The organism is Pseudomonas sp. MF6767, from assembly GCF_016405475.1.
GTDB classification, from domain to species: domain Bacteria; phylum Pseudomonadota; class Gammaproteobacteria; order Pseudomonadales; family Pseudomonadaceae; genus Aquipseudomonas; species Aquipseudomonas paracarnis.
The window spans coordinates 1-57,671 of the sequence record NZ_JAEKCY010000025.1 but is presented as its reverse complement, the minus strand read 5'-3'; the positions used below and the strand labels follow the sequence as shown (position 1 = coordinate 57,671).

Below are 57,671 nucleotides of genomic sequence, written 5' to 3'. Positions count from 1 at the left end.
GGCCTGCTCGTGCTTTAGCAGGGTTTCATGCACGCCTTCAGGCAACAGCTTGCGCAGGCGGTTGGCTTCGCTGACCCAGGTGCGCATGCAGGTGGGGGAGTTGGCAGGGATAAACGCGCGCAGGCCCTTGGGTTGCAAGATTGCGTGTTCGCTGCCGAGCATGCCGCCCCAGGATTGACCGAGGATCGCGTAGTTCTCACTGATTTGCAGGTGGTCCAGCAGGTTGTTCAACTCGTCGAGGAACAGGCCGATGGTCCAGAACGACGGGTCTTTTTCCGGTAAGTGCGTGGAGCGGCCGTTGCCCAACTGGTCGTAGTGGATGACCGCGTGGCCGCTGGCGGCGACGTCCTTGAAGGCGTCGACGTAATCGTGGGTGCAGCCTGGGCCGCCATGGATGATCACCAAGGGCGTGCGGCCTGTGGTCAGGTCGCCGGTGACGCGATACCAGGTCTGATAGGCGCCAAAGGGCGCGTAGCCTTCGCGAACTTTTTCGATGAATTCCATTTCGTACCCTGCTCTGAAAAAAAGGATCAGGGTTACGATAGTCTGAACAAAAAGTTTAGGTAACTAGCAAAACAGATAGGTTTTTGCCGAAAGCTCAACCTTCCAGCAAGCGGTAGTGGGTGGCGCGAACCACGGCCTGAACACGGTTCTTGGCGCCCAGTTTGTGCATGGCCGAGGCCAGGTGCAGAGTGACCACCGCCAGGGAGCGGCTCAATTGCGAGGCGATTTCGGCGGCGGTCAGGCCTTCAGCCGCCCATTTCAGGCATTCGCGCTCGCGCTTGGTCAGGCGTATGTGCGGATAAGCCCGCACCTCCTTGCTGAACAGCGGGTACGCCGCTTCCTGGAGGGCATGGGTAATCAGGCTGAAATCGGCCAGCGTATGTTGGGCGTCCTTCAATACCGTGCGCGCCTTGCCGGTGCGCAACCCGGTCAGCGAGGCGAAGCCGCCCCGGGGCAGATGAATCGGCACGCTGACGCCGCAGGTCAGCTGACGCTCATGCAGATAAGAAGAAACGGGGGCGTGGCAGGGGTCGATGATCTTTTGCAGGGCCGTCTCAGTCTTGGCCTCATAGGACCAGACAAACGGCGACACTGTGCTCAGCGCCAGGTGTTGCACCGGGTCGATCTGGTAAAACCCTTCGCTGCACCATAAGGCGTGCCAATCGCTCGGTGTGTTGCGCAGTTGCAACAGCGAGGGCGTGATCAGTGCGCCGTTGAGGTCGATGGGCACCGGGGTGTAGTCATACACCAGGGCATCGAAGCCCAGTTGTTGGGCAAGGATAAACGTATTGTCCATCTGTTCATCCAGGCTCCTGCCCGGTATGAGGCGATTATTGAAGGCGGTCAGCTTGGCCAGCATCCGTTCTGCTCCCGAATTCATTTGAATCTCGACTTGCTGCAAGTAGAATGCCACGCCCCGGCGAAGGACTGCCAGGCCAAACCTATAAGAAATACTAGGTTATGGACGCACGGCATCCTCGGTAGTGTTGACCTGATAAACGGCCGCTACCCGCCAGGCCGATACAACACAAGGAATGTATGCATGTGGCGTGAAATTGCCCCCGACCAGCAGTACAACGTGCAAGTCGACGGCCATAACCTCGTGGTCTACAGCTTTGGCGAAGGCGATGAGGTGCTGCTGTGTCTCAACGGCGGGCCGGGCCTGCCGTGTGACTATCTGCGCGACGCCCATGGCTGGCTCAAAGCACATAACCTGCGAGTGGTTGCATTCGACCAGCTTGGCACGGGCGCATCAGCCAGACCGACCGATGCCTCACTGTGGGAAATCCGCCGTTATGTCGAAGAAGTCGAGACCGTGCGCCAGGCGCTGGGCCTGGGCCGCGTGCATCTGCTCGGGCATTCCTGGGGCGGTTGGCTGGGGATCGAATATGCCGTGCATTATCCCGGTGCGCTCAAAAGCCTGATCCTGGAAAACACCGTCGGCGACATTCCCCACCTGTCCCAGGAACTGGAGCGTCTGCGCGGCGCCCTGGGCAGCGAAACCGTGGCCATGATGCAACGCCACGAAGCCATGGGCACCCTCGACCACCCGCAGTACCAGGCCGCCATCACCTTGCTCAACTACCGCCACGTGTGCCGGCTCGACGAATGGCCAGAGCCGGTCAAGCGCTCCCTGGGCGACTGGAACATGGGGCCGTACGAAACCATGCAAGGTCCCAACGAGTTCCTCTATATCGGTAACCTCAAGGACTGGAACCGCCTCAAGGAAATGGCCGAGTTCACGATGCCGATCCTGATCACCACCGGCCAGCATGATGAACTCACCCCCGCCTGTGCGATGCGCATGAAACTTGCAGCCCCCCACGCCGAGTTGCATGTGTTCCCCAACAGCAGTCATATGCCTTTTTACGAGGAGCCACAGGCGTACTTCCCGGTGCTGCTGGACTTTCTCGCTCGCCACCGAGGCTGACGCATGAACCTGGCGCGCTACCGTTTTGTGTTGTCCCGGCCCCTGCAATTGCTGCCGGTGCTGCTGGGCATCAGCCTGATCACCTTCGTGTTGGTGCGCTCGATTCCTGGCGACCCGGCGCGTGCCTTGCTGGGTTCGCGCAGCACGCCGGATGCGCTGCTGAAGATCCGCGCCCAGTTCGGCCTCGACCAGCCCTTGTGGCTGCAATACTTTTACTTCCTGAAAAACCTGCTCAAGGGCGACCTCGGCCAATCGCTGCTGTACAAGGTCGACGCCCTGAAACTGATCGTCACCCGGATCGAGCCGACGCTGGTGCTGGTGCTGGGCAGCGTGGTGCTCGCTTTGTTGATAGCGGTGCCACTGGCAACGATTGCGGCGCGCCAGCAAGGCCGTTGGGCGGACAAGCTGATCCGCGTGTTCACCACGGTCGGCCTGGGCATGCCGGCGTTCTGGCTGGGGTTGATGCTGATCCTGCTGCTCAGCGTGAAATGGGGCTTGTTCCCGGTGTCCGGTTACGGGCGCACTTGGCTGGATAAGGCGCACCACATGCTTTTGCCATGCCTGACAATCGCCCTGGCGCTGTCGGCGGTGCTGGTGCGCAACCTGCGGGCGAGCATGTTGATGGAGTTGCAGGCGGATCACGTCACTGCCGCACGTGCACGCGGGCTGGCGGAAGGCGCGGTGTTTCGCCGGCATGTACTGCCCAACGCTCTGGTGCCGGCGGTCAACCTGCTGGCGGTCAACATCGGTTGGCTGATCAGCGGCACGGTGGTCATCGAAAGCCTGTTCGCGATTCCAGGCATCGGCCAGTTGCTGGTGCGCGGCATTTTCACCCGTGACTACATGGTGGTGCAGGGTGTGGCGATGGTGCTGGCCTGTGCCACGGTGGTGGTCAACTTCCTGGCCGACCTGGTAACCGTGGCCCTCGACCCACGGGTGAAGATGCAATGAGCAGTCGCCCATTGATTGCCCCGTGGCGCTTGCGCCTGCGCTTTGGTTTTCGCAATGGCCGGCTGACCGCCGCATGGGGTTTGTTGATCCTGTTCGCGTGGTTGGCCCTGGCGTTGTTTGCGCCGTGGGTCGCGCCCTATGACCCTATCGCGCAGGACACCAGCATGAGTTTGCTGGCCCCCAGCCTTGCCCATCCGTTGGGTACGGACAATTACGGCAGGGACATCCTGTCGAGGGTGATCTGGGGGGCGCGCATCGACCTGCAGTTGGCGGTTATCGGGGTGATCTTCCCGTTCATCATTGGCACCTTTATCGGTGCGGTCTCGGGTTATATCGGCGGGCGTTTCGACAGTGTCTGCATGCGTGTGATCGATGTGGTGCTGGCGTTCCCGTTCCTGGTGCTGATGCTGGCGATCATGGCCATCCTCGGGCCGGGCTTGCAGAGTTTTTACATCGCCATGGCGCTGGTGGGCTGGGTGTCGTACGCGCGCCTGATTCGCTCGCAGATCCTGGTGCTCAAGGAAAGCGAGTTCGCCCTGGCCGCCAAGAGCCTGGGCTTTGGCCATGGGCGCATTCTGTTCCGGCATTTGCTGCCTAATGCGCTGTTTGGCTCCATTGTGTTTTCCATGTCCGACGCGGTGCTGGTGCTGCTCAACGGCGCCGCCGTCAGTTACCTGGGCCTGGGGGTGCAACCGCCGACCGCCGAATGGGGGACGATGGTGGCCGAGGGGCAAGCCTTTATCACCACCGCCTGGTGGATCTGCACCTTTCCGGGCCTGGCCATCGTGACCTTGGCCATGGGCTTCAGCCTGTTGGCCGATGGTGTTGCGCAGGTATTGGGAGAGCGCTCATGAGCCTGTTGCAGGTGCGCGACCTCAGTGTGATCGCCAACAACGCCGGGAGTGAGGTCACCTTGGTGGATCGGGTGTCCTTCGACCTGGCCGAAGGTGAAATCCTTGGCCTGGTGGGCGAGAGCGGTTCCGGCAAGACCATGGCCTGTCGCGGCCTGATGCGTCTGTTGCCATCGCCCAATCTTCGCGTGCAGGGCGGCGCTGTGCAGTTGGCCGGCCAGGACCTGTTGGCACTGGATGATGCCGGCATGCGTGCCGTGCGCGGCGGGCAGTTGGGCATGGTCTTCCAGAACCCCAGCAGCCACCTGGACCCGTTGATGCGCATCGGTGAGCAGATCGCCGAGGGCATCCGCCTGCACCAAGGCGCGTCGAAAAAAGACGCGCGCTTGCAGGCGATCGAGGTATTGCGTCAGGTCGGGATTCCCGACCCCCAGGCGCGGGTCGACAACTACCCCCATGAGTTTTCCGGTGGCATGCGCCAGCGCGCAATGATCGCCGTGGCCCTGGGCTGCAACCCGAAGGTGTTGATCGCCGACGAACCGACCACGGCCCTGGATGTGACGGTGCAGGCGCAAATCCTGCGGCTGTTGCTCGACCTGCGCGACCAGCGTGGCCTGTCGATCATCATGATCACCCATGACCTGGGCGTGGTGGCGCAAACCTGCGATGCCATCGCCGTGATGTATGCCGGGCGCCTGTGCGAGCACGGCAGCAAATACGAACTGCTGGCCCAACCGCAACATCCGTATACCGCAGGCCTGATCGACTGCCAGCCAGCCCACAGCAGCGGGCATGCGTTGTTGCGCACCATTGCTGGCCAGCCGCCGTTGCTCGATGCATTGCCCGACGGCTGCCGCTTCCACCCGCGCTGCCCACAGGCCGGCGCCTTGTGCGCCGAGTTGCTGCCCCAAGGCGCACGCGTGGCCTGTCACTACCCGTTGGGAGCGCGCCCATGAGCCTGTTACAGGTCAAGGATTTGGAAGTGCGCTTTACGGCGTCCGGCAGCGGCCTGTTTGGCCTCAACCGCCAGTGGGTGAGGGCGGTGAACGGGGTATCGCTGAACCTCGCCGCCGGTGAAACCCTGGGTTTGGTGGGCGAGTCCGGCAGTGGCAAGAGCACCCTGGGCCGGGCAATTCTGCACCTCAACCCGATCAGCGCCGGGCAGGTGTTGTTCGACGGTATCGACATGGCCCATGGCAGTGCCATCGACATCGCCCGGCTGCGGCATGAGACCGCGATGATTTTCCAGGACCCCTACGCCGCGCTCAATCCACGGCACAGCATTGGCGAAACCATCGCCGAGGTACTGCGTGTGCAGCGTAAGGTGGCGGCGCAGCAGATTCCTGATCGTGTGAATGAGTTGCTCGAACTGGTCGGCTTGCGTCCTGAGCTGGCTTCACGCAAGCCCGGCTCCCTCAGTGGCGGCCAGTGCCAGCGCGTGGGTATCGCCCGGGCGCTGGCGGTGGAGCCACGCCTGATCATTGCCGATGAATGCGTGGCCGCGCTGGATGTGTCGATCCAGGGCCAGATCATCAACCTGCTGCTGGAACTGCAACAGCGTATGAACCTGGCGATCCTGTTTATCGCCCATGACCTGGCCATCGTAAGGCGCCTATGCGACCGCGTGGCGGTGATGTACCTGGGCAAGATCGTCGAAGAAGGCCCGGTGGAAGCGGTGTTCACCGCGCCCCGTCACCCGTACACGGCGGCGCTGATCCAGGCCATCCCGGAGATCGATCCGCACCGGCCATTGCCTGCGCAGCCATTGCCCGGCGAACCGCCGAGCCCGCTGAATCTGCCGACAGGCTGTGCCTTTCACCCGCGTTGCCGGTATGCGCAAGCCATGTGTTCCTCGGTATTGCCCCCCACCCATTTCCAGCACGAGCATCGGTACAGTTGCGTGCTTGAAGACCCTTTGCTTTGACCCTCTGCCATTCATTAACAAGGAGTTGTGATATGCACTCGCGCCACTTGAAATTGCTCGCCGCCGCTACCCTCACGGCCTGGTCGCTGACCGCCGGCCTGGCCCATGCCGCCGGTGTGCTCACCATCGGCTGCCGTGAAGACAGCACCACTTTCGACCCGATCAAAAGCGCGCAAAACCGCGACACCTGGGTATTTGCCAACGTCTACGACACCCTGGTGCGCGTGGATAACCTGGGCACCAAGATGGAACCGGGCCTCGCCGAAAGCTGGGACATTTCCAAGGATGGCCTGACCTACACCTTCAAGCTGCGCGAGGCGAAGTTCTCTGACGGCTCGCCGATCACTGCCGCCGACGCCGCGTTCAGCCTGCTGCGCATCCGCGACAACAAGGCCTCGTTGTGGAGCGACCCGTTCAGCCTGATCAACACCGCCACGGCCAGCGATGCCAAGACCCTGGTGGTCACCCTGAAAACCCCGGCTGTGGCCTTCCTCTCGCAACTGGCGTCGCCGACGGTGTCGATCCTGTCGGAAAAAGCCATGACCAAGATGGGCGAAGACGCCTACTCGGAAAACCCGGTGACGTCCGGCGCGTTTACCGTGGACGAGTGGCGCAAGGGCGACCGCGTGATCCTGAAGAAAAACCCGAATTTCTGGCAGGCCGGCAGCGTGAGCCTGGACGGCGTGGAATGGGTGTCGGTGACCGATGACAACACGCGCATGCGCATGGTGCAGAACAACGAACTCGACACGGCGATCTTTGTACCGTTCTCCCGCGTGGAAGAGCTGAAGAAAGACCAGAACGTGGTGATCCACGCCGACCCGTCCACCCGTGAAGATCACCTGTTGATCAACCACGAGCACGGCTTGTTGGCCAAGCCGCAAGTGCGCCAGGCCCTGGACATGGCCATCGACAAGCAATCGCTGGTCAAAGCCGTCACTTACGGTCAAGGCACCGTGGCTTATTCCTACATTCCAAAGGGCTCGCTGTACCACTACGCCAACAACCTGCAACGCCCGTACGACCCGGCCGAAGCCAAGAAGCTGCTGGCCGCTGCGGGTGCCCAGGATTTGAAGCTCAACTACGTGGTCAACGCCGGCAACGAGGCCGACGAGCAGATCGCGGTGATCATCAAGGACCAGCTAGCCAAGGTCGGCGTGACCGCCAACCTGCAGAAAGTCGACCCCACCCAAAGCTGGCAGATGCTGGTGGACGGTGAATACGATATTTCGGTGATGTACTGGACCAACGACATCCTCGACCCCGACCAGAAAACCACCTTCGTACTGGGCCACGACACCAACCAGAACTACATGACCCGCTACAAGAACGACCAGGTCAAGGCATTGGTGGCGGCCGCGCGGATCGAGGCAGACCCGGCCAAGCGTGAGCAAATGTATGTGGAGTTGCAGAAACTGGCCAAGCAGGATGTGAACTGGATTGACCTGTACTACAGCCCGTACATCAACATCTCACGCAAGAACATAAGCAACTTCCTGCAGAACCCGTTGGGGCGCTTCACCCTTGAGGAAGTGGTCAAAAATTGAGTTTTTAACTACACCACAACGCAATGTGGGAGCTGGCTTGCCTGCGATGGCGATGGAATATTCACCACCGCTATCGCAGGCAAGCCAGCTCCCACCTTTGTTTTGCGGTGTGTCAGGGCTTATTGCGCATCGAAGGCCTGGCCATTGATGCCGGCACTGTCGGGCCCCATCAGGTACAGGTACACCGGCATGATCTCTTCCGGCGCCGGCCTTTCCATCGGGTTTTCCCCTGGGTACGCCTGGGCGCGCATGCTGGTGCGGGTGCCGCCCGGGTTGATGCTGTTGGCGCGCACTGCGGCCACATCTTCCAGCTCATCGGCCAGGGTTTGCATCAGCCCCTCGGTGGCGAACTTGGACACGCCATAGGCACCCCAATAAGCACGGCCCTTGCGCCCGACACTGCTGGAGGTGAACACCACCGACGCGTCCTGGGACAGCTTGAGCAGCGGCAGCAAAGTGCTGGTCAGCATGAACATCGCGTTGACGTTGACGTGCATCACCCGCATGAAGTTCTCGCCGGACAACTGCTCGATGGGCGTGCGCGGGCCGATGATCGAGGCGTTGTGCAACAAGCCGTCGAGGTGGCCGAATGCTTTTTCGATCATCGCTGCCAGCTCATCGTATTGATGGGGCAGGGCGGTCTCCAGGTTGAACGGGATTACCACCGGCTGTGGGTGGCCCGCGGCTTCGATCTCGTCATACACCTGGGCCAGGTTGGCTTCGGTCTTGCCCAGCAACAGCACGGTGGCGCCATGGGCGGCATAGGTTTTTGCCGCTGCCGCACCAATCCCGCGCCCGGCGCCGGTTACCAGGATGATCCGGCCTTTGAGCAGTTCTGGCGGTGCAGAGTAATCAAACATAAATAGCCTCGACAAAATTCAAGGTGATACACCACTTGAAGTGGAATCCATTTCCTGTGGGAGCTGGCTTGCCTGCGATGGCGGACTAACTGCCGCCAGATGTGCTGGCTGGCAGGCCGCTATCGCAGGCAAGCCAGCTCCCACATTGATCTCAGCGTTGCTGAGATCTTCGAACAATCAGCAACTGCACAGCGCGTTATCCAGCACCTTGCGCAATTCCAGCGGGTGATCCACCACCACATCCGCGCCCCAGTGGCGTGGGTTGTCATCCGGGTGGATATAGCCATAGGTGACCGCCGCCGTGCGCGTACCGGCGTCGCGGCCGGATTCGATGTCGCGTAGGTCATCGCCCACGAACAGCACGCTGGCCGGGTCCAGGTCGAGCATTTTGCACGCCAGGATCATCGGCTCCGGGTCCGGCTTGCTGTTTTTCACATGGTCCGGGCAGATCAGCACGGCCGAGCGTTCGGCCAGGCCCAGGCGCTGCATGATCGGTTCGGCAAAGCGCACCGGCTTGTTGGTGACCACGCCCCAGATCAGCTTGGCTTTCTCGATGTCTTCCAGCAGTTCGGCCATGCCGTCGAACAGTTTGCTGTGCACCGCGCAGTCCTTGAGGTAGCGCTCCAGGAATTCCTGGCGCAGCTCTTCAAAGCCTGGGGATTCAGGATCCATCGAGAAGGTCACGGCAACCATCGCCCGGGCACCGCCGGAAATTTCATCGCGGATGTGCTGCGGGTTGATCGGTTCCAGGCCGCGGTCGGCGCGCATGGCTTGGCAGATGGCGATAAAGTCCGGCGCGGTATCCAGCAGGGTACCGTCCATGTCGAAGAGAACCGCTCGCAACTTCACAGGCTTACTCCTCGCGCAGGGTCTGGATCATGTAGTTGACGTCAACATCGTTGGCCAGCTTGTAGTGCTTGGTCAGCGGGTTGTAGGTCAGGCCGATGATGTCCTTGACGGTCAGCCCGGCCTGGCGGCTCCACGCACCCAGCTCGGAAGGGCGGATGAATTTCTTGAAATCATGGGTGCCGCGTGGCAGCAGCTTCATGATGTATTCGGCGCCGATGATCGCGAACAGGTAAGCCTTGGGGTTGCGGTTGATGGTGGAGAAGAACACCTGGCCGCCGGGCTTGACCATACGGAAGCACGCACGGATCACCGAGGACGGGTCTGGCACGTGTTCGAGCATTTCCAGGCAGGTGACCACGTCGAACTGCTCGGGCATTTCTTCGGCCAGGGCTTCGGCGGTGATCTGGCGGTACTCCACGCTCACGCCGGATTCGAGCTGGTGCAACTGGGCCACGGCCAGCGGCGCTTCACCCATGTCGATGCCCATGACGGTGGCGCCGCGCTGGGCCATGGCTTCGCTGAGGATGCCGCCGCCGCAACCGACGTCCAGCACTTTCTTGCCGGCCAGGTTGACGCGCTCGTCAATCCAGTTGACCCGCAGTGGGTTGATGTCGTGCAAGGGCTTGAATTCGCTCTCGCGGTCCCACCAGCGATGGGCAAGGGCTTCAAACTTGGCGATTTCGGCGTGGTCGACGTTGCTCATGGTGAATCCTCTGAATCTGATAAGTCGGTGTGTCGCGGCTGAACCCAAGGCTTCAGCCGCGTCGTTATTCGCTGTGCCCGCTGATGCGTTGGCCCCAGGCAATGGCCGTGGCGGTCAACTGTTGTTCATCCATGCGGGTCAATTGCCGGTCGTCGAGCAATGGCTTGCCGGCAACCCAAAGGTGTTTCACGCAATCGCGCCCGGTGGCATATATAAGCTGTGAGACCGGATCGTAGATCGGTTGTTGCGCCAGCCCGGAAAGATCAAAAGCGACGATGTCTGCCGCCTTGCCGATTTCCAGGGAGCCAATCTGGCTGTCCAGGCCCATCGCCCTGGCGCCGTTGAGTGTGGCCATGCGCAAGGCGCGGTGGGCATCCAGCGCAGTGGCCGAACCGGCCACGGCCTTGGCCAGCATCGCCGCCGTGCGGGTTTCGCCGAGCAAATCCAGGTCATTGTTGCTGGCAGCGCCGTCGGTGCCGATGGCCACGTTGACGCCAGCCTGCCACAAGCGCTCCACCGGGCAAAAGCCGCTGGCCAGTTTCAGGTTCGATTCCGGGCAGTGAATGACGCTGGTGTTGCTTTCTACCAGTAAAGCCAGGTCGTCTTCGCTGATTTGGGTCATGTGCACGGCCTGAAAGCGCGGGCCCAGCAAGCCAAGGCGAGCCAGGCGCGCCAATGGCCGCTCGCCGGTCTGCTCGATGGCTTGCTGCACTTCAAAGGCGGTTTCGTGAACGTGCATATGGATCACGGCGTCCAGCTCTTCGGCGATCACCCGGATTTTTTCCAGGTTGGCATCGCACACGGTGTACGGGGCGTGTGGGCCGAAAGTGATTTTGATGCGCGGGTGGTGCTTGAGGTCGCCGAACAGCTCGATACCCTGGCGAATCGCCTCGTCGGCACTACTGGCGCCGGGGATCGGGAAGTCGAGGATCGGCAGTGCGATCTGCGCACGCATACCGCTGTTGTGCACGCACTCACTGGCGACCTTTGGGTAGAAATACATGTCCGAGAAGCAGCTGATGCCGCCCTTGATCTGCTCGGCAATGGCCAGGTTGGTGCCGTCGCGCACGAACGCTTCATCGACCCACTTGGCTTCGGCGGGCCAGATGTGTTTTTCCAGCCAGGTCATCAGTGGCAAATCGTCGGCCAGGCCGCGGAACAGGGTCATGGCTGCATGGCCGTGGGCATTGACCAGGCCGGGGCTGAGCAGCATGCCGGGCAGTTCACGCACTTCTCGCGCCGCCAGCTTCAACGCCGCGTCCCGTGGCCCGATAAAGGCAATGCAGCCATCGCGGATACCCAGGCCATGCTCCTTGAGCACCACCCCAGCGGGCTCGACGGGTACCAGCCAGGTCGGCAGCAGCAACAAGTCGAGCGGGGCGGCAGTGGAGGTCATCGCAGGCTTCTTCCCAGGCAGCTATAAAAGAAGGGCGAAGTATACCCGAGCGTCCTGGCTGGCGGATCGCTATAATCCGCGGCTTTTGTTCATGAGTGCGGGGTAAGGGATGCGCGACCGACTATTGGCTGCAGACAAAGTGAAGGCCATCGAATGGCGTGATGGCGCGCTGCACCTGCTCGATCAGCGCGTTTTGCCGTCCCGCAAGCACTGGGTGGCCTGCGGTACCGTTGAGTCGGTGGCCGACGCCATTCGCACCATGGTGGTGCGGGGCGCGCCGGCCATCGGCATCTGCGCCGCCTATGGCTTGGTCCTGGCCGCCCGCGAGCGTATCGCCGAGGGTGCTGACTGGCAGGCTGCATGGGAAGAAGACTACGCCTTGCTGGCCCATACCCGACCGACCGCATCGAACCTGTTCTGGGCCTTGCAGCGCATGCGCGACCGCCTCGACCGCCTCAAGCAGCACGCCGACCCGCTGGTGGCGCTGGAAGCCGAAGCCGTCGCGATCCATGAGAGCGACCGGGAGGCCAACGTGGTCATGGCCCAGTTGGGCATGGAGCGGATTCGCAAGCACCAGGGCAATGCCCAGGCGATCCTCACCCATGGCAACGCCGGCGCGTTGGCCTCCGGCGGCGTTGGTACAGCCCTCGGGGTGATTCATGCCGCGTATCTGGAGGGGCTGGTCGAGCAGGTCTATGTCAATGAAACCCGCCCCTGGCTGCAAGGCTCCCGTCTTACAGCGTGGGAGTTGGCGGGCCAGGGCATCCCGGTGGCGGTGAATGCCGACTCCGCCGGGGCGCATATCCTCAAGACCAAAGGCGTGACCTGGGTGGTGGTGGGAGCTGACTGTATTGCGGCCAATGGCGATGTGATCAGTAAGATCGGCACTTATCAGTTGGCCGTGTGTGCCATGCACCATGGCGTGCGTTTTATGGTGGTGGCGTCGAGTTCGACCCTCGATTTGATGATGGCTACGGGGGAGGATGTTGCGCTGGAGCAGCGGGATATTGGTGAGTTGCTTGAGGTTGATGGGCAGCGGTTGGATATCGCGGCGTTTAACCCTGTGTTTGATGTGACGCCTGCGGACCTGATTGACGTGATCGTCACCGAAAAAGGCATTGTCGAGCGGCCAGACACTGCCAAACTGGCCAAGTTGATGTGCCGTAAGCGCCTGCATTGAGGGTGTCGGTGGCTGTGGGGGCGCAATCGCAGGCAAGCCAGCTCCCACCTTCAACCGTGTTCACACATCAAAGGTGGAAGCTGGCTTGCCTGCGATTGGCCCTTGAAGTCAATAAAACGTCTGCATTCCACCCTCGCAAAAAAGCACCATCGCGCCTCTGAGCCCCTCTCGTCCCCTTCAAGCCTGTCATCCGTCAAATTACTAGCCTCCATGCGCATCAGGGGGATAGGTGCGTGGCGGCGATTGTGATAACATCCGGCGGTTTCCAGGGCTGCCCCGAGGGGTGGCCTATAACGTGCAGATCCGTGTCATAACTCGTTGATTTGTCGTAAGTCGTTGTCAGGCACCGTGCCGGCAGCGGCGAGCTTCGTTCGTCCCGAATGGATGTGACGAGGTTTCACCCGAAAAAGGAATCAGGCTTCTCATGGGCGAACTGGCCAAAGAAATCCTCCCGGTCAATATCGAAGACGAGCTGAAACAGTCCTACCTCGACTACGCGATGAGCGTAATTGTCGGTCGGGCACTGCCTGATGCGCGCGATGGCTTGAAGCCCGTGCACCGGCGTGTGCTGTTCGCGATGAGCGAGCTGGGTAACGACTGGAACAAGCCGTACAAGAAATCTGCCCGTGTTGTCGGTGACGTGATCGGTAAGTATCACCCTCACGGCGACACTGCGGTGTACGACACCATCGTTCGGATGGCGCAGCCGTTTTCCCTGCGCTACCTGCTGGTAGACGGCCAGGGCAACTTCGGTTCGGTGGACGGCGACAACGCCGCGGCCATGCGATACACCGAAGTGCGCATGACCAAGCTGGCGCACGAGCTACTGGCCGACCTGCATAAAGAAACCGTGGACTGGGTGCCGAACTACGACGGCACCGAAATGATCCCGGCTGTCATGCCCACCAAGATTCCCAACCTGCTGGTCAACGGTTCCAGCGGTATCGCCGTGGGCATGGCCACCAACATCCCGCCGCACAACCTCGGTGAAGTCATCGACGGTTGCCTGGCCCTTATCGACAACCCTGAGCTGACCGTCGATGAGCTGATGCAATACATCCCCGGTCCGGACTTCCCGACCGCCGCGATCATCAACGGGCGCGCCGGCATCATCGAAGCCTACCGCACCGGTCGCGGGCGCATTTACATGCGTGCCCGCTCGATCATCGAAGACATCGACAAGGTCGGTGGCCGCCAGCAGATCGTCATCACCGAACTCCCGTACCAGTTGAACAAGGCACGCCTGATCGAGAAGATCGCCGAGCTGGTTAAAGAGAAGAAGCTGGAAGGCATCACCGAGCTGCGCGACGAGTCCGACAAGGACGGTATGCGCGTGGTCATCGAACTGCGTCGCGGCGAAGTGCCTGAGGTGATCCTCAACAACCTCTATGCCCAGACCCAGCTGCAAAGCGTGTTTGGTATCAACGTGGTTGCCCTGATCGACGGCCGCCCGCGCATCCTGAACCTCAAGGACCTGCTGGAAGCCTTCGTGCGTCACCGTCGCGAAGTGGTCACCCGCCGTACCGTGTTCGAACTGCGCAAGGCCCGCGAGCGCGGCCATATCCTGGAAGGCCAGGCGGTTGCGTTGTCGAACATCGACCCGGTGATCGCCCTCATCAAGGCCTCGCCAACCCCGTCGGAAGCCAAGGAAGCGCTGATCAGCACACCTTGGGAATCCAGTGCCGTGGTCGCGATGGTTGAGCGCGCTGGCGCCGACTCGTGCCGCCCCGAGACCCTGGACCCGCAATACGGTCTGCGTGAGGGCAAGTACTTCCTGTCGCCAGAACAGGCCCAGGCCATCCTGGAACTGCGCCTGCACCGCCTGACTGGCCTTGAGCACGAGAAGCTGCTGGCCGAGTACCAGGAGATCCTCAACCAGATCGGCGAGTTGATCCGCATCCTCAGCAGCGCTGTGCGCCTGATGGAAGTGATCCGCGAAGAACTGGAAGTGATCCGCGCCGAATACGGCGACGTGCGCCGCACCGAAATCCTCGATGCGCGCCTGGACCTGACCCTGGGTGACATGATCCCGGAAGAAGAGCGCGTGGTGACCATCTCCCACGGCGGCTATGCCAAGACCCAGCCGCTGGCGGCCTACCAGGCCCAGCGTCGTGGCGGTAAAGGTAAATCGGCTACCGGCGTGAAGGATGAGGACTACATCGCTCACCTGCTGGTCGCCAACAGCCACACCACGCTGCTGCTGTTCTCCAGCAAAGGCAAGGTGTACTGGCTCAAGACCTACGAAATCCCGGAGGCCTCCCGCGCTGCCCGTGGTCGTCCGTTGGTCAACCTGCTGCCGCTGGACAGTGATGAATACATCACCACCATGCTGCCGGTCGAGGAATACACCGAAGGTCACTTCATCTTCATGGCCACCGCCAAAGGCACCGTGAAGAAGACCCCGCTGGAATCCTTCAGCCGTCAACGCAGCGTGGGCCTGATCGCCTTGGAACTGGACGAAGGCGACGTGCTGATTTCCGCAGCCATCACCGATGGCGAGCGCGAAGTCATGCTGTTCTCCGACGGCGGCAAGGTCACACGCTTCAAGGAATCCGACGTACGAGCCATGGGCCGTACCGCCCGCGGTGTACGCGGCATGCGCCTGCCGGAAGGGCAGAAGCTGATTTCCATGCTGATCCCGGAAGAAGGCAGCCAGATCCTCACCGCTTCCGAGCGTGGTTATGGCAAGCGCACCGCCATCAGCGAGTTCCCGGAGTACAAGCGTGGCGGCCAGGGCGTGATCGCCATGGTCAGCAACGACCGCAACGGCCGTCTTGTCGGCGCGGTGCAGGTGCTCGACGGCGAGGAGATCATGCTGATTTCCGACCAGGGCACCCTGGTGCGTACCCGTGTGGCGGAAGTGTCGAGCCTGGGCCGTAACACCCAGGGCGTGACCCTGATCAAGCTGGCCAAGGACGAAAAACTGGTCGGCCTGGAGCGTGTGCAGGAGCCTTCGGAAGTCGAAGGTGAAGAGCTCGAAGGTGAGGAATTTGAAGGCGAGGTGATCGCAGCTGGCGATGACAACGTTGACGAGCCAACCCTTGACGCTGCCGCAGACGAAGAAGAACCGCAGGAATAAGCGGACACACAGGGGGCGGATGAAGATTCGCCCCCTTGTTGTTTGTCCCGTATGAAATACAGCGCCCTTTGCCTGGACGCGGTCCATGTGGGAGCTGGCTTGCCTGCGATACAGGCGCCTCGGTCATTCAGTGATACCGCGGCGCTGCTATCGCAGGCAAGCCAGCTCCCACAGATGTCCGCTCCAGAACGAGGGCGTTGCTGACATGATTGCAGCCCCACCAGATCAGAGTGAGATTGGATGTGAGCAAGAGAGCCTATAACTTCTGTGCCGGTCCCGCGGCGCTTCCTGAAGCAGTCCTGCAGCGTGCGCAGGGTGAACTCCTCGACTGGCATGGAAAAGGCCTCTCCGTGATGGAAATGAGCCATCGCAGCGATGAGTTCGTGTCTATCGCCAACAAGGCCGAGCAGGACCTGCGCGACCTGCTGGACATCCCATCCAATTACAAAGTGCTGTTCTTGCAGGGTGGTGCGAGCCAGCAGTTCGCCCAGTTACCGCTGAACCTGCTGCCCGAAGGCGGCACTGCCGACTATATCGACACCGGTATCTGGGGGCAGAAGGCCATTGAGGAGGCCTCGCGCTACGGCCATGTCAACGTGGCGGGCACCGCCAAGCCCTACGACTACTTCGCCATTCCCGGTCAGAACGAGTGGAAGCTGACCAAGGACGCGGCCTACGTTCACTACGTCGCGAACGAAACCATCGGCGGCCTGGAATTTGATTGGGTGCCGCAAGTAGGTGACGTTCCGCTGGTGTGCGACATGTCTTCGGACATCCTCTCGCGCCCGATCGACGTGTCCAAATACGGCATGATCTACGCCGGCGCGCAGAAGAACATCGGCCCGAGCGGCATCCTGGTCAATATCATCCGCGAAGACCTGCTGGGCCGTGCCCGTTCGCTGTGCCCGACCATGCTCAACTACAAGGTCGCGGCCGATAACGGCTCGATGTACAACACCCCGCCGGCGTTTGCCTGGTACCTGTCGGGCCTGGTGTTCGAATGGCTCAAGGAGCAGGGCGGCGTGGCGGCCATGGGCAAGCTCAACGAAGAGAAGAAGCGCGTCCTGTACGACTTTATCGACGCCAGCGGCCTGTACAGCAACCCGATCAACCTCAGCGACCGCTCGTGGATGAACGTGCCGTTCCGCCTGGCGGACGACCGCCTGGACAAGCCGTTCCTGGCCGGCGCCGACGCGCGCGGCCTGCTGAACCTCAAGGGCCACCGCTCGGTGGGTGGCATGCGCGCCTCCATTTATAACGCCGTTGACATCCACGCCGTCAATGCGCTGGTTGCCTACATGGCAGAGTTCGAGAAGGAACACGGCTAATGTCTGAGCAAGAACTCAAGGCCCTGCGCGTACGTATTGACAGTCTGGATGAGAAGGTCCTGGAACTGATCAGTGAGCGCGCGCGCTGCGCCCAGGAAGTGGCCCGGGTGAAAATGGCGTCCCTGGCGGAAGGCGAAGTGCCGGTGTTCTACCGCCCCGAGCGTGAAGCCCAGGTGCTCAAGCGTGTGATGGAACGCAACAAGGGTCCGTTGGGCAACGAAGAGATGGCGCGGTTGTTCCGTGAAATCATGTCCTCGTGCCTGGCGCTGGAGCAGCCGCTGAAAGTGGCTTACCTCGGCCCTGAAGGCACCTTCACCCAGGCGGCAGCCATGAAGCACTTCGGCCATGCGGTAATCAGCAAGCCGATGGCGGCCATCGACGAAGTCTTCCGTGAAGTCGCCGCCGGTGCGGTGAATTTTGGCGTGGTGCCAGTGGAAAACTCCACCGAAGGCGCGGTCAACCACACGCTGGACAGCTTCCTCGAACACGACATGGTGATCTGTGGTGAGGTGGAGTTGCGTATCCATCACCACCTGCTGGTGGGTGAAAACACCAAGACCGACAGCATCAGCCGTATCTATTCCCACGCCCAGTCCCTGGCCCAGTGCCGCAAGTGGTTGGACGCCCATTACCCGAATGTAGAGCGCGTGGCGGTGTCCAGCAACGCCGAGGCGGCCAAGCGGGTCAAGGGTGAGTGGAACTCGGCGGCGATTGCCGGCGATATGGCCGCGGGCCTGTACGGCCTGACGCGCCTGGCTGAGAAAATCGAAGACCGCCCGGATAACTCCACGCGCTTTTTGATGATCGGCAGCCAGGAAGTGCCGCCCACCGGCGACGACAAGACCTCGATCATCGTCTCCATGAGCAACAAGCCCGGCGCGCTGCATGAGCTGCTGGTGCCATTCCACGACAACGGGATTGACCTGACGCGCATCGAGACTCGTCCTTCGCGCAGCGGTAAGTGGACCTACGTATTCTTTATCGACTTCATGGGCCATCACCGCGACCCTCTGGTCAAGGGCGTGCTGGAGAAAATCAGTCAGGAAGCCGTGGCACTCAAGGTGCTGGGCTCTTACCCGAAAGCGGTTTTGTGAGGCTTTGACATGAGTGGCAACTTCCTCGCCCTGGCGCAGCCGGGCGTGCAACAACTCTCGCCTTACGTTCCAGGCAAGCCTGTGGACGAACTGGCCCGCGAGTTGAATCTGGACCCGTCCAAAATCGTCAAGCTGGCGAGTAACGAAAACCCGCTGGGCCCGAGCCCAAAAGTGTTGGCGGCGATTCGTGAAGAGCTGGCCGAACTGACCCGTTATCCCGATGGCAACGGTTTTGCGCTCAAGTCTTTGCTGGCGGACAAGTGCCGGGTCGAGCTCAACCAGGTGACCCTAGGCAATGGCTCCAACGACATCCTTGAGCTGGTCGCCCGTGCTTACCTGGCGCCAGGCTTGAATGCGGTGTTCAGCGAGCACGCGTTTGCGGTCTACCCGATCGTGACTCAGGCGGTGGGGGCGGATGCTCGCGTGATTCCTGCCAAGGACTGGGGCCATGACTTGCCGGCGATGCTGGCGGCCATCGATGCCCAGACTCGCGTGGTGTTTATCGCCAACCCGAACAACCCGACCGGCACCTGGTTTGACGAGCAGGCACTGAACGAATTCCTGCAGGACGTGCCGGGGCATGTGCTGGTCGTGCTGGACGAAGCCTACATCGAGTACGCCGAAGGCAGCGAGCTGCCCGACGGCCTGGATTTCCTCGCGGCCTACCCGAACCTGCTGGTGTCGCGTACGTTCTCCAAGGCTTATGGCCTGGCGTCGTTGCGGGTCGGTTATGGCTTGTCCACCCCCGTGGTCGCCGATGTGCTGAATCGCGTGCGCCAACCGTTCAACGTCAACAGCCTGGCCCTGGCGGCCGCCTGTGCGGCGGTGAAGGATGCCGAATACCTGGAAGAAGGCCGTCGTCTCAACGAAAGCGGCATGCTGCAATTGCAGGAAGGTTTTCGTGAGCTGGGCCTGGGCTGGATTCCGTCCAAGGGCAACTTCATCTGCGTCGACCTCGGCCAGGTGGCTGCGCCGGTGTTCCAGGGCTTGCTGCGCGAGGGCGTGATCGTGCGCCCGGTGGCCAACTACGGCATGCCGAACCATCTGCGTATCACCATCGGTCTGCCGGCTGAGAACAGCCGCTTCCTTGAGGCGTTGGCCAAGGTTCTGGCCCGTGGTTGATGTCACTGCATTGCAACCTGCTGTGCCTATGATCGGTCGCCTGGTGGTGGTCGGCCTGGGGTTGATCGGTGGCTCCTTCGCCAAGGGCCTGCGTGAAAGCGGGCTGTGTGGCGAAGTGGTGGGCGTGGACCTCGACCCGCAGTCGCGCACGTTGGCGGTGGAGTTGGGCGTGGTGGACCGCTGTGAAGCGGACCTGGCCGTTGCGTGCCAGGGCGCGGATGTGATCCAGCTCGCCGTGCCGATCCTGGCCATGGAGAAATTGCTGGCGGTACTGGCTGGTATGGACCTCGGGCAAGCGATTCTTACCGATGTGGGCAGCGCCAAAGGCAACGTGGTGCGTGCGGCACGATTGGCGTTTGGTGGGATGCCGCCGCGCTTTGTGCCGGGCCATCCAATCGCTGGGTCCGAGCAGAGCGGGGTGGAGGCATCCAATGCGCAGTTGTTCCGTCGGCATAAGGTCATCCTGACGCCGCTTGCGCAAACCGATCCCACGGCGTTGGCAGTGGTGGATCGTCTCTGGCGCGAGCTGGGCGCGGATGTAGAGCATATGCAGGTCGAGCGTCACGACGAAGTGTTGGCAGCGACCAGTCACTTGCCGCATCTGCTGGCATTTGGCTTGGTGGATTCTTTGGCCAAGCGCAACGAGAACCTCGAGATTTTCCGCTACGCCGCCGGCGGCTTCCGCGATTTCACGCGGATTGCCGGCAGCGATCCGGTGATGTGGCACGACATCTTCCTCGCCAATCGCGAAGCGGTGTTGCGCACTCTGGACACCTTCCGCAGTGACCTCGACGCCTTGCGCGATGCGGTGGATGCGGGAGACGGCCATCAACTGCTGGGCGTGTTCACCCGTGCACGGGTGGCGCGTGAACATTTCAGCAAGATCCTCGCGCGCCGGGCCTACATGGAAACCGCAGTGAGCACCGATGACTTGACCTTCATCGCCAGCCCGGGTGGCCGCTTGAGCGGGCGCATCCGCGTGCCGGGTGACAAGTCGATCTCTCATCGCTCGATCATGCTGGGGTCGTTGGCCGAAGGTGTGACCGAGGTGGAGGGCTTCCTTGAGGGTGAAGATGCCCTGGCGACCTTGCAGGCCTTTCGCGACATGGGCGTGGTGATCGAGGGCCCGCACCATGGGCGCGTGACCATTCACGGTGTCGGCCTGCATGGCCTGAAGGCTGCGCCGGGGCCGATCTATGTGGGTAATTCCGGCACATCGATGCGCCTGTTGGCCGGTGTATTGGCGGCGCAGCGCTTCGACAGCGTGCTGACCGGCGATGCCTCGCTGTCCAAGCGCCCGATGAACCGCGTAGCCAAGCCGCTGCGGGAAATGGGCGCAATCATCGAGACGGGGCCGGACGGGCGTCCGCCACTGAGCATTCGTGGTGGGCAGTCGCTCAAAGGCTTGAACTATGTACTGCCCATGGCCAGTGCCCAGGTGAAATCCTGCCTGTTGTTGGCGGGGTTGTACGCTGAGGGTAAAACCTCGGTGACCGAGCCAGCACCGACCCGCGACCATACCGAGCGCATGCTGCGCGGCTTTGGTTACCCGGTGGCGGTGCAGGGCGCGACGGCGTCGCTGGCGTCGGGGCATGGGTTGACCGCTACGCGTATTGAAGTGCCGGGGGATATTTCGTCTTCGGCGTTTTTCCTGGTGGCGGCCTCGATTGCCGAGGGCTCCGAGCTGCTGCTGGAGCATGTCGGTATCAACCCGACCCGCACCGGGGTAATCGATATCCTGCGGCTGATGGGGGCTGATATCGCCCTCGAAAATCAGCGCGAGGTGGGCGGCGAGCCGGTTGCGGATTTACGTGTGCGTGCCGCCGCGCTCAAGGGCATCGAAATTCCAGAGGCCCTGGTGCCGTTGGCGATTGATGAGTTCCCTGTGCTGTTTATTGCCGCAGCCTGCGCTCAAGGTCGCACCGTTTTGCGCGGTGCCGAGGAGTTGCGGCTCAAGGAGTCCGATCGTATCCAGGTGATGGCCGACGGTCTGTTGGCCCTGGGCGTGAAGTGTGAACCCACGCCTGATGGGATTATCATTGACGGTGGCCCGATGGGCGGCGGTGAAGTGCATGCCCATGGCGATCACCGGATTGCCATGGCGTTCAGTGTGGCTTCCCTGCGGGCGATGGCGCCTATTCGTATCCTTGACTGCGCCAATGTTGCTACGTCTTTTCCGAACTTTCTGACACTGTGTGCCCAAGTCGGCATCCGTGTTGCCCAAGAGGCTCAATTGTGAATATCAAAGCACCGGTGATTACCATCGACGGGCCTAGCGGCTCGGGTAAAGGCACAATCGCTGGCATTCTGGCTAAGCGCCTGGGGTGGTGCCTGCTGGATTCTGGCGCGCTGTACCGCCTGCTGGCGTTTGCTGCGCACAACCATGGTGTGGACCTGACCAACGAAGAGTTGCTGACGAAACTAGCCGCTCATCTGGATGTGCAGTTCATCGCGGCGACCGAGGGGCAGTTGCAGCGCATCATTCTGGAAGGTGATGAAGTCAGCGATGTGATTCGCACCGAGAGTATCGGTGCGGGTGCCTCCCAAGTGGCCGCGCTGCCCGCCGTGCGCGAGGCGCTGCTGCAGCGCCAGCGCGCATTCCAGGAGGCGCCGGGCCTGGTGGCCGATGGCCGCGACATGGGCACGGTGGTGTTTCCCGAGGCGCCGCTGAAGATTTTCCTGACCGCCAGCGCCGAGGAGCGGGCACGCCGCCGTTACTTGCAGTTGAAGGGCAAAGTCGATGGTGTTAGTCTGTCGAGTCTGCTAGATGAGATACGTGCACGCGATGAGCGTGATACCCAGCGTGCGGTAGCCCCGCTCAAACCGGCGGCTGACGCCATACAGCTGGATTCCACGGAGCTGTCCATCGAGCAGGTGCTGGAACGCATCATGAGTGAAATCGCCATTCGCGATATCGCCGGGTGATCAAGAAGGCCGCAGGGGACCAGTCATAGTCCTGCGGTGGCTTCTTTTAACTGAAACTGACCCACACCGTCTGGGGTGTGGAGATGGGCGTATTCTTCGCCCTTATCAACAGGAATTAAAATGAGCGAAAGCTTTGCGGAACTCTTTGAAGAAAGCCTAAAAACCCTGAACCTTCAGGCAGGCTCCATCATCACCGGTGTTATCGTTGATATCGATTACCAAGCTCGCTGGGTAACCGTTCACGCTGGTCTGAAGTCTGAAGCTCTGATCCCGCTGGAACAGTTCTACAACGATGCTGGTGACCTGACTATCAATGTCGGTGACGAAGTTCACGTTGCTCTGGACTCGGTTGAAGACGGTTTCGGTGAAACCAAGCTGTCCCGTGAAAAAGCCAAGCGCGCTGAATGCTGGATTGTTCTCGAAGCAGCCTTCGCAGCTGAAGAAGTGGTCAAGGGCGTTATCAACGGTAAGGTTAAAGGCGGCTTCACTGTCGACGTTAACGGCATCCGTGCGTTCCTGCCAGGTTCTTTGGTCGACGTTCGTCCAGTGCGCGACACCACGCACCTGGAAGGCAAAGAACTCGAATTCAAAGTCATCAAGCTCGACCAGAAGCGCAACAACGTTGTCGTTTCCCGTCGCAGCGTGCTGGAAGCAGAGAACTCCGCCGAGCGTGAAGCTCTGCTGGAATCCCTGCAGGAAGGCCAACAAGTCAAAGGTATCGTCAAGAACCTCACCGATTACGGCGCATTCGTCGATCTGGGTGGCGTCGATGGCCTGCTGCACATTACCGACATGGCTTGGAAGCGTATCAAGCATCCTTCCGAAATCGTCAACGTTGGCGACGAGATCGATGTCAAGGTTCTGAAGTACGATCGTGAGCGTAACCGCGTTTCCCTGGGCTTGAAGCAGCTGGGCGAAGATCCATGGGTTGCTATCAAGGCTCGTTACCCAGAAAGCACTCGCGTAACCGCGCGTGTTACCAACCTGACCGACTACGGCTGCTTCGCAGAGCTGGAAGAAGGCGTGGAAGGCCTGGTACACGTTTCCGAAATGGACTGGACCAACAAGAACATCCACCCTTCGAAAGTCGTACAAGTCGGCGACGAAGTGGAAGTTATGGTTCTGGACATCGACGAAGAGCGTCGTCGTATCTCCCTGGGCATCAAGCAGTGCAAATCTAACCCATGGGAAGATTTCTCTGGCCAGTTCAACAAGGGCGATAAAATCTCCGGCACCATCAAGTCGATCACCGATTTCGGTATCTTCATTGGTCTGGACGGCGGCATCGACGGCCTGGTTCACCTGTCCGACATCTCCTGGAACGAAGTTGGCGAAGAAGCTGTTCGTCGTTTCAAGAAGGGCGACGAGCTGGACACCGTTATCCTGTCGGTTGACCCAGAGCGCGAGCGCATCTCCCTGGGTATTAAGCAACTGGAAAGCGATCCGTTCTCCGAGTACGTTCAAGAGAACGACAAAGGCGCCATCGTTAAAGGCACTGTGAAAGAAGTTGACGCCAAAGGCGCCATCATCGTTCTGGCCGACGATATCGAAGCGACTCTGAAAGCCTCCGAAATCAGCCGTGACCGCGTTGAAGACGCGCGCAACGTTCTGAAAGAAGGCCAGGAAGTAGAAGCCAAGATCATCAGCGTTGACCGCAAGAGCCGCGTGATTCAGCTCTCCATCAAGTCGAAGGACGAAGTGGAAGAGAAAGAAGCTATCCAGAGCCTGAAAGAAGCTGCTCCGGAAGCTGCTGCTGACACCACCATGGCGGCACTGCTGCGCCAGGCAATGGCTAAGCAGAACTAAGTTCTGTAAAGCTGTAGAAAAAGGGCGACCTCGGTCGCCCTTTTTTGTGCCTGAAATTTGATGAAGCAACTGCACCGAACGAAGGTGTTCAGCCCAATGTCAGAACTGACTATAGTTTTAAAAACGGCTATTTCGCGTTGCTGACTCAATAAGGGTTTGAATGAACAGAATTATCGTAGTATTCGCTTTGCTGGCGCTTGCAGGCTGCTCCTCTACCAGCGCCAAGACCCACGCCAAGCGTGGCGTCAGCGGCATCGAGATCGACTGCTCTGGCTTGGGTAATAAGTGGGAAAAATGCGAAAAACGCGCCGCCCGTGAGTGCAAGATGCAGGGCTATAAGGTCATTACCCGCTCCAGTGATGCGGAGGACGAAGAGGGCGACTACCTGTTCGGCTGGAACCCTGCTGGCGCGGTGACGCGGACCATGTTGGTGATCTGTAAGTAAGGGGTTGACCGCTCGCTGAGCGTGTTTATTCAGCCCCACATAAGTTGACACATGGGCTGTTCAAATTCATCAACTCATGCTAAAACCTTCGGAGCGCTTTTCCTAGCTGCTTGAAAAAGAAGGGAAAAATATGACGAAGTCGGAGTTGATCGAACGAATTGTCACCCATCAAGGGCTGCTCTCATCCAAGGATGTGGAGCTGGCTATCAAGACCATGCTTGAGCAAATGTCCCAATGCCTGGCCACCGGAGATCGCATCGAAATCCGCGGCTTCGGCAGCTTCTCCCTGCACTACCGCGCACCGCGCGTAGGCCGCAACCCAAAAACCGGCCAATCCGTCAGCCTTGACGGCAAATTCGTTCCCCACTTCAAACCGGGCAAGGAATTGCGCGATCGGGTGAACGAAGAAGAGGAAGAAGGCGTCTGAGTGTTTTTGGGGAAGGAGAAGAGTATGCGTGGGGTTAAGCGCGTTGTTGCGGTGTTGATTGCAGTGCTTGCGGCTTTGGTGGTTCTGGCGTTTGTGCTGGAGAACCAGCAGGGCGTGGCGCTGTCATTCCTGGGGTGGAGTACTGCGCAGATGCCGGTGGCGGTGTTTGTGGTGGTGGCTTTGATTTTGGGGATGTTGATTGGGCCGGTGTTGGGGATGGTTGTGCGTAGGCGTCGGGGTAAGGCGGTGGCTTAAGGTTTAAGCCTTGGTTGGCAGTTGTGATGGGGATCAGCGGTGTTGGTGACCGTTTGTCAGAAACCCAATTATGTTAAGCGCTTTGAGCTGCGTAGCGACCTAGGCTGGTGGGTTGCGACAGTTCCCACGGAAAACCCAGAATCATCCTACATACATATCAAGACTTGTAATATGCCAAAGAGATGGCAGAATGGAATCTGTTCTCGATAACGGGCATTTTGTGCGCTCAAAATTTAGCAACGAAGCTGGGTTTTAGCGGTCATCCAATTAAAATAAGAAAAGACACAATCTGTTTTGCATAACGAGCCCGCAGTTTCTCTCTGAAGGCAGGTTTTTGTTGTGAGTAGTAGCTTACGCTCCGTCCTCATCCCCCAGCATAAAAAAATTGATTCGTTGGCGCTTATAACAAATATTTGGCGTCAAAAAACAATCATTTTCTCCGCGAGTGCACTGATTGCATCGATTTTTGCGGCATATGCATTTTCGGTCACGCCAGAATACAAAGTGAGCAGTGTGCTTCGGCCTGCTGCGATTAATGAATTGGATGCACTTAATCGCTCGGAAGTTTACGTTTTACCTCCTGGTGAGGCCTTGGTGCGGGTCGGTATGGCCTTAGAGTCGTACGAGATTCGTATGGAGTTTTTTAGATCCCATCAAAAGCTCTTCGAGGGATTTGTGCGACCTGGACGTAATCTTCAGCAGGCGTTTGAAGAGTTCAATAAAAAATCTATAAGTTTGATGTTGTCTGATAAAGATAAAGTTGATTCGCTCAGTTCTTATTTGAAGCTTGAGCTGAACTATCCCAAAGGGATCGATGGGGTTTCAATACTCAATGGATTTGTGGACTATGCAATAGAAAATGAGCGTGATCATATATCGGCGGATTTGACAGTTATTATCAATAACCGTTTAAAGGAGATCGACGGCAGGTTGGCCGCAGCCCGTTCAAGCTATGACACATGGAAGGAAGCAAGAATTGCATCACTTTCTGAGTCAGATAGAATTCGCCGAGCTCAGCTACAAGACGAGCTTCAAGGGCTCCGGACGCAACTTCATAGTTTAAATTCGAATCGAATTGCAGAGCTCAATGAGGCCATAACAATTGCTAAGAAATTGAACATTATGATGCCTGCTTCACCGACCTCTGTCGGTGACGATGCACATTCTGGGTCTGTCAGCATGCGAACAGAAATTAACAATCAGCAAATTCCGTTGTATTTTATGGGGGTCAATGCGCTTGAAGCTGAGCGTACGGTCTTGCTACAGCGGAAGTCTAATGACTTCACTGAGCGACGGATTTCTCAAATTGCCAAAGAGCTAAAGCTGCTGGAGTCCAATCGAGAGATTGAAGTCTTGAAGAGTCGTGTGAACGATGAGTTATTTCTGACTGATGTGCAGCCATTGCGCGCAGAGAAAGCACGATTGCTGAGTGTGAATAAGGATATGAGTAACCTTAGGCTTGTAGCCATTGATAAAGAAGCGCTAGAGCCTACTTCCCAAGTAAGCCCTAACCGCCCCTTGCTCATAATCGGTGGTTTATTGCTAGGCTTGGTTATTGGATGCGCAATCGCTTTCTTCCGGGTAATAAAGCACACGTTGCGTGAGTCGAAACTTTAGTGATTTCTTCAACTTCTAGTACAGAGAGTTGTTCACCACGGTGAGTTTCAGTGGTGGGCGGGCGTGAAAGCCGAGATCCTTATCGTCAAGGCAAATTGCCATCTGATATTTGTGTTCTGAGAATTGACTTGGCAGAAGATTCTAGATAGAAGCGTCGATTGCAGTGTAAAATTGTTTTTATCGCTGCCGGGCCTATGGCCTTTCCAGTGGCCCCTTTCACCTAATCGGTACCTGAGAATGGCTCGATTGGCAACTGGCGCATGCTCCAACTGAGCTTATTCTGAGGTCGATATGAAAACTAATAAACGCTACGCCTTTCTGGCCGTGCTGGCAGCCAGCGTACTCGTGACCTTGGGTGACACTAGGAATATTATTGGCTCGCTTAATTACTGGTTGTTGTGGGGAGGGGTATTAGTATTTGGGGTTTATGGCAGTGGCGGTAGATTGAAGTTGTCGTCGGAAGTAAGTTCTATCACTCTCGGTTTTGCTTTGATAACACTTGCTTTTATGATCTCTGCTGTAATTAACTCGGATGCCTATACGGCTTATCAAGGCGTCAAGTTTATAGCTATCTATATATTATTTCTGGTGATATACAGTTGTTCGGGTTTGCTGGAATTGAACGATTTTTATAAGATCGCTTCGATTTCGATTATGGTGGGTCTCGTCGTATTTGTAATGTCGAAATTCTTTTTTGATGGATTCTATGTTCAATTGGGCGATGGCCGACAAGGCAGTGAGTTTGCCTACCCTGGTGTAATGTGGAAAGTCTGTGCTTTCTTTGCACCCTATATCATTGCAAAGTTACTCACGGCTCGTATGAGAGGTGCAATTTTTGCGGGCTGCGTTTTAATGGCGTCGGTGTATATATTGTTGGCTGACTCCAGTCGAACCGGTTTTCTATGGTTTGCGATTGTCATCTTTTCCTTTTTTCTTTTGCGTTTTTTGGTATTTCCCATCAGAACTTTGCTGGTCGCAATACTTTGCTTGATTGCAGGAATTTGTGTACTGCTCTCTTCAAATGTTGATCTGACGAATCATGATTCATTATTGGTCTTGAATCGTTTGTTTGAGGGTGACCCCGTTAGGGCGGCGATGATACGGGACGGAATATCGAACGTTCAAAAATGCTTTCCATTCGGGTGCGGATTCGGCAGTTCATTTAGCGTGGTGGGTGGAGAAAATATTGTTATCCATAATGTATATTTAGGCATGCTTGGTGACGTAGGAGTTCTGGGTGAGTTGGCACTCTTGTTTCTAATGTTGATGCCGTTTGTGTTTTTCTTGTTGTCACTGGTGCAGGGTTTCGATCTAAATAATAATGTTTTCTTTAAGTTTGCCGCAATTTTAGGTGTGCTTTGTTATATTTTTATCATGCTCTTTCACCCGCTGAGTACTGAAATGTCAGAGTGGGGCTATTGGATTTTGATGGTGTCTTGGCTTTCTCGTATTTATAAGTATGATGATGCCGGTTTGATCAATGTCGGGTATGGCCAGAAGGTAGGGTGTTAAAGTGTTTACCGTATTTAAAAACATGGGCCTACTTTTTTTTGTACAGCTCTTTGGTTATTTGGTGCCTATCTTGGAAATTCCCGTGCTGGCGCGCTCGTTGGGTGTGCAGGAATACGGCAAGGTAGTTTTGATTCAATCGGTCGCTCTGCTATCTTCGCTTGTTGTGGAGTACGGTTTTTCGTTAAGCGCCGCCAGACAAGTGTCCTTAGCTAAGACTGACATTTCGTTACTGTCCCGGGTGTTTGGCGAAGTCCTATCTGCAAAGCTAATAATTACGTCGATTATAAGTTTCGTTGCGCTGCTTTTTTACTTGTCTTTCAATTCGCCAGCCTTTGAGCCTGAAGTGATAGGCTTGGGTTTTTTGTATTTTGTAGCGTTTGGATTTAGCCCTTTTTGGTTTTTTCAAGGGCTCGAGAAGATTGCGCTTGTCGTCTTTTTGGAGGTGGCGTTGCGTGTTGCAAGCCTTTCATGTTTGTTTATTTTTGTTCGGGATTCAACTGATGCTTTGGTGGCGTTGTCTATTTTAGCGACATTTGCTTTGGCAAATACGTTGCTCGGGAACTATTTATGTTATCGAAATGGATGCCGCGTTCGGTTCAGCTTGTTAGGTGGATGGCTTCAGATTCGAAAAGGATTTCATGTTTTCATCTATAAGAGCTCAAATAATATCTTGCTTAGCGCTGGGCCTGCTCTTGTAGGACTGCTTTGTGGAAAAGTCGCTGTTTCAGGATATGTTCCTGCTGAAAAAATTATACGAGGATTTGTGGGTTTTATAAATCCGGTACTTATAGGTTTTTTTCCTTATTTGAATAGGCAGTACCTTCACTCTGAAAAAAACGCATCCAGACTTTCTTGGATTATTGTCGGGCTGATGTTCTTGCTGGGGGGGGTAAGTGCATTGTTTATTTCTTTGGCAGGAGGGTTTCTAATAAATAAAATACTGGGGGCGGATTTCGAGCAGGCGACGACAACTTTGCAGATTTTTGTATGGATAATCCCCTTCAGAATGGCTAATCAAGCGTTGGGTTTATGCATGCTTATACCTCGTGGTATGGATAAGGTGGCGAGCTCTGCAATGCTATTATTCTCGGTAGTGTCAATTATTCTGGCAAGTGTGTTATCGATTAGCTATTACGTCAACGGCATCGTTTTTGGATTTATTCTGGCGGAACTCATGCTGTGTGTTACGTTTCTTATATTATCTTATCGATATAAACCAGTCACTTATCTTGAGGAGCGTACTGAGTGATAACAATTTTAACGGCAACATATAATCGTTATAACACTCTGCCTCGTTTGCTCAAGAGCTTGCTTGAACAAAGCTCAAAAGAGTTTGAATGGGTGCTAATAGACGATGGGAGTTCAGATGGGACTCAGGATTTCGTTGAAAAATTAAAGGAAGAAAATTTGGGTTTTAACCTGACATCCATCAGGCAGAATAATGCTGGAAAGCACGCGGCTATTAATAGCGGGATAGCAGCAGCGAAAAAAAATTGGATCTTCATTGTAGACAGCGATGATGCACTGGTGCCTGACGCAGTTGAAACGATAATAGCGTCCATCACAAAAGCGACGGATAGCACAGTGGGCTTGTGCTATCGTAAGGCGTATTTCAGCGGTGAGTTACTCGGTAATGATTTAAAGACAGCCGAGCAAAGCTTGGTCTCTACGCCGACGGAGGCCGGAAAATTGTTCGCAGGTGACTTGGCTTATATATTTAGAACTGATGTAATGTCGAAATTTCCTTTTCCGATATTTAAGGGCGAGAAATTTGTTCCCGAGCTATATATTTGGAATAAAATAGGAGATGCGGGCGATATCGTATTTTTTACACGAAAAATTATTTATCTGTGCGATTACCTTGAGGATGGATACAGTCGTAATTTTTCGCGCCATCTAAGGGCTAATCCTAAAGGGTTTTTTATTTATTATTGGTCGCAATTTTTGCGTGAGAAGACCGTATTTTATAAGTTTAAAAATTTAATCAGATCTGTGCAGTGCGTTTTGTATATGTTTCTAGGAAGGCCTAGATGAATATTATATATTTTATTACTGGGTTGGGCATGGGCGGGGCCGAGAGGCAAGTCGTTAATCTTGCTGATCGGATGAGCGCACGAGGGCATAACGTTGTAATTGCTTATTTGACGGGCGACGCGGATGTGCTTCCTGAAGATCCGAATGTTACGGTGGTTGCTCTAAATGGTAATAAAACCATATTCGGAATGATGCGTGCGGTTAATAATCTGGTTAAATTGATTAGACGATTTAAACCCGGGGTAATACATAGCCACATGGTGCACGCGAACTTAATAGCGCGGATGATTCGTTTATTTATCAAAATTCCCAAGCTGATTTGTACGGCACATAGTTCCAATGAAGGAGGCAAGCTGAAGATGCTGGCCTACCGGTTGACGGATTTTTTAGCTGATCTTACAACGAATGTAAGCCAAGAGGCGGTTGATATACTCATTGCAAAAGGCGCTTCATCTGCTGGGCGTATGGTCTTTGTACCCAATGGAATAGATACCGGGCGTTTTGTATTTGATAAGCATGTACGTAATGAAGTTCGTGCCAGAGAGTCTGTGGACTCTTCTACCAGAGTTCTCTTGGCTGTTGGACGTCTTGTTGAAGCAAAAAACTATCCTTGCCTGTTAGATGCGTTCAAGCTGGTTTTAAATGATCACGAAAATATATGTTTGTGGATAGTAGGCGATGGCCCTTTGGCTGCTGATCTCGCGCTATATGTTAACAAGGCCAATTTAAACGGGAAAATAAAATTTTTCGGGAGTCGTGACGACGTTCCTTCATTCTACTGTGCTGCTGACGTGTATATTTTGTCTTCTGCATGGGAAGGCTTTGGGCTTGTCGTGGCCGAAGCGATGTCATGCGAAACGTTAGTGGTCGCAACAGACTGCGGTGGGGTGAAAGAAGTATTGGGTGACAGCGGCTATCTTGTAGAGCCATTCAACCCCGAAGCGCTACGTCAAGGTATTATCTCAGCACTTAGTCTGTCCCCCGAGCAGAAAAGGTCACTCGTCATCTCTGCAAGATCAAGAGTGGTTGATAACTTCTCCTTAGAGTCTGTGGTTAGTAGATGGGAGGAGTTGTATGCCCAACCACGGACCTGATGATTTTGATCACGGGCAATTCTTGAACGGTATTTTTTAGCATGTGTATATCGACAAGAAATAGTCACTCGGTTGAGCCGGAAAGTTGGGCCTGGGTAATGATTTTGAAAAGGTGCGCAGTGTGAAAATTGTTTATGTCATCACCCGTTCGGACGTTATTGGCGGCGCCAGTGTGCATCTTCTTGATTTAGCGCTTGGCTCATCAAAAGCAGGTCATAGCGTCGATGTCCTCGTGGGCGGGGAGGGCGTCTTTAATACTCGAGCGCGGGACTTGGGGCTGTCGTGCCACTCATTGAAATATCTTGTTCGTGAAATCAGCCCTGGAAAAGATATTCGCGCCTTTTTTGAGTTGCGAGCAATGCTTTCCAAGCTAAAACCTGATCTCGTCCATGTGCATTCTTCCAAGGCTGGCATTCTAGGCCGGCTGGCCGCTAAAAGTCTGGGTTTGCCAGCGGTCTTTACAGCACATGGTTGGGCTTTTACGGAAGGAGTATCTGAGAAACGTCGTTTCGTGTACCGTAATATTGAGAGAGTAATGGCTCGTTTTTCAGACCAGATCCTTACGGTTTCTGAGTTTGACAGGCAACTTGCTCTGAAGGCTAAAGTGGGCGATGAAGAGACTGTTCTGACCATCCACAATGGCATGCCTGAGGTGGGCTCCAATAGAGTCAGCTTTACACAATCTGATCAAATACGCTTGATCATGGTTGCAAGGTTCGAAGTACCTAAAAACCAAAAATTCCTATTGGAAGCACTTGCTAAAGTGGAAACCAAAAATTGGGAGCTCGAATTGGTGGGCGACGGCCCCACACTGGAAAGCGCCCGGAAATTGGCAGCACAGCTGGGAATTGCTGAAAAAGTAGTTTTTTCAGGGGCTTGTGACGACGTTCCGATCAGGCTTTCGCGATCTGACGTTTTCATCTTGATTTCTGATTGGGAAGGGTTACCGCTGACTATATTGGAAGCTATGCGCAGTGGACTTGCGGTCATCGCCTCTAACGTAGGGGGGGTGTCTGAGTTGGTTGCGAATGGTGATAACGGTTTCGTGGTAGACCGTGGGGATCAGCAAGGGCTGGTCGACGCATTGACGCAACTGATTAAATCCGCAGAGCTTCGAAAAAAGCAGGGCATTTCAGGTCAATACAGATATCGCACAAATTTTACTTTCGATATTATGTTGGATAAAATTCTGAAAATTTACCAGAAAGTGTTAGACAGGACTAAATGAAAATCCTTATTACTGGTGCGAATGGCTTTATTGGGCGGGCGTTATCCGGGCACCTCGTCAGTTCAGCCAAATATTCAGTTGTCGGCACTTACCGCAGGCCCTCTACTGATGTGCCATCTGATATTCAGATGTTTTCGACTGGTGAGGTAGACGGTAATACTGATTGGAATCGTGCCCTGCAAGGCGTTGATACCGTTATCCATCTGGCTGCGCGCGCGCACGTGTTGAATGCGGGAAGCGAGGATCCAGTTACGGAGTTTGAACGGATAAATGTCGAAGGTGCCATTAATTTAGCAAAGCAATCGATAAAAGCAGGTGTCCGTCGGTTTATATTCATTAGCTCTATTGGCGTAAATGGTGCAGAAACGCATAAGTCCGCTTTTACGGAAAATGATGAGCCCCGGCCGCATGCAGACTATGCGCGCTCGAAATTAAAGGCAGAGCGCGAGCTGGCAGAATTACTTGCTGGAGAGTCGATGGAGTTGACAGTCATCCGACCCCCTTTAGTGTATGCCGCGGAAGCACCGGGCAATTTTAATCGTCTTCTGAAGCTGATCGCGTCGGGATTACCGTTGCCCTTCGCCGCCGTGAAAAATAAGCGCAGTATGATAGCGCTGGATAATCTGGTGGATTTCGTTGAGCTTTGTATTGAGCATCCATTGGCTGCAAACGAACTGTTTTTAGTTTCTGATGGAGATGATTTTTCCATTAGCGAAATTATCAAGCTCCTCGCGTCGGGCATGAAACGAAAAGAAAGGTTGTTTAGCCTTCCTGACCCTGTATTGCGTTCAGTCGCCAGCGCGCTCGGGAAGCGTTCGTTATACACGCAGCTGTGTAGATCATTGGTTGTCGATACTGCCAAATCTAAAACACTATTGAATTGGGTTCCTGCGAAAAAGACCGATGAAGCTTTGGTCGAAGCAGGCCAAAAATTTCATTTATTAAAGTGATTCACTTCGAAATTATTGCAGGTAGGGATTGGCACATGACGTTCTGGATAGCGATTGTTTCAATAGGAAGTTCTATTTTTTTTACAGGATTATTACGTCGTTATGCCCTCCAGCGCAATGTATTAGATATTCCTAACAGCAGAAGTTCACACTCGGTACCGACCCCGCGCGGCGGCGGGCTCGCAATTGTGGTGGGGTTTCTGATATCCCTTGGTTTAATGCGTTCTTTTGATTTGATTGATAACGCTTTTTTTCTCGCATCATTCCTGGCGGGTTTAACGGTAGCCGCTTTGGGATTTTTAGATGACCATGGGCACATACCTGCTCGCTGGCGCTTGTTAGGACATTTCCTCGCAGCGGTATGGGCGTTATATTGGATTGGCGGGTTACCGTCGGTTACGATTTTTGGATTACAAGTCAACCTAGGCTGGGTTGGCGCTGCGTTAGCTGTTTTATATGCTGTGTGGATGTTGAATCTTTACAACTTCATGGACGGTATAGACGGCTTGGCGAGTGCTGAAGCTATCTGCGCGTGCTCTTCTGCTGCTCTAATCTATTGGTTGTTGGGGTATGAGGAGTTGTTATGGCCACCTATCTTTTTAGCGTTGGCGACGGCAGGCTTTTTTTATTGGAACTTTCCAAAGGCGCGAATTTTCATGGGCGACGCGGGGAGTGGCTTTCTGGGTATTACGCTGGCCATCATTTCGCTTAAAGCTGTTTCTTTTTCCTCTACGCTCCTATGGGTCTGGCTGATCCTGCTAGGCGTATTTATCGTTGACGCCACATTCACATTGCTGCGTAGGCTAGTACGTGGTGAAAAAGTATATGAGGCACATCGCAGCCACGCTTATCAATACGCCTCGCGTACCTTTAATGCCCACATCCCCGTCACGCTATGTGTGATTTTGATAAACTTAGTCTGGCTCGCACCGATAGCGTGGCTCGTCGCATTTGACAGAGTTGATGGTGCTGTTGGTATGTTGATCGCCTATGTCCCGCTCGTTACCCTAGCTCTGAAGTTCAAGGCCGGAGTCAAAGAGGTAAGTTGTTAGAGTTAGGAGTGGCGAGAGCGTAATAGTGATGGGCTTATATTTGGATTTTGGATTGTTAGAACTGCGAGAGGTTTGGAAAATATGAACTCACTGAGAGCGCGCTTATTAAGCCTCCCGCGCAGGTATAAACGTATTTTACAAGTGGTTACTGATGTTTTCCTAGTCTGGTTTGCGCTTTGGTTGGCTTTTGTCGTGCGAATAGGTCTCGATGAAATGATCAATCCGTTTGTGCTGCACACCTGGCTGTTTTTGACAGCGCCAATCGTGACTATACCGCTGTTTATACATTTTGGTATGTACCGTGCAGTTTTACGTTATTTTGGAAATGATGCGTTAATCGCTATAGTCAAGGCCGTGAGCCTTTCTTCGCTAATTATTGGTGTGGTTGTTTATTGGTACAGTAATCACCAAAATGTCGTTCCGCGTTCTATCATCTTTAACTATTGGTGGCTAAGTCTCATCATGATAGGAGGATTGAGATTAGCGCTGCGTCAATTCTTCTTGGGAGACTGGTTTACCGCTGCTCAACATGTGCCTTTCACTAACCGTGACGATGGTTTGCCACGCGTGGCTATCTACGGTGCCGGGTCTGCGGGAAATCAGCTAGTCGCCGCATTACGCATGGGCCGCTTGATGAGGCCTGTAGCGTTTATTGACGATGACTCAACTATTTCAGATCGGGTGATCTCGGGTCTTCAAGTTTATAAGCCCAAACATATCCAACGAATGATCGATGCCACAGGAGCTCAAGAAATTCTATTAGCGATACCTTCATCGACGCGTGGACGTCGTCGGGAAATTCTTGGATTTCTAGAAGGTTTTCCTTTACACGTGCGTAGTGTTCCCGGCTTCATGGACCTGGCCAGTGGGCGGGTCAAAGTGGATGATATCCAAGAGGTGGATATTGCCGATCTATTAGGGCGCGATCCTGTACCGGCACAAGAAGATCTGCTGGAACATTGCATACGGGGCCAAGTGGTGCTGGTTACCGGCGCAGGGGGATCAATTGGATCTGAGCTGTGTCGCCAGATCCTCGAGTTGCAACCAACGACCCTGATTCTCTTTGAGCATAGTGAATACAATTTATATAGCATTATGTCTGAGCTGGAGGCACGAGTATTAAGGGATTCGTTAGGGGTGAAACTGCTTCCGATCCTGGGTTCTATACGTCATCAGGATAAATTAGTTGATGTAATGAAAACCTGGCACGTAAATACAGTCTATCATGCAGCTGCTTATAAACATGTGCCGATGGTAGAGCATAATATTTCGGAAGGTTTTCTGAATAATGTTATTGGCACGTTAAATACTGCTCAAGCAGCTATTGTTTCACAGGTTGCTAATTTTGTACTTATTTCGACTGATAAGGCGGTACGCCCTACCAATGTGATGGGAAGCACCAAGCGGCTTGCGGAGATGACGCTGCAGGCGCTCAGTCGTGAATTGGAACCTGCGCTTTTCAATGATGCAGTTCCTACTCTAAATCACACTCGCTTCACAATGGTTCGTTTTGGAAATGTTTTGGGATCTTCTGGTTCCGTAATTCCGCTATTTCACAAGCAAATTAAATCAGGTGGTCCGTTAACAGTTACTCACCCGAAAATCACTCGATACTTCATGACCATCCCTGAGGCGGCTCAACTTGTTATTCAGGCAGGCTCAATGGGCCAGGGAGGCGATGTTTTTGTATTGGATATGGGGGAGCCGGTTAAAATCACAGAATTGGCGGAGAAAATGATTCACCTGTCAGGCCTGAGTGTTCGTTCAGAAAAAAAGCCGCTCGGCGATATCGCTATTGAGTTTACAGGGCTTCGGCCTGGGGAAAAACTCTACGAAGAATTACTCATCGGCGATAATGTCGATGCCACGCAACACCCAATGATCATGAGCGCTAACGAAGATTATTTGTCTTGGGGCATATTGAGGCCGAGATTGACGGAGTTGTTGTGCGCTATTGAAAATCATGATTACAGTAAAGTGCGTCAATTGTTGCGCGAAACGGTGAGCGGCTATACTCCCGATGGCGAAATTGTTGACTGGTCTTATCAGCAGAGAAGGTTGGAACTGTGATTTAGATGTTAGTCGGAGATAACAGTACGGCTGTGCTGTTATCTCTGCGTTATAGATATTCGTGCTTTTATATGACTAAATAAATGTATGGCGTATTTGCATTAACCAACGTCTGTTAAATGGCCGACTCGTTGACACGTCACCGTCGGCCACAACGTGCGTCTACTGAAAACGGCAGAAACTGGGCCTATTCAACGAGTCTTAGTGCTCTACATTTTCTTCCCATGCATGACGCTTACAGAATACAATCTCTCGGGGTAACGCATCGTGATATTCCCATGCGCGCTACCTCGTGATAAGCGAACGGAGAGCCCGCGCGCCTGAACATCCATGGAGCTTCTCCGACGTAGCCCGAACAGGAAGATATTGCATGAGTAACTTTATAAATGAAAACTGAATATTCGCTTGAAGTCATCACGCTCACGCTGTCAATAATACTATTGTTTGTTGCTTTTTCTTCGATATTTAGCTCGAAAATCGAAAGTGCAGAAGTTAAGCATGAGTACAAGTTTATTAATGGCCTGCGTGGTCTAGCGGCTATATTTGTTTTTGTTAATCATGCCCCGTTTGTGCTAATAAATCTGGGTGTAAAAAATACTGTTTTTTCTGCGTGGGGACAAATTTACCCAAACCTCGGATCTTTTGGTGTGCAGATTTTTTTCTGCATAACGGGTTTTCTTTTTTTTGACAAGGTGATCAAGAGTAAAGATATTGATTGGGGCGATTTTTTTGTATCCAGAATCAGAAGGGTGGCTCCGCTTTACTATCTGACATCACTCTTAGTGTTTATTATTGCGGCTTCGTTTTCAGGGTTTGAATTTCTGAATAAAGAGTCCATTACCACTATCGCAGGGTTAGTAACGTTTAATTTTATAGACAATCCAATGAAAATTGGAGGCGTATCTCTTGTTCCTCTGAGTTCCGTAACATGGACGTTGGTTCATGAGTGGCGTTTTTATGCAGTGCTACCCATGGTGGCAATTTTTTACCGATCTCCCTATCGGTCCGTTATCATGACGGTGGCCATACTGATTGCTGCCATTGACCTGGGGACTTCTGCCGTGGTGTGCTGGGCATACTTTCTGTCAGGCATGGGTGCAGCAGTTATTCATAAAAAAAGTATTACAAATAAAGCTATAAAATTCACATTCATGATAGTTGCTATATCTATTTTTATTTGGATGTGCGGACTGGTTGAAGTTCCTGGCTACGGAGCGTTGAGATTTGCTCTGGCCACAATATTTTTCATAAGTATTACTATTTCCAATCCGCGTTTTTTGCATTATCAGTTCCTGAACAGGCTCAGTGATATTAGCTACAGTGTTTATTTGCTCCACTTGCCAGTGTTGTTTTTGTCCTTCAAGCTATTATCTGTATTCCTCGATCTTGCTGCTCTTGATAAAGTAACTTTTTGGGCTGTGAATTTCATGACCATTCCGATCATCGTTGCGTTGTCGACCTTTACTTTTGTTCATGTAGAAAAAAGATTCATGCGCAAAAAGCGGGAGGAGCAAACCAACGCCCCGCCGGTTGCCTACTCCGAACAGACAAAAGCCGCGATATGAAGTGTGCGGCGCTCCAGCGTCGTGCTTCTTTGTTCCGCTCGACGTCCATCGGTAATGCTGGGTCTGCAGGGCTCTCTGCTGACCTTGATGTTATCGATGGCCATTTGGAAAGTTGCTAGATATTCGTAACCGCACGCGACTTCAATCAGCTCTCTAATACTTTGTAATACCCCCAATTTTGACACCCTCCACCCATCGCCTAAGTTAGAAAAGCAGCTTCGGAAAAGCTGCTTTTTTCTCTTACCGATATCATGGAGCGTCACCAATGCAAAACCTGTACATCTCATCCCTCATCTTCGCCTTCCTCACCAGCCTCTCCGTCGCCACCACCGCCGCGCCGTCCATCAAGCCGGAACCCCCAGCCCCTATCTCCACCCAGATGACCAAGACCGAGCAATCCACCAAGGTCAACCTCAACGCCGCCGACGCCGAGACCCTGCGTCGCGATCTATTCGGCATTGGTGCTTCCAAGGCGAAGGCAATCATCGCCTATCGCGAAAGCAACGGCCCGTTCACCGCGGTGGATGAGTTACTGGAAGTAAAAGGCATCGGCAAGGCACTGCTGGAGAAGAATCGCGACAGGTTGGTTATTGATTGAAGATGTAATAAAAACGCAGAAGGCCAGTCATTGACCGGCCTTTTCTTTATCGGACCTAGCGCCTGGTAATTCGCAGGCAGCATTGGCACGAAACGTGGTTACCTCTTACTTAGTGATTGTTCAACAATCTTGAGGTAACGATGACTCTCACTTTGTCTTTAGCCGATCAGATCGCCCTGGAGCTTCGCGCCGACATTATCGGTGGACGGCTATTGCCAGGCATGCCGCTGGTCGAGGTTGATCTGGTCAAGGCCTACAACTCATCACGCAATACGATTCGAGAGGCGCTGCATCGTCTGGGCCAGGAGGGCCTTACTCGCTATATCCGCAATAAGGGCGTGATGGTTCGGCGCCTGGAGCGGGCAGAAGTAAGTGACCTCTTCGTCGTCCGCCGCACCCTGGAGTTGCAGGCGATTGCCCACAGCCGGCCGCTGACGGACGTTCAATCGACACGTATGCAAAGCGCCATTGACGCCACCCACTTGGCCCGGGAGCGCGAAGATTGGCGAGCCGTGGCCACCCACAGTCTTATGTTCCACCAACAGATCGTCGCCTTGAAGGGCAGCCCATTGTTCGACGGTTTTTTCGCCCAGGTGATTGCCCAGTTGCGCCTGGTGTTCTGCGCCGCGCCTGACGAGCAGCGTTTCCAGTCGCCCTGGCTGGAGCGTGACCATGAGATATACACACTGCTAACCCGCAACCAAACCCAGGCCGCCAGCGAGGCGATGAGCCTGTACCTGGACGATTCAGAACACCTTTCCCTCGCCCTGTTTGATCACCCTTGATAGAGGACATGCCCCATGTACAAAGACTACCCGGCCGCGTACCAGGTCAGCAAAGGTTCGGCGTTGCAGGTGGATACGGCGTTCTATGAGCGTATTCGTGATCAGAAAAGCCAGCGCACGTTGATCGAACAGTTCGAGGTGCCGATCCGCACGGGGAGGGCGTGGAAGGTGCCGGCCGGGCATGTGTTTCGTGTGACCACGCCGGTGGGGCCGCAGGTGGGGGACTTTAATGTCTGGAACGCCAACGATCCGCGCGAACGTTTGTGGGCTGCGCGCACTCGTCAGCTGCAAGGCGCTCATGTCAGCACCCATGATCGGTTGTGGTCGAACCTGCCCTTTTTAAGGCCCTTGGTCACGATCACCGATGACAGCCTGGCCAGCTACGGCATTGATGAGCACGGTGGGCGTTTGCATGATTTGTTGGGCACGCGGTGCGACCCCTATGTGAACCGTATGTTGACCGGTGAGGACTTTCATCACCATTGCCACTCGAACCTGACCCGTGCGGTATTGCCCCACGGACTGACGGAGTTCGATGTGCATGACGTGTTGAATATTTTCCAGTGCACCGGGCTCAATCACGATGACATGTACTTTATGAAGGCCTGTCCGGCGCAGAAGGGCGATTACCTGGAGTTCTTTGCCGAGATTGATTTGCTGTGTGCGTTGTCGACGTGCCCTGGCGGGGATTTGTCGCTGCCCATGTGGGGGCCGGAGGCGCAGGACCCGTTGACGGTGTGTCGTCCGTTAGGGGTTGAGATCTATAGGCTGGAGGATGAGTTGCTCAGTGGCTGGAGCCAGCCGGAGCGTGCCGCCTATAAGGGGCAACATGGGTTGCATATTGCCAAGGCGAAGTGGGAGTAGGGGGCTGCTTCGCAGCCCAGCGGGAGCAAGCTCCCTCGCCACGGGGTTACACGCGATTTATCTGTCTTGCGCATCCTTGGCATCCGCCTGCGCATTGCGCTCGGCCACGCGTTTGCGTTGTTCGTCGGTGAGTTCGACTTTGTTGGCGCTGTCGCGCAGCATCATCAGCCCTCCGACGATCGACCCGATCGCGACTACCATAATCAACCACGCATACCACGGCATAAGGCTCTCCTTGAGGCAGATGTCCGTGGGAAAGTTTCCCACGGTAATGACTGCTTTGAGTCACGGGCTTTCTGAGTAGTTCAGTGTAGGCCCGTTCTGCCTCATAGGCGCTATTGTCCGGTCAACATCGCATCTGCCGGCGCATCGACACGGTCTTGTGCGGTCAGCTGGAAGTAGATGAAGCCCACCGCCATGAAGCCCAGGAAGATCAGCCCGATCAAGGCATTGAACCAGGCCATTGCCACCAGGCATACCACCGCCAGCACCAGCGCAATACCCGGCACGATGGGGTAGCCCGGCGCGCGGAAGGTGCGTTCCAGCAACGGCTCGGTCTTACGCAGTTTGAACAGGCTGAGCATGCTCATGATGTACATGACGATGGCACCGAACACCGCCATGGTAATCATCGCGGCGGTCAGGGTCATGCCGCCCAGGTTGATCAGGCCGTCGCTGTAGATGGCGGCGATACCCACCACGCCGCCGGCGAGGATGGCCCGGTGCGGTGTCTGGAAACGTGAGAGTTTGGCCAGGAAAGACGGCAGGTAACCGGCACGGGCCAGGGCGAAGAACTGGCGCGAGTAGCCGAGGATGATGCCGTGGAAGCTTGCCACCAGGCCGAACAGGCCAATCCATACCAGCATGTGCAACCAGCCGGAGCTGTCACCCACCACGGTTTTCATCGCTTGGGGCAGTGGGTCGTTGATGTTCGAGAGGGTGCGCCAGTCACCCACACCACCGGCGAAGAACATCACGCCCATGGCCAGGATCACCAGGGTGAGGATGCCGCTGATGTAGGCTTTTGGAATGGTGCGCTTGGGGTCCTTGGCTTCTTCGGCGGCCATGGCCGCGCCTTCGATGGCGAGGAAGAACCAGATGGCGAAGGGGATGGCGGCAAACATCCCGGCAATTGCCGGGGCGCCGAAGGTGTCGGAACCGGCCCAGCCGTTGAGGGCGAAGTGGCTGAAGCTGAACGCCGGTGCGACCACCCCCATGAACACCAGCAGTTCGGCGACGGCGAGCACGCAGACGACCAACTCAAAGGTGGCGGCGAGTTTCACCCCGAGGATATTCAGGCCCATGAACACGATATAAGCGCCGACGGCGGCGTGCTTGGGGTCGAGTGCCGGGAACTGCACGTTCAGGTACGCACCAATGGCCAGGGCAATCGCGGGCGGGGCGAAGACGAACTCGATCAAGGTGGCCAAGCCGGCAATCAAGCCGCCTTTCTCACCGAAGGCGCGACGGCTGTAGGCAAAGGGGCCTCCTGCGTGGGGAATCGCAGTGGTCAGTTCGGTGAAGCTGAAGATGAAGCAGGTGTACATCGCGGCGACCATCAACGAGGTCACCAGAAAGCCCAAGGTACCGGCGACGCCCCAGCCGTAGCTCCAGCCGAAATACTCGCCGGAGATCACCAGCCCCACGGCAATGCCCCATAGATGCAAGGTACCCAATGTGGGTTTGAGTTGTGTGTTCATTGTGCTGCGCTCCTTGAACTGTTTGGAATGATTCAAGGTGTTGCAGTGGCTATGCCAAGCCTCAGAACTATGTCGTAAAGCAATGCCTATGTCGCCGAAGGGACGGTTTGGCGTTTGAATGCGGCATGAGTTGCACCACATAAGTGCGGTGGTGCCTTGGCGGGCGCTTTCGCGGGCAAGCCCGCTCCCACACTTGACCGAGTTTTAACTGAAAGAACGCAGTCGAATGTGGGAGCCGGGCTTGCCCGCGAAGAGGCCCCCCCAGCCACGGCAAACCCCGCTGTAAACCCCGCTAAACCCACTCTTTACGCCATCTTTACGCCCCACCCGGCCCCTCGCTCTCGTTCCTTTACACCGCTCCTGCGGACAATGCCCCCACACGCGGCAATCGCCGCAAGACGGGGAAATTTCCATGAGCGTTCTGGACGGAGTGTCACTGCTATTGGCCGTGGCGCTGTTCATTTATCTGCTGGTTGCGCTGTTACGCGCGGATCGGAACTAGGAGCGGGCTATGCACAGTTATGACTATTGGCTGATCATCGCCTTCTTTGCCGTGGTACTGGTGCCGGCACCCTTTTTGGGGCGGTTCTACTACAAGGTGATGGAAGGCCAGCGCACTTGCCTCACCCCGGTACTGGGGCCTGTCGAGAAAGCCTGTTATCGCCTCTCGGGCGTGGATGCGCAGCAGGAGCAGAGCTGGCAGAAATACATGCTGGCCTTGCTCGCATTCAACCTGGCGGGCTTCTTGTTGTTGTTCTCGATCCTGTTATTCCAGGGCTCCCTGCCACTGAACCCGCAAAAACTGCCGGGCCAGGAATGGACCCTGGCGTTCAACACCGCCGTCAGTTTCATGACCAATACCAACTGGCAGAACTACAGCGGCGAAGCGTCCCTAAGTTATCTAAGTCAGATGGCCGGCCTCACGGTGCAGAACTTCGTCAGTGCGGCGACCGGTCTCGCCGTCCTGGTCGCCTTGTGCCGTGGGATCGGGCGCAAATCTGCCCAGACCCTGGGCAACTTCTGGGTCGACATGACCCGCGCCACCCTCTACGGCCTGCTGCCGTTGTGCCTGGTGCTCGCGCTGTTTCTGGTGTGGCAGGGCGTACCGCAAACCTTCGCCCACTATGTTGATGCGGTCACGCTGCAAGGCGTGGATCAGGTGATTCCCCTGGGGCCGGCCGCGAGCCAGATTGCGATCAAGCAACTGGGCACCAACGGCGGTGGCTTCTTCGGCGTGAACTCGGCGCATCCGTTTGAAGACCCGACAGCCTGGGCCAACCTGTTTGAAGTGGCCTCGATCATCCTGATCCCGGTAGCGTTGGTGTTTACCTTCGGCCATTACGTCAAAGACCTGCGTCAGAGCCGGGCGATCCTCGCGTGCATGCTGGCGTTGTTCCTGATCGGCGGCGCGACGTCGCTGTGGTCCGAGTACCAGCCCAATCCAACCCTGAACAACCCGGCGGTGGAGCAAACCGCACCGTTGGAAGGCAAGGAAACACGCTTCGGCACCACCGGTACCGTGCTGTGGTCGGTGACCACCACTGCGGCGTCCAACGGTTCGGTCAATGGCATGCAGGACAGCCTCAGCCCCCTGAGTGGGATGGTCGCGCTGGTGAACATGATGGTCGGCGAAGTGATCTTCGGCGGCGTGGGTGCCGGTATGTACGGCATGTTGCTCAACGTGTTGATCGCGGTGTTCCTCGCCGGCTTGATGATCGGCCGCACCCCCGAATACCTGGGCAAGAAACTCCAGGCCAAGGAAGTGCAATTGCTGGTGGTGACTCTGCTGGTTATGCCGGTCGGCGTATTGGTCTTGAGTGCCATCGCCGCCAGCCTGCCCGGCCCGGCAGGTGCCATCAGCAACCCTGGCCCCCATGGCTTCAGCCAGTTGCTCTACGCCTATACCTCGGCCAGTGCCAACAACGGTTCGGCGTTTGCCGGCCTCGGCGCCAATACCCCATTCCATAACCTGATGCTCGGCCTGGGCATGTTGATCGGCCGCTTTGGCTACATCCTCCCGGTACTGGCCCTGGCCGGCAGCCTGGCGATGAAGAAGACCGCACCGATTGGCCAGAACAGCTTCCCCACCCATGGCGCGCTGTTCGTGACCTTGTTGACCGTGACCATTTTGCTGGTGGGCGGCCTGACTTTCCTGCCGACGCTGGCGTTGGGCCCCATCGCTGAACACTTGAGCATGGGCTTCTAGTTAAGGGATATGAAAATGAATATGCCTGCAAAAAACGCGGCCCCGGTCAAACCCCTGGAGCCTGCCAAAACCGCCATCTCGGCCCTGTGGCGCCCGGCGCTGGTCCAGGCGTTCGTCAAGCTGGACCCACGCCAACTGCAACGCTCGCCAGTGATGCTGGTGGTGGAGCTGACCGCCATCCTCACCACCGTGTTGTGCTTTGTGCCCGACACCACCGTGCCCACTTTTGTAGCGGTGCAAATCGCCGTGTGGCTGTGGTTCACCGTGCTGTTCGCCAACTTCGCCGAAGCCCTGGCCGAAGGCCGCGGAAAGGCCCGCGCCGACAGCCTCAAGGCTGGCAGCGAAGGCTTGAGCGCCCGACGCCAGGAAGCCGATGGCAGCTTCAAGGTGGTGCCGGCCACCAGCCTGCGCAAAGGCGATGTAGTTCGTGTTGCCGCCGGGGAAATGATCCCCGGTGACGGCGAGGTCGTCGAAGGTATTGCGGCAGTCAACGAAGCAGCGATCACCGGCGAATCCGCCCCGGTGATCCGCGAGTCTGGCGGCGACCGTTCGGCCGTCACCGGCAACACGCGGCTGGTGTCGGACTGGCTGCTCATCCGCATCACCGCCAACCCGGGCGAGTCCACCCTGGACCGCATGATCGCGCTGGTGGAAGGCGCCAAACGCCAGAAAACCCCCAACGAAGTCGCGCTGGATATCCTGCTGATCGGCCTGACCCTGATCTTTCTGCTGGTGGTCGTGACCCTGCAGCCGTTCGCCCACTTTGCCAATGGCAGCTTGCCGCTGGTGTTCCTGGTCGCACTGCTGGTGACGCTGATTCCCACCACCATTGGCGGCCTGTTGTCGGCCATCGGGATTGCCGGCATGGACCGCCTGGTACGCCTCAACGTGATTGCCAAGTCCGGCCGCGCCGTGGAAGCGGCGGGGGACGTGCATGTGTTACTGCTGGACAAGACCGGCACCATCACCTTCGGCAACCGTCGTTGCTCGGCCGTGGTCGCTGCACCTGGTGTCAGTGGCCGCGAATTGGCCGAAGGCGCGTTGCTGGCGTCCCTGGCCGATGACACGGCGGAAGGCAAGTCCATCGTTGAATACCTGCGCGCCTTGCACCCCCAGGCCGAGCCGAGCCTGGATGCGTTGACCGCCGTGCCCTTCAGCGCCGAGACCCGTTTGTCCGGTGTCGACTATCAGGGCCGTGTGTTCCGTAAAGGCGCGGTGGACTCGCTGCTGGCGTTTATCGGCCAGCAACGTAGCGACCTGCTGCCTGCGTTGTCGCGGGAAATCGACAAGATCGCCCAAAGCGGCGGCACGCCCTTGCTGGTGTGCGCCGATGGCAAGTTACTGGGGGCGATCCATCTCAAAGACGTGGTCAAGCCAGGTATTCGTGAGCGTTTTGCCGAGTTGCGCAAGTTGGGGATTCGCACCGTGATGGTCACTGGCGACAACCCGCTGACCGCCGCCGCGATTGCCGCTGAAGCGGGTGTGGACGATGTGCTGGCCGAAGCCACGCCAGAGAAGAAACTCGCGCGTATTCGCCATGAGCAGAACGATGGTCGCCTGGTTGCGATGTGCGGCGACGGCGCCAACGACGCCCCGGCGCTGGCCCAGGCTGACGTCGGCATGGCGATGAACGACGGCACCCAGGCTGCGCGCGAAGCCGCCAACATGGTCGACCTCGACAGCGACCCGACCAAGCTGCTGGACGTGGTGCAGATCGGCAAGGAGTTGCTGGTGACTCGCGGCGCGCTGACGACCTTTTCCATCGCCAACGACGTGGCCAAGTACTTCGCGATCCTGCCGGCGCTGTTCGCCTCGATCTACCCGCAACTGGGCGTGCTCAACATCATGCACTTGCAGAGCCCGCAGAGCGCGATCCTATCGGCCATCGTGTTCAACGCGCTGATTATCGTGGTGCTGATCCCTTTGGCCCTGCGCGGCGTGCGCGTGCAGGCCGCGAGTGCGGCGGCGTTGTTGCGGCGCAATCTGCTGATCTACGGGCTGGGCGGACTGTTGGTGCCGTTCGTGGGGATCAAGGCCATCGACATGTTACTGACCGCGCTGCACCTGGTTTGACCTGGCCGCTGATCGTTCCCACGCTCCGCTGATCGTTCCCACGCTCCGCGTGGGAATGCCACCCCGGACGCTCCGCGTCCCACCGCACCACTGAATTGAGGAGTCTGAAATGTCCAACATCATCCGCCCAGCCCTGAGCTTGCTGGTACTCATGACCCTGATCACCGGCGTGGCCTACCCGCTGGTAGTCACTGGCGTGGCCCAAGTGGCCTTCCCCGATCAAGCCAATGGCAGCCTGGTGCGCGACGCCAGCGGCAAGGTGCGTGGCTCCATCCTGATCGCCCAGGACTTTACTGGTGACCGCTGGTTTCACCCACGCCCGTCAGCCGGTGCTTTTGCCACAGTGTCCAGCAGTGCCAGTAACCTGGGCCCGAGCAATCCGGCCTTGGCCACTCGCATAGTCGAAGAGGCCAGCAAGCAGTCAGTACCGGGCCAGGGCCCGGTGCCATTGGCCTCGCTGACAACCTCCGGCAGCGGCCTTGATCCACACTTGCCACCGCAGGCGATTGCCTATCAACTGGCGCGAGTGGCGGCGGCGCGAAATATGCCGGTGTCGACCTTGCAGCGGTTGCTGGATGAGCACATCGAAAGCCCTCTGGTAGGCCCGCCTGTAGTAAACGTACTGGCCTTGAACATGGCTTTGGAAGCGTTGTAAGCCAGGCGATCGCCATCGCGGGCAAGCCCGGCTCCCACATTTGGAATGCATTCCACTGTGGGAGCCGGGCTTGCCCGCGATGGCGGCCTTGAAGACTCTCTATCAATACCTGAAGGAACCCCCGAGCATGAGCGACGCCGGCCGCGCCGATGCCCTGTTAGCCGATCTGCCCCGGGACGGCCGTGGCCGGCTCAAAGTCTTCCTTGGCGCCGCGCCCGGTGTGGGCAAGACCTACGCCATGCTCCAGGCGGCCCATACCCAACTGCGCCAGGGCGTGCGCCTGATCGCTGGGGTGGTTGAAACCCACGGCCGCGCCGAGACCGAAGCCTTGCTCAGCGGCCTGCCGCAACAACCGCTGTTGCGTAGCGAATACCGTGGCGTGATGCTCGAAGAAATGGACCTCGACGGCCTGCTCGCCGCCAAGCCCAAGCTGGTGCTGGTGGACGAACTGGCCCACAGCAACGCTCCCGGCAGTCGTCATGAAAAACGCTGGCAAGACATCCAGGAACTGCTCGCCGCCGGCATCAACGTGTTCACTACGGTCAACGTCCAGCACCTGGAAAGCCTCAACGACCAAGTGCGTGGTATCACCGGCGTGCAAGTGCGCGAAACCCTGCCGGACTGGGTGCTGCAAGAGGCCGACGAACTGCTGCTGATCGACCTTCCGTCTCGCGAGCTGCTCGAGCGCCTGCGTGACGGCAAGGTGTATGTGCCCGAACAGGCGCGTGCGGCCATCGATGCGTTTTTCACCCAGACCAACCTCATGGCCCTGCGCGAACTGGCCATGCAAACCGCCGCCGCCCACGTCGACGATGACCTGGCCCAGGGTTACCGCCAACTCGGCCAGGCCGCGCCGGCAGTGCGTGGGCGCCTGTTGGTCGGTGTGGATGGCGATGCCCAAGCCGAACGCCTGGTGCGCCATGCCAGCCGCGTGGCTCAGCGTCGGCATTTGCCCTGGAGCCTGGTGCACATCGACAACGGCCGTGCGCGGGATGAGCAATCGCGCCTGCGCCTGCAAAACGCCCAGCAACTGGCAGAGCGGCTGGGCGGGGAAGTGGTGTTGCTGCGCGCCGGGGAAGTGGCCAAGACCCTGATCCAGCACGCCGCCGAACGCCGTGCCAGTTTAGTTCTGGTGGGGCAGTCACGGATGCGCTGGCGGCGGCGCCTGTTCGGTGGCGGCTTGGCGGCACGCCTGTTGCGCAATGCCCGCGGCTTGGAAATCAACGTCCTCGACAGCGATGACATGCCTGCACCGCCACGTCTGCCGGAGGTACGCGGGTTGGTGTGGTTCGATTACGCCCTGGCGGTGGTGGCCACCTTTGTCGCTGCCGCAGTGGCATGGGCCGTGTCCAGTGCGTTGGCGCTGCCGAACATCTCGCTGGTGTTTCTTGCCGCCGTGCTGCTGGTGGCGGTGCGCAGCAGCCTGGGGCCGTCCCTGGTGTGTGCCGCACTGTCGTTTTTGACTTACGATTTTCTGTTTATCCCGCCGAATTTTTCCTTTGCCATCCAGCGTGAAGAAGACGTGCTGACCCTGTTGTTTTTTCTGTTAATGGCGGCGTTGACCGGCAACCTCGCCGCACGCCAGCGCCGTCAGTTGCAGGCGTTGCGCGATACCCAGGAAGAAACCAGCGAACTGCTCGACCTGTCGCGCAAGCTCACCGCTGCCACCGACCGCCAAGCTGTCATCAGTGCCGCCGCCCACCATCTGCAAGGTTGGAACGAGCTCGACCTGTGCCTGGTCAATCGCGATGGACAGGGCGGCTGGAAGGTCGAGACCGGTTGCCCGTTGACCCTCACCGAAGCTGAACGCGCCGCCGCCGACTGGGCCTGGCAGCATGATCAGCCGGCCGGCATGGGCACCGGCACCTTGCCGTTTGGGCGTTGGTGGTGGTGGCCGCTGTCGGGTGAAGAGGGGCCCTTGGGGTTGCTGGGTGTCAGTGCCAAGCCTGGCCTGGAATTGAGCGGGCAACGTCGACGCTTGCTCACCGCGTTGAGCCAACCGCTGGCCCAGGCACTGGCGCGGGCACAATTGGGGCAGGAGTTGGAATCGGCGCGCCTGCACGGCGAAACCGAACAACTGCGCAGCGCTTTGCTCGCTTCGGTGTCCCACGACTTGCGCACGCCATTGACCTCCATGCGCGGCAGCATCGACAGCCTGCTGGCCCTGGGTGAAGCCATCCCCCTGGAGGATCGCCGCGAATTGCTCGAAGGCACTCGCGACGAGGCCGAGCGCCTCGACCGTTATATCCAGAATCTGCTGGACATGACACGCCTGGGCCACGGTGCGCTGAAACTGGCACGCGATTGGGTGTCGCCCGGCGATATTGTCGGCAGTGCCCTTGGGCGATTGCGCGCCGTGCTGGCGCCGTTGCAGATGAGCACCGATGTGCCGCCGGAACTGCCCTTGTTGTATGTGCATGCGGCGCTGATTGAGCAGGCCCTGGTCAATGTGTTGGAAAACGCCGCACGGTTTTCGCCGCCCCAGGGCCGCTTGCAGTTGCGCGCGGGCGTGCAGGATGAGCAGTTGTTTTTTGCCGTAGCGGATGAAGGGCCAGGCATTCCCGAGGAGGAGCGTGCGAAGATCTTCGACATGTTCTACACCGCTGCCCGCGGTGATCGAGGCGGGCAGGGCACCGGCCTCGGCTTGGCGATCTGCCAGGGCATGGTCGGTGCGCACGGTGGGCATATCAGCGTAGCCGATGGCATTGACGGGCGGGGCACCTGCATCACCTTGTTTTTACCGCTGCCCACACAACCTGCCCTGGAGTAAACCTTGTAGGAGCGAGCTTGCTCGCGAAGGTCGTTAACGATAATGATGGCTTCCTGAATGCACGCGTTGCCTAGAGGTTTTTCGCGAGCAAGCTCGCTCCTACAGAGGGTGATTTTTTTAATGGGTTTTAATGAGACACCATGAGCCAGACCGCGACGATTCTTGTCATTGATGACGAACCGCAGATCCGCAAATTCCTGCGCATCAGCCTGGCTTCCCAAGGCTATAAGGTAATCGAAGCCGGCACCGGCAACGAAGGCCTGGCGCAGGCGGCCTTGAGCAAACCGGATCTGCTGGTACTCGACCTGGGCCTGCCCGACATGGACGGCCAACAGGTGCTGCGCGAGTTTCGCGAGTGGTCGAGCGTGCCGGTGCTGGTGCTGTCGGTGCGGGCCAGCGAAGGTCAGAAGGTCGAGGCCCTCGACGGTGGCGCCAATGACTACGTGACCAAACCGTTCGGCATCCAGGAGTTTCTTGCCCGGGTGCGTGCGCTGTTGCGCCAGGCACCGGCCGGAGAGGCTCAGGAAGCCGCCTTGAGTTTTGGCCCGCTGACGGTCGACCTGGCCTATCGCCGCGTTTTGCTGGACGGTGCCGAAGTGGCGCTGACCCGCAAGGAATACGCAGTGCTGGCGCAGTTGGCACGCCACCCGGGGCGGGTGATTACCCAACAGCAGCTGCTCAAGGACATCTGGGGGCCAACCCATACCGAGGACAGCCACTACCTGCGTATCGTGGTGGGGCACTTGCGCCAGAAGCTGGCGGATGACCCGACCCAGCCACGGTTTATCGTGACTGAGGCGGGGGTGGGGTATCGGTTGCTAAGTGCCTGAGCGTTTGGTGCCTGTGCTGGCGCCATCGCAGGCAAGCCAGCTCCCACAGCTGAAATGCATTTCCCTGTGGGAGCCGGGCTTGCCCGCGATGAGGCCATCCGCAACACTTACACGCTCAACTCTGCTCACTCTCATACCGATCCAACGTATCACTGGCAATCTCCCGCCCCAAAGCGATCAGTTCCGGCGCTTTATAGAACTCGAAAAAGCGGCACACCCGCTTTGGCACGTTGATCAGCACATCGGGCGGATACCCAGCGATCTTGTACTGTGCCAATGAGGTTTGCATCACCTCGAAACTCTGGTTGATCAGATCCAGCAACGAGGCAGGCCCGACGTTGTCGATGATGAACGAGCCGGTGGCCGACTTCGGTGCACCGGCTTTCTCGGGCGCCGCGGCAGGTTGCTGGGCTTCGGGTTCGGCAGACTCCAGCCACGGGTTGATTTCGGCGGCCTGGGCCTGCAAGGCTTCTTGTTCCAGCTTCATCAACTGCTCGGCCTGCTTGCGGCGAAATGGCAGGTGGGAGCCCAGTGACTTGGCCAGGCTGTTGAAGCGGCTCTTGAACGCCGGCGGGCGCGGAATTACCGGCAATTGGTAGTGTTTCTGGTTGGTGGCATTGAGGTTGACCGCAATGATCAAGTCGCAATGGCTCGATACCACCGGAACGATGGGCAGCGGGTTGAGCAGGCCGCCGTCCACCAGCATGCGGTTGCCCTGCATCACCGGTGTGAACAGGCTGGGGATGGCCGCGGAGGCGCGCATGGCCTGGTGCAGGCAGCCTTCCTGGAACCAGATCTCCTGTTGGTTGGTGAGGTCGGTGGCGACGGCGGTGTAGGGGATGCGCAGCTCCTCGATATTGATATCGCCGACAATCTTGCGGATTTGCCCGAACACCTTCTCACCGCGGATCGCTCCCAGGCGAAAGCTCACATCTACCAGGCGCAATACGTCGAGGTAGTCCAGGCTTTCGATCCAGTTGCGGTACTCGTCGAGCTTGCCGGCGGCGTAGATCCCACCCACCACGGCGCCCATGGAACAGCCGGCGATACAGGCGATGTCATAGCCGCGTCGTTCGATTTCTTCGATCACCCCGATATGGGCGTAGCCCCTGGCCCCACCGGAGCCCAGCACTAAGGCAACACGTTTCTTCATGGCCAGATCCTTCGCAAAACAGGGGCCCACAATGCACCCATCAAGGGGCCTGCTTCAATCCTTGCTGACAGCGCGCAATATTTTTCCAGGCTGGCGATCAGCCTCGGGTATGCTCTGGCAATAGGTACTACTGATTTCAGGCTAAGGACAAGGCACTTTTCCCTGTAGGCAACGTCTACAGGCTACGACTGAATTTGTATATTTGAGGTGTCATCAATGAAAGCCTGGATCTGTGTGCCTGTGATCGTGTTGGCCTTGGCTGGCTGTGCCGGGAAAACCGCGTATCGCGACAGCTGTGGCTCGCAATTGGACGCCGCCTGGAAAGAGCTGGACCTGGCCAAGGCCGAAGGTTTTGCTGGCACTGTCAGCTACTCCAAGGCTTTGTCGCTGTTGACTAGCGCCAAGACTCAGCAGCAGTTTGAAGCGTTCGAGGGTTGCTCCAACAAGGCCGAAAAGGCGCGGTTCTACATTCGTGAGTCTCGCGCCGGGCGATGACCCTGCGGCGGATAGGATTTTTCATCGGAAAGTGAGGGCAGGATGTCAGCGTTGGTCAATCAGTTAGTCGCTCAGGTCATTGGCCTGGAAGTAGGGTTACTGAGCTGCCAGGCTCGCCTCGCCGCCGTCACTGACGATGAAGCCTTGCATGATTTGCGCACCACGGTACGCCGCCTGCGCAGCCTGTTGCGCCCTTTGCGCGGGCTGCCCGGTGTCGAACAGCTTGAATTGGCCGCCAGCACGGTTGGCCAACTGACTACGCCGCTACGCGACCGAGAGGTGCTGGCGGCGTATTTGCATCAGCACGGTTATCACGACGCGGCTGATCGACGCCTGCGTCTGCAGCCCGAGGCTTATCGCCAGGTGGCGCAAAGCCCGGAGCTGGCGCACTTGCTGCTGATTCTGGATGCGTTCCCACGGTTTATCCGCGCGTCCCAGCATCAGAAACTGCTCAAGGGCTTGCGCCCGCGCATCCAGAAACGCCTGGCCAAGCAATGGCAGGCACTCGATGGCGCCTTGAAGGACCCCGATCATGACCGCCACCGGCTACGGTTGCTGATCAAACGTGTGCGCTATGCCGCCGAGGCGTATCCCGAGCTGGACAAATTACCCACCAACGCCCTGTCGCACTTGAAGAAGGCCCAGAGTGCGCTGGGTAACTGGCATGACTGTTGGCAGTGGCTGGCCCAGGCCGGCCATGAGCCAGACCTGCAACCCTGCGTAGCAGTGTGGCAGCGCACCATGCTCAAGGCGCAAGGCAAGGCCGACCGTGTGCTGGACACGCTCAGCGCCGAGTGTTTTTAAACCGGTCCGGTTTTTGGCCGGAATGGGCGCTGTGCCTGTGCAATTCGATGGTTAAGATTCCTCCACGATTTTCTTGATGTGAGGTCGCCATGCGCTTTAGTGATTTGCTCGACGCTGCCCGTAGCAATCCGCTGGATGTCACCATCCCTGCCGAATGGGCCCAGGGCCGGGCCACCTTTGGCGGGCTGGTCGCTGCCTTGCAGTACGAGGCGCTGCGCGCCCAGGTGCCGGCGGACCGACCGCTGCGCTCGCTGGCCATCACCTTTGTCGGCCCGGTAGCGCCGGATGTAACTGCCAGCTATCAAGTCGAAGTGCTGCGCGAAGGCAAGGCGGTCAGCCAGTTGCTGGGGCGCGTGGTGCAGAACGGTGAAGTGGCGACCCTGGTCCAGGCCAGTTTTGGCGCCTCTCGCCCCTCCGAAATTGACGTGGCAAGTGAGCCGCCACCGGTATTCAAACATTGGGATGAGTGCCAGGAACTGCCCTATATCAAGGGTGTTACCCCCGAATTCATGCGGCATCTGGCGATGCGCTGGAGTGTCGGTGGCCTGCCGTTTACCGGCAATAAATCCCGCGACATGGGCGGCTGGGTACGGTTGCGGGGGGATGTGAAAGAGGAGCCACTGACCGAGGCGCATATCCTCGCCCTGGTCGACGCCTGGCCACCGGCGTTGCTGCCACACCTGAAAAAGCCCGCGCCGGGCAGCACCCTGACCTGGACCATCGAGTTCATCCAGCCGTTGCAAGACCTGACTACGCTCGACTGGTGCCAGTACCACGTCAACATCGAACACGCCCGCGACGGCTATGGCCACGCTGCCGCTGCCTTGTGGAGCCCGACCGGCGAGTTGATCGCCCTCAGCCGCCAGACCGTGGTGGTGTTCGCCTGAACCCGCCGGTCAGTGGTGGTGCCGCTGCCGCCAGGCGCGCCACCAGCCACCGCTGAGCACAAAGCGCGGGAAGGTCACGAACTGCTCAACCACCAGGCGCTGCACCGCATCTTTGCGATCGCTGAACGGCTCACTGGCCTGGGCTTCCAGGCTATGGCCGTGACGCTGCAACGCCAGGCCCGCGACAATGCCAATGACACCGACCGCGAAGCTGGCCAGGCTAAGGCTGAACACGCCTGACACGATCAGCAGAAAACCGACGATAAACAGCGGCACGGCAATCAGGTGCAACGCCAGGTTGGTTGGGTGCTGATGGTTCTGTGGGTACTGACGCCATTGCCAGGCGGGAAGATTGGGGTGACGTTTGCCCATGGTGGTGAATCCTCTGTCCGTTGAAACAACATGGATGGAGTGTAGATTGGGCTGGAGGGCAGGGCGAATTGGCCTTTGCTATGGCTCCCATAGTTGCAGTTTCGTAAATAAGCTCATGGGTTTTATAAGGAGTCGTCTGACCAGTTGTGATCTTCTGGTTCAGGGCAGTTCATATAGACCGAGGGGCCGGATAGGGATAGCCATTTAGCCTTGAATTCAACAGAAGCATTTTTCGATTTCGCTGTGAAAAAGAAATGCTCGTTCTCTTTTAGTATTTCTATGTTAAAAACTTCTCTGAGAGGAAGGTTTGTTATTTTTAGTTTGGTAATGTTGGAGCAGGTCAATCCAATTCTGCATGTGTTATATCCTTTGTCTTTCCATTTTTCCGGCAGTCGGTCAGGAAAATTTGGTATGTCAAAGCCGATGCCAAAATCATCCTGATCATTTTCTATACTTAACGAATGGATGTAGGCTTTTCCGATTTCAATAGACTGGCTGAACACTTTGTTGAAAAAGATAGAACCATCAAGGTCATTCCAATTTTCCATGTTTTATCCTTGAATACATAATGATCTTTTGTTTTTGGTGCCTTGCCGAAGGAAGAGGGCAGATTTACTCAAGCTGTATTTTCTTTCTCGAGGTGGTCTGTTGGTATGCCACGCATGGATGTGTCTCCGCGAGTCGTAATCATATTTTTGTATTATTTGAAGTAGTAGTCGTCCGGTCCGTTGATGTAAACAGTGGGGTCGGTAATTGAAATTGATTTTGTACTGAATTTGATGGACGCGCCGTCGCTGGTGGCTTCGAATGTGAAATAGTCATTTTTTCTATTGATTTGTACGGTAAACACCTCATGTATAGGGAGATTTAAGATTTTTAGGTCTTTAATATCATTGCAAGTGATACCAGTTCTGCACATGTTGTACTCTGCGCTTTTCCATTTTTCAGGTAAGTTGTCTGGGAAGTCGGGTATGTCGAAATCCATGGAAATAGTAAGGTGGTAATTTTTTATTGTAAAAGAAAATAGCGCTATTTTTCCAATTTTGACGGGGTGGCTGAAGATTTTGCTAAGGAATATACTTCCATCGAACTCGTCCCAGTAATTTATGTTTGATTCCTGAATGAATGTGGTTGTCATATGCGTTCAACGCTGTAACCGCTTGCAATGATTGCAAGAACAGTCTCACCACTGCCAGACTTGAAGCAGTAAGTTGTAATTGCCTCATTTGGATCAATACACACGTTCTCCTGCGAAAGAGTAGAGGTCTTTTTCTCATGCATATCGCATACTTTACTACCCGCTGAGCTTAATCTATGAAAGGAGATTAATTTGTGGAAGGTAATTAAGAAAGTTTGTTCTTGCTGGTCCGTAAAGACCATTAATAGCTCATCTTGTTTAGCGGTTAGTTGATCGATGACTCCATCCGAAAAAGAGAATTTTCCTGTGTTGGAATGAGTTTTTTCTGTTGATGCTGGTTTCCAGGATTTCAAGCCTAGTAAATGTCTTTCCATATCATCCATATCATCGTCGCCGATAGAATCGTCAAAATTATGAGAGATTATCGTGCGAACCCTTGCAAGACGCTTGGTGACCTCGCAGTTGTCGATGAAGTCAGTAGTTGTTCTTCTATATTCTTCCACTGCGCCAGGTTTGTCAGCATAAAAGCTGCCAATTTTGTGAAGAGATATCAATATGAATTCAATTTCTTTCAAGGCTTCAAGCGCTTCCTCGCCTACAAGTATTATTTCTTTGTTTTTCTCTAGCATTACTTTCTTCTCGTGAATGTAGGGTTGTTTATTTCTAAATTCCCCCTTACGGTTAGCTCCATGACGTTATACCTAGGGTTTTTCACCCATTCTAATCTTGATTCAGGTACATCCATCTCAATGTAGTCTCGACCCTTGCCTTTTGCAATTTGGTATTTATCTTGGGCATCGACAGGACTAAGTACCTTGTTTTTCGCAGGCTCGAGATACACTCTATTGTTATCTTGAGCCAATATCACGCCATCATTTTCAATTCCTTTCGATCCTTTCCTATTTGTGTAGTGCCTAACCCGAACCGTTTTCTCTGGCGTTGATGCTGGTGCGGGCAGCGTTGGCTCGCCATTGTTAGCTTTCGCGTGTTTTGTCGAATCATCGGCACTATGAGTTGGTTTGCAGCCATCCCCATCAGGACACGAGTTCAACCCCAGCGGGTCTATCCAGCCTGTCGGATTTGGCGCGTATCGGTATGCGTTGACCCCACCCGCCAACTTCACCGGGTCCGGTGTCAGGTAACGACCAATATCCGGATTGTAGTAGCGATGGCGGTTGTAGTGCAGCCCGCTTTCCGCATCGAAATACTGGCCTTGAAACCGCAGCGGATTGTCGACCTTGCCCACGTCGAGCCGGGCGATCTGGCCGTAGGCGCGGTAGTGGGCGGACCAGATGATTTCGCCTTCGGGGTTGGTCAGTTCCTGCGGGGTGCCGAGGTGGTCGAGTTGGTAGTGGTAGGGCGTGGTTTCTTTTGGGCCGAAACCTTCCAACAGGGCCAATGGGCGGAAGCTGTCGGGTTCGTAGAGATAGCTGCGATGGCGCTCTGCATGGTGTTCGGCAATCAGCTTGTCGCCTTGCCAGAAAAACTCGGTGGTTTTGTCGTCCACGGTTTTGCTGATGCGGCGTCCAAACGGGTCATAGCGATAGCTGGCGGTTTCGCCGTTGGGCGTTGTAACCCCGACCAACCGATGCTGGCAGTCGTAGCGGTACTCAGTGACGAGTTGCTGGCCCTTGCCGCGTCGTTCGCGGATGAGGTTGCCGAAGGCGTCGTAGTCATAGTGCCGGTCGCCCTGGATCATCAGGCGGTTGGCCGTGACGATGTCCGGGCCGGGGCGGTCTTGCATCAGCAGGTTGCCGGCCGGGTTGTGGGCGAAGCGCTCCTGTACGTCCTGGGAGTGATCGGCGCGGGTCAGGCGGTTTAGCGGGTCGTAGCGGTAAAGGTGTTCGCCTTTGCGGGTGTCGAGCAGGCGGGTAAGGTTGCCGGTTTTGTCGTAGTCGTATTGGCGTTGGTAGAAATAGTTTTGCTGCTGCGTAACGGCGTGGGCGTGCAGACGATTCTGGTCGTCGTAGTGGTAGTGGCTGAGCAGTTGGCCTTGCTGGCGCTGATGCTCGCGGCCGCTCTTGAACAGATGTGAGGTGAGCA

Annotated in this window: 53 protein-coding genes (1 of these 53 running past the window's edge); 39 read left to right on the top strand and 14 right to left on the bottom strand. The window is 56.6% G+C overall.

Annotation, left to right across the window (positions count from 1 at the left end; translation table 11 throughout):
* Positions 1–504, bottom strand: partial view of a proline iminopeptidase-family hydrolase gene (locus JFT58_RS26630; protein ID WP_054898623.1) — the 5' portion only. It extends 429 nt beyond the left edge of the window; only the first 504 of its 933 coding nucleotides appear in the window; it begins with the start codon at positions 502–504; its stop codon lies beyond the left edge, outside the window.
* Positions 505–598: 94 nt separating this feature from the next.
* Positions 599–1,363, bottom strand: coding sequence for a LuxR family transcriptional regulator (locus JFT58_RS26625; protein WP_034126677.1), 765 nt, complete (start codon positions 1,361–1,363; stop codon positions 599–601).
* Between the two features lie 183 nt (positions 1,364–1,546).
* On the opposite strand from JFT58_RS26625, the gene JFT58_RS26620 reads away from it, so the two are divergent.
* Genes JFT58_RS26620 through JFT58_RS26595 form a run of 6 tightly spaced genes read left to right on the top strand, consistent with a single transcriptional unit; the run spans position 1,547 to position 7,707 of the window.
* Positions 1,547–2,434 carry a proline iminopeptidase-family hydrolase gene (locus tag JFT58_RS26620; RefSeq protein WP_034126678.1) on the top strand — a complete coding sequence of 296 codons (888 nt, stop codon included), beginning with the start codon at positions 1,547–1,549 and terminating at the stop codon, positions 2,432–2,434.
* Between the two features lie 3 nt (positions 2,435–2,437).
* Positions 2,438–3,385, top strand: coding sequence for an ABC transporter permease (locus JFT58_RS26615; RefSeq protein ID WP_034126679.1), 948 nt, complete (start codon positions 2,438–2,440; stop codon positions 3,383–3,385).
* Positions 3,382–4,239, top strand: coding sequence for an ABC transporter permease (locus JFT58_RS26610; protein ID WP_054898622.1), 858 nt, complete (start codon positions 3,382–3,384; stop codon positions 4,237–4,239). Before JFT58_RS26615 ends, JFT58_RS26610 begins: the two co-directional genes overlap by 4 nt.
* On the top strand, positions 4,236–5,192 hold the full coding sequence (locus JFT58_RS26605; RefSeq protein WP_054898621.1) for an ABC transporter ATP-binding protein: 957 nt from the start codon (positions 4,236–4,238) through the stop codon (positions 5,190–5,192). Before JFT58_RS26610 ends, JFT58_RS26605 begins: the two co-directional genes overlap by 4 nt.
* The gene (locus JFT58_RS26600; protein WP_054898620.1) at positions 5,189–6,160 is read left to right on the top strand and encodes an ABC transporter ATP-binding protein; all 972 of its coding nucleotides are present in this window, start codon (positions 5,189–5,191) and stop codon (positions 6,158–6,160) included. Before JFT58_RS26605 ends, JFT58_RS26600 begins: the two co-directional genes overlap by 4 nt.
* A gap of 32 nt (positions 6,161–6,192) precedes the next feature.
* Positions 6,193–7,707 (top strand): ABC transporter substrate-binding protein, encoded by a 1,515-nt coding sequence (locus JFT58_RS26595; protein WP_054898619.1) that lies wholly within the window; start codon positions 6,193–6,195, stop codon positions 7,705–7,707.
* A 119-nt stretch (positions 7,708–7,826) separates the two neighbouring features.
* Here JFT58_RS26595 and JFT58_RS26590 read toward each other — a convergent pair whose 3' ends face one another.
* The 4 genes from JFT58_RS26590 to JFT58_RS26575 form a co-directional block, all read right to left on the bottom strand.
* Positions 7,827–8,567: a YciK family oxidoreductase gene (locus tag JFT58_RS26590; RefSeq protein WP_014717613.1), complete on the bottom strand. Its 741-nt coding sequence runs from the start codon at positions 8,565–8,567 to the stop codon at positions 7,827–7,829.
* Between the two features lie 177 nt (positions 8,568–8,744).
* A complete protein-coding gene (gene mupP / locus JFT58_RS26585) occupies positions 8,745–9,416 on the bottom strand; it encodes an N-acetylmuramic acid 6-phosphate phosphatase MupP (RefSeq protein ID WP_034135125.1) in 672 nt (223 codons plus the stop codon).
* 4 nt (positions 9,417–9,420) lie between these two features.
* On the bottom strand, positions 9,421–10,119 hold the full coding sequence (ubiG, locus tag JFT58_RS26580; protein WP_003189760.1) for a bifunctional 2-polyprenyl-6-hydroxyphenol methylase/3-demethylubiquinol 3-O-methyltransferase UbiG: 699 nt from the start codon (positions 10,117–10,119) through the stop codon (positions 9,421–9,423).
* A 64-nt stretch (positions 10,120–10,183) separates the two neighbouring features.
* Positions 10,184–11,515, bottom strand: coding sequence for a TRZ/ATZ family hydrolase (locus JFT58_RS26575; protein WP_054898618.1), 1,332 nt, complete (start codon positions 11,513–11,515; stop codon positions 10,184–10,186).
* Between the two features lie 109 nt (positions 11,516–11,624).
* Here JFT58_RS26575 and mtnA point away from each other — a divergent pair, with 109 nt between their 5' ends.
* From mtnA to JFT58_RS26455, 24 genes are all read left to right on the top strand, one after another.
* Positions 11,625–12,695, top strand: coding sequence for an S-methyl-5-thioribose-1-phosphate isomerase (gene mtnA, locus JFT58_RS26570; protein ID WP_054898617.1), 1,071 nt, complete (start codon positions 11,625–11,627; stop codon positions 12,693–12,695).
* Positions 12,696–13,119: 424 nt separating this feature from the next.
* Positions 13,120–15,774 (top strand): DNA gyrase subunit A, encoded by a 2,655-nt coding sequence (gyrA, locus tag JFT58_RS26565; protein ID WP_010211963.1) that lies wholly within the window; start codon positions 13,120–13,122, stop codon positions 15,772–15,774.
* Positions 15,775–16,016: 242 nt separating this feature from the next.
* Positions 16,017–17,102 (top strand): 3-phosphoserine/phosphohydroxythreonine transaminase, encoded by a 1,086-nt coding sequence (gene serC / locus JFT58_RS26560; RefSeq protein WP_054898453.1) that lies wholly within the window; start codon positions 16,017–16,019, stop codon positions 17,100–17,102.
* Complete coding sequence (pheA, locus tag JFT58_RS26555) at positions 17,102–18,196, top strand: prephenate dehydratase (protein WP_032902668.1); 1,095 nt, start codon at positions 17,102–17,104, stop codon at positions 18,194–18,196. The genes serC and pheA overlap by 1 nt, the downstream gene beginning before the upstream one ends.
* 9 nt (positions 18,197–18,205) lie before the next feature.
* Complete coding sequence (gene hisC / locus JFT58_RS26550) at positions 18,206–19,318, top strand: histidinol-phosphate transaminase (protein ID WP_054898454.1); 1,113 nt, start codon at positions 18,206–18,208, stop codon at positions 19,316–19,318.
* 28 nt (positions 19,319–19,346) lie between these two features.
* Entirely contained in the window at positions 19,347–21,557 is a 2,211-nt protein-coding gene (locus JFT58_RS26545; protein ID WP_054898476.1) for a bifunctional prephenate dehydrogenase/3-phosphoshikimate 1-carboxyvinyltransferase, read from the top strand.
* On the top strand, positions 21,554–22,243 hold the full coding sequence (cmk, locus tag JFT58_RS26540) for a (d)CMP kinase (protein WP_003189772.1): 690 nt from the start codon (positions 21,554–21,556) through the stop codon (positions 22,241–22,243). The genes JFT58_RS26545 and cmk overlap by 4 nt, the downstream gene beginning before the upstream one ends.
* A 120-nt stretch (positions 22,244–22,363) precedes the next feature.
* Entirely contained in the window at positions 22,364–24,049 is a 1,686-nt protein-coding gene (rpsA, locus tag JFT58_RS26535) for a 30S ribosomal protein S1 (RefSeq protein WP_003189774.1), read from the top strand.
* Between the two features lie 160 nt (positions 24,050–24,209).
* Positions 24,210–24,494 (top strand): lipoprotein, encoded by a 285-nt coding sequence (locus JFT58_RS26530; protein WP_034126690.1) that lies wholly within the window; start codon positions 24,210–24,212, stop codon positions 24,492–24,494.
* Positions 24,495–24,624: 130 nt separating this feature from the next.
* Positions 24,625–24,921 carry an integration host factor subunit beta gene (gene ihfB / locus JFT58_RS26525; RefSeq protein ID WP_003189779.1) on the top strand — a complete coding sequence of 99 codons (297 nt, stop codon included), beginning with the start codon at positions 24,625–24,627 and terminating at the stop codon, positions 24,919–24,921.
* A gap of 24 nt (positions 24,922–24,945) precedes the next feature.
* A complete protein-coding gene (locus JFT58_RS26520) occupies positions 24,946–25,176 on the top strand; it encodes a LapA family protein (RefSeq protein ID WP_054898455.1) in 231 nt (76 codons plus the stop codon).
* A gap of 339 nt (positions 25,177–25,515) precedes the next feature.
* The gene (locus JFT58_RS26515) at positions 25,516–26,793 is read left to right on the top strand and encodes a hypothetical protein (RefSeq protein ID WP_054898456.1); all 1,278 of its coding nucleotides are present in this window, start codon (positions 25,516–25,518) and stop codon (positions 26,791–26,793) included.
* A gap of 291 nt (positions 26,794–27,084) precedes the next feature.
* The gene (locus JFT58_RS26510; RefSeq protein ID WP_054898457.1) at positions 27,085–28,305 is read left to right on the top strand and encodes a hypothetical protein; all 1,221 of its coding nucleotides are present in this window, start codon (positions 27,085–27,087) and stop codon (positions 28,303–28,305) included.
* 1 nt (position 28,306) lies between these two features.
* Positions 28,307–29,554 (top strand): oligosaccharide flippase family protein, encoded by a 1,248-nt coding sequence (locus JFT58_RS26505; RefSeq protein ID WP_054898458.1) that lies wholly within the window; start codon positions 28,307–28,309, stop codon positions 29,552–29,554.
* Positions 29,551–30,339 carry a glycosyltransferase family 2 protein gene (locus JFT58_RS26500; RefSeq protein ID WP_054898459.1) on the top strand — a complete coding sequence of 263 codons (789 nt, stop codon included), beginning with the start codon at positions 29,551–29,553 and terminating at the stop codon, positions 30,337–30,339. The genes JFT58_RS26505 and JFT58_RS26500 overlap by 4 nt, the downstream gene beginning before the upstream one ends.
* Entirely contained in the window at positions 30,336–31,433 is a 1,098-nt protein-coding gene (locus JFT58_RS26495; RefSeq protein ID WP_054898460.1) for a glycosyltransferase, read from the top strand. Before JFT58_RS26500 ends, JFT58_RS26495 begins: the two co-directional genes overlap by 4 nt.
* Positions 31,434–31,518: 85 nt before the next feature.
* Entirely contained in the window at positions 31,519–32,661 is a 1,143-nt protein-coding gene (locus JFT58_RS26490) for a glycosyltransferase family 4 protein (protein WP_082423451.1), read from the top strand.
* Positions 32,658–33,611 carry an NAD-dependent epimerase/dehydratase family protein gene (locus JFT58_RS26485; protein WP_054898462.1) on the top strand — a complete coding sequence of 318 codons (954 nt, stop codon included), beginning with the start codon at positions 32,658–32,660 and terminating at the stop codon, positions 33,609–33,611. The genes JFT58_RS26490 and JFT58_RS26485 overlap by 4 nt, the downstream gene beginning before the upstream one ends.
* A gap of 35 nt (positions 33,612–33,646) precedes the next feature.
* Positions 33,647–34,663 carry an MraY family glycosyltransferase gene (locus tag JFT58_RS26480; protein WP_054898463.1) on the top strand — a complete coding sequence of 339 codons (1,017 nt, stop codon included), beginning with the start codon at positions 33,647–33,649 and terminating at the stop codon, positions 34,661–34,663.
* Between the two features lie 81 nt (positions 34,664–34,744).
* Positions 34,745–36,733: a polysaccharide biosynthesis protein gene (locus JFT58_RS26475; RefSeq protein WP_054898464.1), complete on the top strand. Its 1,989-nt coding sequence runs from the start codon at positions 34,745–34,747 to the stop codon at positions 36,731–36,733.
* Positions 36,734–37,119: 386 nt separating this feature from the next.
* Complete coding sequence (locus JFT58_RS26470) at positions 37,120–38,298, top strand: acyltransferase family protein (protein WP_054898465.1); 1,179 nt, start codon at positions 37,120–37,122, stop codon at positions 38,296–38,298.
* Positions 38,299–38,563: 265 nt separating this feature from the next.
* Complete coding sequence (locus JFT58_RS26465; RefSeq protein WP_054898466.1) at positions 38,564–38,896, top strand: ComEA family DNA-binding protein; 333 nt, start codon at positions 38,564–38,566, stop codon at positions 38,894–38,896.
* A gap of 140 nt (positions 38,897–39,036) precedes the next feature.
* Positions 39,037–39,681 (top strand): GntR family transcriptional regulator, encoded by a 645-nt coding sequence (locus JFT58_RS26460; protein ID WP_054898467.1) that lies wholly within the window; start codon positions 39,037–39,039, stop codon positions 39,679–39,681.
* A 15-nt stretch (positions 39,682–39,696) separates the two neighbouring features.
* A complete protein-coding gene (locus tag JFT58_RS26455; RefSeq protein WP_054898468.1) occupies positions 39,697–40,545 on the top strand; it encodes an urea carboxylase-associated family protein in 849 nt (282 codons plus the stop codon).
* Between the two features lie 57 nt (positions 40,546–40,602).
* Here the strand turns inward: JFT58_RS26455 and JFT58_RS26450 are convergent, their stop codons facing one another.
* Both JFT58_RS26450 and eat read right to left on the bottom strand, forming a co-directional pair.
* On the bottom strand, positions 40,603–40,770 hold the full coding sequence (locus JFT58_RS26450; protein ID WP_003172675.1) for a DUF2897 family protein: 168 nt from the start codon (positions 40,768–40,770) through the stop codon (positions 40,603–40,605).
* A gap of 110 nt (positions 40,771–40,880) precedes the next feature.
* Entirely contained in the window at positions 40,881–42,245 is a 1,365-nt protein-coding gene (gene eat / locus JFT58_RS26445) for an ethanolamine permease (RefSeq protein WP_034126709.1), read from the bottom strand.
* Positions 42,246–42,657: 412 nt separating this feature from the next.
* Here eat and kdpF point away from each other — a divergent pair, with 412 nt between their 5' ends.
* The 6 genes from kdpF (at position 42,658) to JFT58_RS26415 (ending at position 50,779) form a co-directional block, all read left to right on the top strand.
* Positions 42,658–42,747 carry a K(+)-transporting ATPase subunit F gene (gene kdpF, locus JFT58_RS26440; RefSeq protein ID WP_003218754.1) on the top strand — a complete coding sequence of 30 codons (90 nt, stop codon included), beginning with the start codon at positions 42,658–42,660 and terminating at the stop codon, positions 42,745–42,747.
* 9 nt (positions 42,748–42,756) lie between these two features.
* Positions 42,757–44,451, top strand: a complete 1,695-nt coding sequence (gene kdpA, locus JFT58_RS26435; RefSeq protein WP_054898469.1) for a potassium-transporting ATPase subunit KdpA — start codon at positions 42,757–42,759, stop codon at positions 44,449–44,451.
* 15 nt (positions 44,452–44,466) lie between these two features.
* Entirely contained in the window at positions 44,467–46,524 is a 2,058-nt protein-coding gene (gene kdpB, locus JFT58_RS26430; RefSeq protein ID WP_169918940.1) for a potassium-transporting ATPase subunit KdpB, read from the top strand.
* A gap of 109 nt (positions 46,525–46,633) precedes the next feature.
* On the top strand, positions 46,634–47,179 hold the full coding sequence (gene kdpC / locus JFT58_RS26425) for a potassium-transporting ATPase subunit KdpC (protein WP_054898470.1): 546 nt from the start codon (positions 46,634–46,636) through the stop codon (positions 47,177–47,179).
* Positions 47,180–47,306: 127 nt separating this feature from the next.
* A complete protein-coding gene (locus JFT58_RS26420) occupies positions 47,307–49,949 on the top strand; it encodes a sensor histidine kinase (protein WP_054898471.1) in 2,643 nt (880 codons plus the stop codon).
* A gap of 140 nt (positions 49,950–50,089) precedes the next feature.
* Positions 50,090–50,779, top strand: a complete 690-nt coding sequence (locus JFT58_RS26415; RefSeq protein WP_034126713.1) for a response regulator — start codon at positions 50,090–50,092, stop codon at positions 50,777–50,779.
* Between the two features lie 115 nt (positions 50,780–50,894).
* Here the strand turns inward: JFT58_RS26415 and JFT58_RS26410 are convergent, their stop codons facing one another.
* Positions 50,895–51,932, bottom strand: a complete 1,038-nt coding sequence (locus tag JFT58_RS26410) for a patatin-like phospholipase family protein (RefSeq protein WP_054898472.1) — start codon at positions 51,930–51,932, stop codon at positions 50,895–50,897.
* 216 nt (positions 51,933–52,148) lie between these two features.
* Here JFT58_RS26410 and JFT58_RS26405 point away from each other — a divergent pair, with 216 nt between their 5' ends.
* The 3 genes from JFT58_RS26405 (at position 52,149) to JFT58_RS26395 (ending at position 54,118) form a co-directional block, all read left to right on the top strand.
* Positions 52,149–52,427 carry a hypothetical protein gene (locus JFT58_RS26405; protein ID WP_198834783.1) on the top strand — a complete coding sequence of 93 codons (279 nt, stop codon included), beginning with the start codon at positions 52,149–52,151 and terminating at the stop codon, positions 52,425–52,427.
* A 42-nt stretch (positions 52,428–52,469) separates the two neighbouring features.
* Positions 52,470–53,231, top strand: a complete 762-nt coding sequence (locus tag JFT58_RS26400) for a CHAD domain-containing protein (protein WP_032902640.1) — start codon at positions 52,470–52,472, stop codon at positions 53,229–53,231.
* Positions 53,232–53,320: 89 nt separating this feature from the next.
* A complete protein-coding gene (locus JFT58_RS26395) occupies positions 53,321–54,118 on the top strand; it encodes an acyl-CoA thioesterase (RefSeq protein ID WP_034126715.1) in 798 nt (265 codons plus the stop codon).
* 9 nt (positions 54,119–54,127) lie between these two features.
* On the opposite strand, the gene JFT58_RS26390 is transcribed toward JFT58_RS26395, so the two are convergent.
* The 5 genes from JFT58_RS26390 to JFT58_RS26370 form a co-directional block, all read right to left on the bottom strand.
* Positions 54,128–54,490: an Mpo1-like protein gene (locus JFT58_RS26390; protein WP_003189844.1), complete on the bottom strand. Its 363-nt coding sequence runs from the start codon at positions 54,488–54,490 to the stop codon at positions 54,128–54,130.
* 122 nt (positions 54,491–54,612) lie between these two features.
* The gene (locus JFT58_RS26385) at positions 54,613–55,038 is read right to left on the bottom strand and encodes an Imm50 family immunity protein (RefSeq protein ID WP_054898473.1); all 426 of its coding nucleotides are present in this window, start codon (positions 55,036–55,038) and stop codon (positions 54,613–54,615) included.
* Positions 55,039–55,190: 152 nt separating this feature from the next.
* Positions 55,191–55,628 carry an Imm50 family immunity protein gene (locus tag JFT58_RS26380; protein WP_219857377.1) on the bottom strand — a complete coding sequence of 146 codons (438 nt, stop codon included), beginning with the start codon at positions 55,626–55,628 and terminating at the stop codon, positions 55,191–55,193.
* A complete protein-coding gene (locus tag JFT58_RS30510; RefSeq protein WP_054898474.1) occupies positions 55,625–56,257 on the bottom strand; it encodes a hypothetical protein in 633 nt (210 codons plus the stop codon). The genes JFT58_RS26380 and JFT58_RS30510 overlap by 4 nt, the downstream gene beginning before the upstream one ends.
* On the bottom strand, positions 56,257–57,671 hold a 1,415-nt coding region (locus JFT58_RS26370; RefSeq protein WP_178111269.1), incomplete at its 5' end, for an RHS repeat-associated core domain-containing protein. The genes JFT58_RS30510 and JFT58_RS26370, both read right to left, overlap by 1 nt.

Bases quoted from the DNA above. Each gene is read 5' to 3' on its own strand.
- JFT58_RS30510 (WP_054898474.1), bottom strand. From the start codon at position 56,257: ATGCTAGAGAAAAACAAAGAAATAATACTTGTAGGCGAGGAAGCGCTT.
- JFT58_RS26480 (WP_054898463.1), top strand. From the start codon at position 33,647: ATGACGTTCTGGATAGCGATTGTTTCAATAGGAAGTTCTATTTTTTTT.
- JFT58_RS26385 (WP_054898473.1), bottom strand. From the start codon at position 55,038: ATGGAAAATTGGAATGACCTTGATGGTTCTATCTTTTTCAACAAAGTG.
- hisC (WP_054898454.1), top strand. From the start codon at position 18,206: ATGAGTGGCAACTTCCTCGCCCTGGCGCAGCCGGGCGTGCAACAACTC.
- JFT58_RS26600 (WP_054898620.1), top strand. From the start codon at position 5,189: ATGAGCCTGTTACAGGTCAAGGATTTGGAAGTGCGCTTTACGGCGTCC.
- JFT58_RS26595 (WP_054898619.1), top strand. From the start codon at position 6,193: ATGCACTCGCGCCACTTGAAATTGCTCGCCGCCGCTACCCTCACGGCC.
- ihfB (WP_003189779.1), top strand. From the start codon at position 24,625: ATGACGAAGTCGGAGTTGATCGAACGAATTGTCACCCATCAAGGGCTG.
- gyrA (WP_010211963.1), top strand. From the start codon at position 13,120: ATGGGCGAACTGGCCAAAGAAATCCTCCCGGTCAATATCGAAGACGAG.
- kdpC (WP_054898470.1), top strand. From the start codon at position 46,634: ATGTCCAACATCATCCGCCCAGCCCTGAGCTTGCTGGTACTCATGACC.
- JFT58_RS26520 (WP_054898455.1), top strand. From the start codon at position 24,946: ATGCGTGGGGTTAAGCGCGTTGTTGCGGTGTTGATTGCAGTGCTTGCG.
- rpsA (WP_003189774.1), top strand. From the start codon at position 22,364: ATGAGCGAAAGCTTTGCGGAACTCTTTGAAGAAAGCCTAAAAACCCTG.
- JFT58_RS26590 (WP_014717613.1), bottom strand. From the start codon at position 8,567: ATGTTTGATTACTCTGCACCGCCAGAACTGCTCAAAGGCCGGATCATC.
- JFT58_RS26485 (WP_054898462.1), top strand. From the start codon at position 32,658: ATGAAAATCCTTATTACTGGTGCGAATGGCTTTATTGGGCGGGCGTTA.
- JFT58_RS26495 (WP_054898460.1), top strand. From the start codon at position 30,336: ATGAATATTATATATTTTATTACTGGGTTGGGCATGGGCGGGGCCGAG.
- JFT58_RS26460 (WP_054898467.1), top strand. From the start codon at position 39,037: ATGACTCTCACTTTGTCTTTAGCCGATCAGATCGCCCTGGAGCTTCGC.
- JFT58_RS26420 (WP_054898471.1), top strand. From the start codon at position 47,307: ATGAGCGACGCCGGCCGCGCCGATGCCCTGTTAGCCGATCTGCCCCGG.
- JFT58_RS26455 (WP_054898468.1), top strand. From the start codon at position 39,697: ATGTACAAAGACTACCCGGCCGCGTACCAGGTCAGCAAAGGTTCGGCG.
- mtnA (WP_054898617.1), top strand. From the start codon at position 11,625: ATGCGCGACCGACTATTGGCTGCAGACAAAGTGAAGGCCATCGAATGG.
- JFT58_RS26450 (WP_003172675.1), bottom strand. From the start codon at position 40,770: ATGCCGTGGTATGCGTGGTTGATTATGGTAGTCGCGATCGGGTCGATC.
- eat (WP_034126709.1), bottom strand. From the start codon at position 42,245: ATGAACACACAACTCAAACCCACATTGGGTACCTTGCATCTATGGGGC.
- JFT58_RS26510 (WP_054898457.1), top strand. From the start codon at position 27,085: ATGAAAACTAATAAACGCTACGCCTTTCTGGCCGTGCTGGCAGCCAGC.
- JFT58_RS26530 (WP_034126690.1), top strand. From the start codon at position 24,210: ATGAACAGAATTATCGTAGTATTCGCTTTGCTGGCGCTTGCAGGCTGC.
- JFT58_RS26380 (WP_219857377.1), bottom strand. From the start codon at position 55,628: ATGACAACCACATTCATTCAGGAATCAAACATAAATTACTGGGACGAG.
- JFT58_RS26415 (WP_034126713.1), top strand. From the start codon at position 50,090: ATGAGCCAGACCGCGACGATTCTTGTCATTGATGACGAACCGCAGATC.
- JFT58_RS26475 (WP_054898464.1), top strand. From the start codon at position 34,745: ATGAACTCACTGAGAGCGCGCTTATTAAGCCTCCCGCGCAGGTATAAA.
- JFT58_RS26605 (WP_054898621.1), top strand. From the start codon at position 4,236: ATGAGCCTGTTGCAGGTGCGCGACCTCAGTGTGATCGCCAACAACGCC.
- JFT58_RS26615 (WP_034126679.1), top strand. From the start codon at position 2,438: ATGAACCTGGCGCGCTACCGTTTTGTGTTGTCCCGGCCCCTGCAATTG.
- JFT58_RS26470 (WP_054898465.1), top strand. From the start codon at position 37,120: ATGAAAACTGAATATTCGCTTGAAGTCATCACGCTCACGCTGTCAATA.
- ubiG (WP_003189760.1), bottom strand. From the start codon at position 10,119: ATGAGCAACGTCGACCACGCCGAAATCGCCAAGTTTGAAGCCCTTGCC.
- JFT58_RS26610 (WP_054898622.1), top strand. From the start codon at position 3,382: ATGAGCAGTCGCCCATTGATTGCCCCGTGGCGCTTGCGCCTGCGCTTT.
- JFT58_RS26390 (WP_003189844.1), bottom strand. From the start codon at position 54,490: ATGGGCAAACGTCACCCCAATCTTCCCGCCTGGCAATGGCGTCAGTAC.
- JFT58_RS26625 (WP_034126677.1), bottom strand. From the start codon at position 1,363: ATGCTGGCCAAGCTGACCGCCTTCAATAATCGCCTCATACCGGGCAGG.
- JFT58_RS26620 (WP_034126678.1), top strand. From the start codon at position 1,547: ATGTGGCGTGAAATTGCCCCCGACCAGCAGTACAACGTGCAAGTCGAC.
- kdpA (WP_054898469.1), top strand. From the start codon at position 42,757: ATGCACAGTTATGACTATTGGCTGATCATCGCCTTCTTTGCCGTGGTA.
- JFT58_RS26400 (WP_032902640.1), top strand. From the start codon at position 52,470: ATGTCAGCGTTGGTCAATCAGTTAGTCGCTCAGGTCATTGGCCTGGAA.
- kdpF (WP_003218754.1), top strand. From the start codon at position 42,658: ATGAGCGTTCTGGACGGAGTGTCACTGCTATTGGCCGTGGCGCTGTTC.
- JFT58_RS26405 (WP_198834783.1), top strand. From the start codon at position 52,149: ATGAAAGCCTGGATCTGTGTGCCTGTGATCGTGTTGGCCTTGGCTGGC.
- kdpB (WP_169918940.1), top strand. From the start codon at position 44,467: ATGAATATGCCTGCAAAAAACGCGGCCCCGGTCAAACCCCTGGAGCCT.
- JFT58_RS26545 (WP_054898476.1), top strand. From the start codon at position 19,347: ATGATCGGTCGCCTGGTGGTGGTCGGCCTGGGGTTGATCGGTGGCTCC.
- JFT58_RS26395 (WP_034126715.1), top strand. From the start codon at position 53,321: ATGCGCTTTAGTGATTTGCTCGACGCTGCCCGTAGCAATCCGCTGGAT.
- JFT58_RS26575 (WP_054898618.1), bottom strand. From the start codon at position 11,515: ATGACCTCCACTGCCGCCCCGCTCGACTTGTTGCTGCTGCCGACCTGG.
- JFT58_RS26410 (WP_054898472.1), bottom strand. From the start codon at position 51,932: ATGAAGAAACGTGTTGCCTTAGTGCTGGGCTCCGGTGGGGCCAGGGGC.
- JFT58_RS26465 (WP_054898466.1), top strand. From the start codon at position 38,564: ATGCAAAACCTGTACATCTCATCCCTCATCTTCGCCTTCCTCACCAGC.
- pheA (WP_032902668.1), top strand. From the start codon at position 17,102: ATGTCTGAGCAAGAACTCAAGGCCCTGCGCGTACGTATTGACAGTCTG.